This is a genomic window from Lysobacterales bacterium, from assembly GCA_019634735.1.
In the GTDB taxonomy this organism is placed as follows: domain Bacteria; phylum Pseudomonadota; class Gammaproteobacteria; order Xanthomonadales; family UBA2363; genus Pseudofulvimonas.
In genome coordinates this window covers 173,015-217,456 of record JAHCAT010000006.1, presented here as the reverse complement: position 1 = coordinate 217,456, position 44,442 = coordinate 173,015, and the positions used below count along the sequence as shown (strand labels likewise).

Here is a 44,442-nt window from a genome sequence, read left to right as displayed (position 1 = left end):
TGTACGTGTTTCCGCACCTGGCGGGCACGGACCCCGTTCCCGTGCCGGGCTACACGACGGTTTTCCCGCTGTACCAGCGCGTGCAGTACGCGATGCCGGGCGAGCGCGTGGAGGACTACTGATGCGCTGGAAGCTCCCTTGGCCAAAGCTGGCCGTATCCGGCGCTGGCGGTGACGAGCAGCCGGACGGCTGGCAGCGCCACGTCGAGGCCTTACGCCAGGCCGGCATCCCCGAACCCGGCGCAGCGGTCCAGGGCCGCAGGCCGGCGACGGTAGCCGACGAGCAGGCGCTGTACGACGTCGCACCGTCGCTCGCGGAACTGCTGCCTTGGGTGGAGTTCCTGCCGCAGTCGAAGTCCATGCTGCTGGAGGATGGGCAGTCGGTCGCTGCCTTCTACGAGTTGGTGCCGTTGGGCACCGAGGGCCGGGAACCCGGCTGGCTCGCGCATGCCCGCGATGCCTTGGAGAACGCGCTCCAGGACTCGTTCGATGAGCTGGACGAAAACCCCTGGGTGCTCCAGCTCTACGCCCAGGACGAGCCCAGCTTCGACCAGTACATGCAGACCCTGCGCGACTACGTGCAGCCGCGCGCCCGCGATACGGCCTTCACCGAGTTCTATTTGCGCTTCTTCGGCCACCATCTGCGCGCGGTCGCCAAGCCGGGCGGCCTGTTCGAGGACACGGTGGTCACGCGGCTGCGCTGGCGCGGCCAGACGCGGCGGGTGCGCATGGTGATCTATCGCCGTGCCACCGGGCAGGCAAGCCGCCGCGGCCAGACGCCCGAGCAGATGCTGAACATCGTCTGCGACCGCCTGTCCGGCGGCTTGGCGAACGCCGGCATCCAGGCACGGCGCATGGTCGCGGCCGACGTCCACGACTGGCTGCTGCGGTGGTTCAATCCGCGCCCCGCGATGCTCGGGCCGAGTGCAGAGGATCGGGAGCGCTTCTACGCGCTGGCGCGCTACCCCGACGAGACCGAAGACGGCGAGATCGAACTGGCGAGCGGTCGGGATTTCAGCCAGCGGTTGTTCTTCGGCCAGCCACGCTCCGACGTGGAGCATGGCACCTGGTACTTCGACGGCATGCCGCACCGCGTGCTGATCACAGACCGGCTGCGCATGCCGCCCGGCACCGGACACCTGACCGGCGAGACCCGCAAAGGGGATGCCATCAACACGCTGTTCGACCAGATGCCGGAAGACACCTTGATTTGTCTCACGATGGTCGCCACGCCGCAGGATGTCCTGGAAGCGGATCTCAACCACCTGGCGAAGAAGGCCGTGGGCGAGACGCTGGCGTCGGAGCAGACGCTCAAGGACGTGCAGGAAGCCCGCTCCCTGATCGGCAGCGCGCACAAGCTCTACCGCGGCGCGCTGGCGTTCTACCTGCGCGGCCGCGACCTGGCCCAGCTCGATGCGCGCGGCCTGCAGCTCGTCAACGTGATGCTCAACGCCGGCCTGCAACCGGTGCGCGAAGAGGACGAGGTGGCGCCGCTGAACAGCTATCTGCGCTGGCTGCCGTGCGTGTTCGATCCGGCTGCCGACAAGCGCCAGTGGTACACCCAGCTCATGTTCGCGCAACATGCGGCGAACCTGGCGCCGGTCTGGGGCCGCAGCCAGGGCACGGGGCATCCGGGCATCACGTTCTTCAACCGCGGCGGCGGCCCGATCACCTTCGATCCGTTGAACCGCCTCGACCGGCAGATGAACGCGCATCTGTTCCTGTTCGGCCCCACGGGTTCGGGCAAGAGCGCGACGCTCAACAACATCCTGAATCAGGTGACGGCGATCTATCGGCCGCGCCTGTTCATCGTCGAGGCGGGCAACAGCTTCGGCCTGTTCGGCGACTTCGCGGCACGGTTGGGCCTCACCGTGCATCGCGTGAAGCTCGCGCCGGGCGCGGGCGTCAGTCTGGCTCCGTTCGCCGACGCCTGGCGGCTGGTCGATACGCCGAGCCAGGTACAGACGCTGGACGCCGATGCGCTCGACGAAGATCAGCCCGATGCCGGCATGGCCGTGGAAGGCGACGAGCAGCGCGACGTGCTCGGCGAGCTGGAGATCACTGCGCGACTGATGATCACCGGCGGCGAGGACAAGGAAGAAGCGCGCATGACGCGCGCCGACCGCAGCCTGATCCGCCAGTGCATTCTCGATGCGGCCCAGCATTGCGTGGCAGACAGACGCACTGTGCTCACGCGCGATGTGCGCGACGCGCTGCGCGAGCGCGCCCGCGACGCCACGCTGCCGGAGATGCGGCGCGCACGGCTGCTGGAGATGGCCGACGCCATGGACATGTTCTGCCAGGGCGTGGACGGGGAGATGTTCGACCGGTCCGGCACGCCGTGGCCCGAGGCGGACATCACCATCGTGGATCTCGCGACCTTCGCGCGCGAGGGCTACAACGCCCAACTCTCGATTGCCTACATCTCGCTCATCAACACGGTCAACAACATCGCCGAGCGCGACCAGTTCCTGGGCCGCCCGATCATCAACGTGACGGACGAAGGCCACATCATCACGAAGAACCCGCTGCTCGCGCCCTACGTGGTCAAGATCACCAAGATGTGGCGCAAGCTCGGCGCCTGGTTCTGGCTCGCCACGCAGAACCTGGACGACCTGCCGAAAGCGGCCGAGCCCATGCTCAACATGATCGAGTGGTGGATCTGCCTGTCGATGCCGCCCGATGAAGTGGAGAAGATCGCGCGCTTCCGCGAACTCAACGCTTCGCAGAAGGCGCTGATGCTCTCGGCCCGCAAGGAGGCCGGCAAGTTCAGCGAGGGCGTCATCCTGTCCAAGTCGATGGAGGTGCTGTTCCGCGCCGTGCCGCCCAGCCTCTACCTGGCGATGGCGATGACCGAGCCCGAGGAGAAGGCCGAACGCTTCCAGTTGATGCAGCAGCACGGCATCAGCGAACTGGATGCCGCCTTCCGCGTGGCCGAGAAGATCGACCGTGCGCGGGGCATCGAACCTCTGACGCTGGACACGTTGGCCTGACGGGAGCAACACGATGCGCATGCCTTCATTCGCCCGCCGTCATCCCTGGATCGGTCTGCTGATCGTGGCGACGACTGGGGTTGCCTCGTGGATGCTGCTGCGCGCGCCGCATCCGGCAACCGAGCCCATGTCCCTGGCCGCCGCCGGGTCCGAAGCGTCGAAACCGGCCGGCCCGCCCTGGCTGTATGGCCGTGCCGATGCGCGCTTCACGGTGGTCGGGTACGCCGACCTGGAGTGTCCGTACTGCCGGGCCTACTTCCCCGCGCTCAAGCGCTGGATCGACGCCCATCCCGAGGTGAACTGGCAGTGGCACCACCTGCCGCTGTCCATGCACGAGCCGGCCGCGACCGCCGGGGCACGCCTGGCCGAGTGCGCGGGCGAGACGGGCGGACATGCCACGTTCTGGCGGGCCGTGGCGTGGCTCTACGCGAACACCCGCGGCGACGGCCAGGGCCTGCCGGAGGGCGTGCGCTATCCCGACCTCACGCCAACCATGCAGGGTTGTCTCGACACCGATCGCCCCGATGCGGTCATCCGTGCCCAGGCGGCGGAAGCCGCACAGCAGGGCATCGCGGCCACGCCGGCCTTGCAACTGCGCGACCGCGAGTCCGGCAAGACCCTCCTGCTGCACGGCCCCGTCGAAGGCGATGCCTTGCTGTCGGCCATCGACCTGCTCGCCGCCGGCAGCACGACCGCAGCCAAACCCGCCCATTCCCCAGACATGCCCGCCGGCGTTGCCGGTGACATGCCCAGGTAGCCATCGATCTTCAAGGCTGCGGCGCGGCTCGTCCGCGTTGATCGAAACCCGTTCGCATCGCATCCCTTGACGCGAACAGCCACCGCATCCGCGGTGGTGGATGCCCGCTCGTCACCTGTTCCATCCCCATCGTCCCCAGGAGGGTTTGCCCTCCAGGGGCAGGCGCCCTCCGATCTCATCCATTGGAGGTTCGCCATGTCTCTTGTCATCGCCGACTCCCGCCCGGAGTCGCTCACCCTGATCGCCGCCCAGCACGAAGACTGGATCATCCGGCAGGCCATCACCCTGCTGGAGAACCGCGTGTTCAAGGCCGGTCCGGCGCTGGGCAGTCCCGCCGCCGTGCGCGACTACCTGCGCCTGAAACTGGTCGCGGAGCCGAACGAAATCTTCGCCGTCGTGTTTCTCGACAACCAGCACCAGGTACTCGCCTTCGAGCCGCTGTTCAAGGGCACGGTCGACCAGACTTCGGTGTATCCGAGGGTGGTGGTCCAGCGTGCGCTGGCGCTCAACGCTTCGGCGCTGATCCTGGCGCATCAGCACCCCTCGGGGAACACCGAGCCCTCGGCCGCTGATCGTGCGATCACCGAGCGGTTGAAGAGCGCCCTGGCCACCGTCGATGTCCGGGTGCTGGATCACTTCATCGTCGGCAAGGGCAGCCCGTACTCGTTCGCCGAAGCCGGCTTGTTGTAGTCCGCAGGCGTCCCTTTCGGGGGGCGCCTGTGCCTCTTGCCCCTCTCCACAAGAACTGCCGTTGAAAGTTCCGGTTGCCACGTTCGCGATGCGCTCTGTCTGATGGTCACGATTTTCGGAAGCGCGCCATGTGCTTGCGCGCGAGCGCTCTCAAGAGGAGGGTTCCTCGTACTTCCGAAACGCGCGCCAAAGTGCAACGTCATACGCGATCTTGAGCAGGCCGCAGGCCACCAGCGGCGCCGCCAGCCAGCCAGCGGCGCCGCCAGCCAGCCTGCGGCGAACAAGGCGCCGCCAATGGCGGGGCTCGCTGCGGCGGCGAGGCTCCTGGGTACAGCGGTGAAGCTTGCCGCCGCGGCGCGCTCGGCCGGCGTTACCACCGCCATGATGAAGGCCGAGCGCGTCGGCACGTCCATCTGCGACAGGGCGCTGCGCAGGAACAGCAGCGCGAGCGCCACCGGCAGACTATCGGCGAAGGCGGCGAGGATAAGACAGACGCTCGATGGGATGTGGGTAAACACCATCGTGTTGATCAGGCCAATATGGCGCGCCACCCAGGGAGCGGCGAGCTGAGAGCCGGCCGACAGCAGCCCAGCCCAGAAGAAGAACTGGCCGGCAGCGGCGAGCGAGAGGTCGAAACGCTCGAACAGCCAGAGCGCGAGCAAGGTATTGACGATCAACCCGCCAGCGAAGGCATCGACCGAGAACAGCGCCGCCAGTTTGATCACGATGCCGCGCGAAGGCCCCAGCGGTTCGGGCGACGCTGCCTGCTCGTGCATACGGTGGTCCGGCAAGGCGCGATACAGGACGAAGATCAAGACGCCGGTCAGCCCGTAGGCGACGAACATCAGACGCAACGCGTCGAGCTGGGCCAGGCCGGCATCGGTCAGCACTTGCGGGATCACGGTCGCCAGCGAACCGGTCGCGGCACACAAGGCGCCGACGAAGGTATAGCGCGCGAACAGGAAGGTGCGCGCCTCGCCTTGCGCCGATTCGGCCAGCCGCGCATGCTCCAGCGGCAGGAAGACGCTGACGTCGCCGGAGCTGGGGTTCATCGTACCGACGAAGGCGACGATCAGCAGCGGCCAGAAGGCGCCGATGCCGCCCAGGCCGGCCAGCAGCAGACCAGTGGCGGCCATCAGCCAGGCGGCGGCGAAGAGTAGCCGGCGCTGCGGGAAGCGATACCCCCACTGCCCGACCGCCAGGGTTGCCAGCGCCGACCCGAACAGGGTGGCAGTGCTGATCAGCCCGACCTCCCACTTGCCCAACCCCAAGGCCAGCAGATAGACCGGCAGCAGGATGGCCACAAAACCATCGGTGAAGGCCCGTAGGGCGCGACCGATCAGCAGCAGGCGTGCTTCGGGCGCGGCTCCGGGGGGCAGTAGCATCATTTCAAGCCAAGCAGGCGGGCAACCTTCTTCAGCGGCGTGTCGGCGCACCAGGCGTAGAGCGCGTCGTACATCACCATGCCGTGCCGGAGCATCTCGTGGTCGTCGGCGAAGTTGAGCGACAGCCCTTGCGAGATGGCGAGCAGGCCGGACGCTTCCTTCGCCAGCTGCGGCTGGCCGCAGTCGGCGGCGCGCACGATGAGCGCCAGCTTGTTCAAAGCCGGGTCGTCGAGTTCGTACTTGTCGATGAAGGCATCGAAGCTGCAGCGGTCGCCATGGTGGCCGAGCTCGACATTCGGCACGTCATAGGGAATCGCGCCGGTGTCGGCGGCGACCTTCAGGACCTCGCCAGCCGGCACGTAGAGGAACTCGGGAGCCTCGTCGATGAAGCGCGTGACCAGCCAGGGGCAGGCGATGCGGTCGATCTTGGGGCGTGCGCGGGTGACCCATTTCATGCTCCGCCCTCCACCTTGGCAAACGCAGCCTCGGCCGCCGTCCAGGACAGGTTCTGCATGAAGGCGTCCACATAGGCTGCGGCCTTGGCGCCGAAGTCCATGTGGTAGCTGTGCTCGTACATGTCGAGGGCGACGAGCGGCGTGGCCCCAGCCAGGTTGTGGGCGTGGTCGGCGGCCCAGGCGTTCACGAGACGCTCGCGGCGCGGGCTCCAAACCAGCAAGGTCCAGCCGGAGCCGCCGCCCTGGGCCTTGCCCATGGCCGTGAATTCGGCGCGCCAGGCGTCCACGGAGCCGAAGTCCCGCTCGATGGCCTGCTTCAACGCTCCGCCAGGGTCGCCGCCGGTACCGCCGAGGGAATCGAAGTACACCTCGTGCAGGATCATGGAACCGCTGGCGATCATCTCCTCGCGCTTGAGGCCGTTGATCTCGAACACCGGCGCCGCTCCCCAGGTCAATTGCGCCAGCTGTTGCTCGATGGCGTTGAGACGCTTGACCGCACCGCCGTAGTTGTTCTCCCAGTGGCTGACGATGAGCTTCTCGGACAGGCCGGTGAGCTTGGCTGGATCGCACGAAAGGGGCTTCAGTTCGTAAGGCATCTTGGCTTCCTCAGCAAGGTGGATCGGAAACGGCGCGACGAAGGCTGACTCGATCAGGTTCAGCCTTGGTTCGGAAACACCAGCCAGCCCGCCAATCCCGCCGCGAGGATCACGACGACGACGTTGAGCTTGTTCTTCCAGGCATAAAGGAACGCCAAGCCTGCGGCGAAGATCGACATGCCCATCGCCAGCGATGGGACACGTTCAGCCGTGACCTGCGCCAAGTCGAGGGTAGTTGCGCCGATCAGGCCGACTACGCCGGCCGCGACGCCGTCCAGGAACGCGTGCAGCCGTTTGTTCTCCACGACAGCCTCCAGCCGGTCGTAGAAAATCAACGAGAACGCAAAGGCCGGAAGAAAGACACCCACCGTCATGGCCACCGCCCCGATCGGCCCCCCTGCCACATAGCCGACGAACGTGGCGAAGATGATGAGGGGTGCCGGCAGCACACCGGACAGCGCCAGGCCGTCCAGGAACTGCCCATCCGTCATCCATCCGCGCCCGACGGCGTCATTGCGAACGAACGGGATCGCCGTGTAGGCACCACCGAAGGTGAGCAAGCCGGCCTTCAGGCCCGAGGCGAAGATGAGCAGCACCGAGGCTTGGCCCTGAACGACCGTTTCCACCAGCTTCGCCGCCGGCGCATCCCACCAAGCCACGGCCGCAGCCAGCGCCACCGCGCCCAGTGTCACCAAGAGCGCCAAGGCCCGATGCTTCAGCACGAGCAGCGCGTACACCAGGCCGCTCGCCGGCAGGGTGATCCAGAAGTCGACACGAGCCATGGCGGCCAGCGCGCAAACGATGGCAATGGCCCACAACCAGCGATCGAGCAGGATGTGCTCGCCGATACGGTGCACGGCGCGCACGATCAGGGCGATCACGGCCGCCTGGACGCCAAGGAACGCCGCGCCCAGCGAGGTGCCAACGAATTCGATCTGGAAGTACAGCCAGGACAGCGCGAACATCAGCAAGAACCCGGGAAGCATGAACCCGAGTCCCGCCAGTACGCCCCCCAGCCGCCCCTTCGCCCGGATGCCCAAATGAACGCATATTTCGTGCGCTTCGGGTCCGGGCAGTACCTGCATCACCGCAAGCAGCTTGTTGAAGCGTCTGCTGGAGATCCAGCGTTCCTCGTCCACGAGCTCGCGGCGCAACATGCCGATCTGAGCCACAGGCCCGCCCCATGCGAGCAAGCCGAACTTGAGGAAGCGCGCGAAGAGCTGCAGGTAGCTCATCGCTGGAGGGACCGCTTCAGTCGTGGCAGCGGTCTGAGGACTGGTCGGGGCGTTCACGTTGTTTTTTCCTCGTAACTCTTCAATAGCCAGTCAAAGACTTCGCATGCGCGGGTAAGCAGCGCGTCGTCGTCGGGTTCGGATGCCCGCAGGCCGGCGAGCAGCGATTCGATGCCCAGCGCTTCAGCTACCGGTAGCCCCCCCACATCCAGGCAATGCACGAGCTCGCCCAGGCGTATCAGTGCAGGGGCGGAATCAAGTCCGAAACTCGCCAGTAGCGTCTCGAAGCTGACCTTGGTGCCCACGTGACTAAAGGCCGCGCCGTCGAAATCGAAGCCAAGCCAATCGGCTTTGCAGTCGGCGGGACTCGCCAGCCAGACGATGCGGGCCTTTGGGTCGATGAACCGGCGGATCAGCCAGCCACTGGCCAGCCGGTCAACCCACGGGCGCGCCCGCGTGGCCCAGGTCCGGCCCTGATAGTCGGCGCGGTCCAGCCGCGGAACATCCGCCTGCCGGGCGGTCGGCTCGTCGGGAGACAGGCGGCGGGTGATCGCGTCGCGCAGGTCGTCGAGCAGGCTCAGGGTCTGCCGTTGCGCCTCGCCGGGGAAGAAATCGATGCGCGCCACCTGCTCGAAGCGGCGCACGAGCGGCTGGAGCTTGCGCGCGGCGGCGGCACCATCCAGGGATGCCAGGCTCCGCCCGAACGATTTGATCTCCTCGGCGATGCCGGCGTACTCCTCGCCCCGGTCGAACAGGGCGCGCAGCGCGGTCTCTTGGGCTTCGTCACACCCCGAGAGCCGATAGACCTCGCCGGTGCCCCCGGCTTCCACCGCCTGCGCCGCCACTTCGTCCAGCGTCACAGCACTGTCCACCGAGTCGGGCAGCAGATAGACCCCATCACGCAACGTGGCGCAGCCCAGCGCTTTGATCGAGCGCCAGACGCGCATGCGGCCGGTCGATGCCTTGGTGGGCAGGCTGACAAATAGGGCAACAAAGCTCAAGCACGGCTCCTTCGTCGCAAAGGGTGATCTATGTAATAGATTCTACAGCACGTTATAGATAAAACTACATTAGCGCTGAATCGTCAACTCAAGGCGACGAATGCAATGATCCAAACCATCGATGCCGATTCGCTTGCATCGCGTTTCTTGGGTTCGCGGGCACCTCAGAGTCGCGCACTGATCTCCGCCTCTGACAGGAGGCAAACACAACGCTCACAGCGGCGTAGGGCATGAAACCGGCAGGGGCCGAATGCGGTTTCCTTGTCGCGTCATATCGGCACTTGAAGTCGACTGTGACCTTGACCGACCCCAAGGACTCCCGATATGCCGGCCCCCTTCTTCAAGGCTTCGCCCCGGCTGCCGACCATCCGCATTACCCCCGGGCTTTGGGTAGTGCTGTTCATGTTCACCCAGGCTGCGGCCGCCGATGTGCTCGTCGTCACCGACAGCCGTCATCCCGTGCAGGCCCCGGCCGGCGTGCGGATCATCGAGCTGGACCAGGCCACGCGCATTGAGGTCGAACTCGCCGCGCACCTGCCGACCGACCCGCAACAGGCCGCAGCCGTGGTGCGGCAGCGGTTGCATGACGGCGGCGAGGTCCTGCAGCGTCGCATCGGCCATGCCTACCAAGGTGTCGCGGATGCCTGGGGGCTAGGCATCGCCAAGATTCCCGCCGTGGTGGTCGATCGACGCTACGTGGTCTACGGCGAGCCCGACGTGTCCCGCGCCGTCGCGCGCATCAACGCCTACCGGAGCACGCAGCCATGAGCCTCCCGCTGGCACGCCGGCGCCTGCGCGCCACCGCCGCCTCGCTGCTGCTGAGCGCGGCCACGTCGACGTTCGCCCTGGACACCGCCACCATCGTCTCGTCGGCGCTGTCCCCCGACTGCCTCGAATACCGCGTGGTCGGAATCTGCTACTGGCTGTACTGCACGCCCTTCGGCTGCTCGGTTCGCACTTCCGTCAAGGTGCGCCACTACGTCCCCGATGCGGTGGTGTCGAGCTACTCGAACACCGGAGAAAACCCGTGGCAGGAAGTCAGGGCGATGAGCATGCCCAACCCGACCGCCAAGGCTGGCGGTGACGGCACGACCAATCACGACAACGAGAACAACCTCGCCAAGTTCAAGAACGCCGATGTCATCGGCCATCCGGCCGGGATGGTGTTCAGCCAGTTCGCCAGCGCCTCCGGCTACACGTGCGAAGGCGCTGGCACAGCCTTCATGCCGTATCTGCTGAGCACGCTCGACACGATCGCCTGGCGCTACAACATCCCGGAAGCGTTCTACCCCGAAGCGCTCATCCCCGGCCGGCGCGAAATCGGTACGCGCACCGGCCTGAACCTCTGGGGCAACGTGTATCCCCGCGGTGGCTTCCTGCACCAGACCGACGACCACAAGAGCGGCGCCGTGGTCGCGCAGCGCGCGGGCGACATCGTGACGCGCCGCAACCAGATTCATGTGTACCAGCCCCTGCTGGCCAAAGCCCGCGACGGTTACTGGCCGGCCGGCGCGCTGATGGAGACCGACGCCTCGACGGGCAAGTGGCAGGAGCTGACGCCCACGCTCTCGAACAGTTGCGTGGTCTTCCCGCACAGCCGCACCCGCGTGCAGGCCCAGCAAGGCGACTACGCCTGGGCCCTGTGGCGGCCGTACTCCTGCTGCCGGCGCCGTGGCCAGGTCTTCCTCGGCAGCGTCGATTTCATGTGAGGAACCCACGATGAACGCCTCCCTCCCTGACTTCCTGCGCCGCGCGAAGTCGCCCCTGCGGGCCACGCTGCTCGTGGCGGCCATCACGCTGGTCGTCGGCGTCGCCTGGGCGCAGACCCGCATCGACCCCAATGGCGTGAACGTCAGCGGCAGCGTGATCGGCGACGACGTGCTCTACAGCATCGGCGGCGGCCGGGCGGTGTCGATGGGTGGTGCCGGCAACATGCAGAGCATCGGCGTCGGCGTCGGCTGGAACAGCAACCTGATCTGCGGCGACATGAGCATCACCACGACACTGCAGAACCAGCTCAACGGCATCACCAACGGCTTCCAGACGATCATGAGCAACGTGATCCAGAACGCCACCAGCGCCGTGGCCTCGCTGCCGGCGCTGATCATCCAGCGCGCCGACCCGGGGCTCTACAACCTGCTGACCAACGGCATCCTCCAGGCGCGCCTGGACTTCGACCGCTCGAAGATGACCTGCCGTGCCATCGCCAATCGCATGGCGGATATGGCCGGCGGCCAGGCCGGCTGGGACCAGCTCGCCGAAGGGATGGCGCTGCGGGATGCGGTCAGCAGCACCGATGCCGTCTCCGCCATCGAGCAGGCCGAGTCCAACAAAGGGAACAACGGCGTGCCCTGGGTCGGCGGCGGCAACGCGGGCGGCTCCGGTCAGAGTTCGATCAAGGTGGTCGGCGATGTGACGCGCGCGGGCTACAACCTGCTCAACGGGCGCAGCGCCACCGATACCTCGTCGATCGCGCGCAGCGCCTGCGGCAACCGCCTGACCTGCCAAACCTGGTCCTCGCCCCAGGCGGCCGCGGACTGGGCGACCCGCGTGTTGGGCGAACGCGAGCAGCGCACCTGCGAAAACTGCACGAAGACCCAGACCACGCCTGGCGTCGGGCTGACGCCAATGATCCAGGAAGAGTACGAGACCAAGCTGCAGGCGCTGCAGGAACTGGTGACGGGCGCCCGGCCGACGACGCTGGCCAATCTCGACGCAGCCGGCAGCAGCTCGCTGCCGATCACCCGCGGCGTGATCGAGGCCCTGCGTGACGAACCCGACCAGGGCATGCTGGGCCGGCGCCTCGCGTCCGAGGCGGCGCTGTCCAGCGTGCTGGAGAAGGCCCTGCTGCTGCAACGCACGTTGCTGACCGGCAAGAAGGAGCCGAACGTCGCCGCCAACGAGCTGGCCGTGCAGGCGGTCGACCAGGAGAACAGCGCGCTGGAGCAGGAGATCAACAACCTCAAGACCGAGCTGGAACTGCGCCGCACGCTGGCCGGCAACTCGGCCATGGCGATCATCCAGCGCCACAGCACCCGCGCTGCCGGCTCGCGCGGCGTCTTCGAGGGCGACACCACGCGCGACCGTCTGCGGGAAGTCCAGAAGCCGCGGAGCGGTACGCCATGAGCCGGCTCGCCTGGCTGCGGCTGCCATGGCTGTTCAACCGCCGCGTCGGCGTGGCGCTGCTGTGGACCTTGCTGGTGGTCGCCGCCGCGGTGGCGGTGAACATCGCCGGCATCCACGTGGTCGGCGGCATCGAGGGCTGGCAGCACTGGCTGCAGGCGCACGCCGGCCACTTCTTCGTGTGGCGTCTGTGCCTCTACGGAGCGACGGCTTACGGCTGGTGGTGGATGCGTCGGCGCCTGTTGCGGCGGGAGCCGTCCCGCGAGACGCATCAGCGCCTGCTGCGCACGGAGATCGCGGCCGTGATCGCCGTGGTCGCGCTGGAAGCCAGCCAACTGTTGCGGCACGGCTGAGACCGGGAGGCAGGCATGACGCTCTACACCACGGACTACCTGGAGTATTACCTGACCCTGGTGGCTTGGGTGGTCAACAACGGCATCTGGAGCATCCTCGTGGCCAGCGGCGTGTTCGCGCTGCCGTTCGTGGCCATCGTGATCCAGGAATGGCTCAAGGCCCGCAGCGAAGGTGCGGACGAGGGCAACAAGGGCGTGCTGTCGTCGATGCGCATCGAGAACCGGGTGTGGGTGGCGATCGTGGTCATCATGTTCGCCGGCATCCCGTTCATCCCGGTGGATCTCGCCACGATCAAGTTCGACACCACGCGCTCTGCGCAATGCCAGGTCAGCGTCCCGCTGCCCAACGACACGGGCTGGTCCAACGTCTACACGGCGCTCAACGACCAGAGCGCGCTGGTGCCGGTGTGGTGGTTCTTCATGCACGCCATCTCGAAGGCGGTCACCGGCGCCGCGGTGGCGGCGATTCCTTGTGGCACGGACCTGCGTCAGATTCGCATGGAAGTCGATGCCACGCGCATCGACGATCCGGTGCTGGCACAGGAGGTCGCCGACTTCACGCACGACTGCTACGGGCCGTCGCGCGCCAAGCTGTTCATGAACCGGCCGACGCTCTCCGACGAGCAGGTGAACGACGTGACTTGGATTGGGTCGAGCTACTTCCTCGACACAGCCGGCTTCTACGATACCTACCACTCCCGCACGCCACGCACGGCCTGGCCCTACGACGCGACCCGCGATGCGGGGCTGGCACAGGTGGACAGCGGCGGCGGCTATCCGTCCTGCCGACAGTGGTGGGCCGATGGCGACCAGGGACTGCGCAACCGGCTGCTGGCACAGGTCGACCCGGACCTGCTGACCCGCATCGGGCGCTGGGCGGGCTTCCTGTCGCAGAGCGAGGTCAATGACTCGGTGATCCGCGCCGTCGTCTCACCGCGGCAGCAGAAGATGAACCAGGGCACCGTCTACACCGATTACGGCGGCCAGATCGACAAGACGCTGCCGAACATCGTCACGCGCGGCGCGAGCGACCTGGGGCTGACCGTCGGCTCGCTGGGCTTCTTTCCGGCGATGGACGTGGTGCGCCAAGCGCTGCCGATGGTGCTGACGATGCTCAAGATGGCGCTCGTCATCTGCATCCCGCTGGTGCTGCTGATCGGCACCTACGACCTGAAGACGGTGGTGACGGTGAGCTGCGTCCAGTTCGCGCTGTTCTTCGTGGACTTCTGGTTCCAGCTCGCGCGCTGGATCGACAGCACGATCCTGGACGCGCTCTACGGCTGGGGGTTTGGCGCGGACAGGCCGCACACGAACTTCGATCCGTTGATCGGTTTGAACAACGCCTTTGGCGACATGCTCCTTAACTTCGTCATGGCGATGATGTTCATCGTGCTGCCGACGTTTTGGGTCATGGCATTGGCTTGGGCAGGCGTTCGCACGGGAAATATCGTGCAGGGGTTGTCCACCGCCACCTCGGACGCCAAGGGCGCTGGGGGGCGTGGCGCTGGTATGGCAATGAGCGCCGTATCGAAGAAGTGACCGCCGTTCAGTCGTCGTCGGTCACATGCGGGTCGATGCGCCAGTCGCTCTTGTCATAAAGCCCGAAGCCGTTGGGGCCTTCCCTCCACTCGGGTTGCGGTTCCTCTTGATCAGGGTCGTCGTGCTGCACGAGCCATGCAGCAGTCACCGCAAAGGCAAGCAGCAGGGCCAGCCAGAACGCGGAGTAGAGCAGCGCACCGAGCACGGCGAGCTTGACGATCCAGAGCACCGCCGTCGCCGCGCCCGCAGGCACCCCGCGCGTCACCAGCCAGCCGGCGACACGCTGCTCGCGGCGCAGGTATCCACGCCAGGCACGGCCAGCCCCCCGGCCCAGCCGGTGGCTCCGGCGCCCGTTGTGCGTGTTGGTGGTCATGCTCATATGCCTCGGCTTCAGTGGTGCCTCACCTCGCGGAGCGGCCGGTCGTGGCCTGCCCTCCAGCATAGACCGCGATCAGGAGGGCGGGTTGCGGCCGGCAGAGCCGGGTTGGCTCGGGTCGCAGATCGATTAGATTCTGCACGATAAATCAAACCTTATGCTACTTTCCATGCACGTTCTTGCAATGGCTCTAGGGGTCGATTGGATTCTGTGTTATTTTTATAACATGGATGGAAATTCTCGGCACCAGGTAATCAAGCGACTGCAGGCGGGACTCCCCCGCGGGGCGCCGTTCGACCTTGCCACCCTGAGCCAGTTCGGGGTGTCGCCCCAGCTCGCCGCCCACTATGCCGACGGCGGGTGGCTCGTGCGCCTGGCCCATGGCGTCTATGCCTTCCCGAACGATGAGTTCGGGGTCTACGGTGCGCTGAAGTTCCTGCAACAGCGCGTGCCCGGCCTGCACGTCGGCGGCAAGAGCGCCCTGGCCCTGCAGGGGGTGCGGCACAACCTGGGCAGCCGGGAGGCGCTGGTGCTGTGGGGCGACGGTCGCTTCGCGTTGCCGGCCTGGTTCACTTCGCGCTTTCCGGCCCGCTATGTCCACGCCCGCCTGTTCGACTGGCCGGACACGGCGCTGGCCGGCAAGACCCTGACCACGCCGCCTGGCCTGCCCGAGGATCTGCGGGTGGCAGCCCCCGAGCGTGCCGTTCTGGAGCTGCTGTACGAAGCCGGCGTCAAGCAGAGCCTCGAAGAGGCCCGCAACCTATTCGATGGACTGCGTTCCCCCCGCAAGGACTTGCTCGGGCAACTGCTGTCTTGCTGCGCCAGCGTGAAGGCCGTGCGCCTGTTCCTCACCTGGGCGCGCGAGACCAGCCTCGTGGATGTCGATGCCCTGCTGGAGCAGTACCCGGTTCGCACCGGCAGCAACACGCGCTGGATGAGCCGGCTCGATGACGGCACCTTGCTGAGCCTGAGACCTCATGGATAAGACCTACGCGGACACCGTTCGCCTGCTGCTGGCCGTCGCGCCCGACGTGTTCGCCAACGACATCTTCGCCATGAAGGGCGGCACGGCCATCAACCTCTTCGTGCGGGACATGCCGCGTCTGTCGGTGGACATCGACGTGGTGTACCTCCCGTGGCAGACGCCGCGCGACGAAGCGCTGCAAGCCATCAACCAGGAGCTGGCCGCCATCGCCACGCGCGTTGCGCCACTGGGCGTGCAGACACGCCTGGTTCGCGCCAAGGACCTGGGAGACACCAAGCTGATCGTCGAGAACGACGCCAGCCAGGTGAAGATCGAGGTCAACGTCGTGTTCCGAGGCAGCGTGCTGCCCGTCGAGCGGCGGCCGCTGAGCGCCAAGACCAGCGATCTGTTCGGCGTCGAGTTCGAGCTGCCGGTTCTGGCACCGGACGAGCTGTACGCCAGCAAGCTGGTGGCCGCGCTGGATCGGCAGCACCCCCGCGACCTGTTCGACGTGTGGCAGCTCTACGAATCGGGCGACATCGGCGACGGCATGGTCGAGTGCTTCGTGATCTATCTGGCGGGCCACAACCGGCCGCCCCACGAAGTGCTGTTCGGCAACGACAAGGACATCGCCGGCGAGTACGAGCGGGCCTTTGTCGGCATGACCGAAGTGGACTGCTCCCTGGAGACACTGCTCGACGCTCGCGCCAGGATGCGGCGCGAGCTGCCACAGCGACTGAGCACCGCGCACAAGCAGTTTCTGAGCGGGCTGGCGCGCGCAGAACCGGACTGGTCGCTGGTGCAGTGCCAGCACGCCGCGCAACTGCCGGCACTGCGCTGGAAGCTCGCCAATCTCGAAACCTTCCGCAAGCGCCGTCCCGACGACTTCGCAGCGCAATCCGCCGCCCTCGACACCGGCTTGGGCCAGAGCTGACGAACATCCCGCAGCGCCCCACTTGCCGGGATTGCCCCATGCCGCATTCATCGTGGCATCCACGAAGCAGCGGCCCTATACCCAAAGGCTTCCGACAAAGGCCAAAGGGCTGGGAAGGGGCAAAGGAAGGGCGCCAAGGGGAAAGGCCCTATCCTGAAAAGGCCAAAAGGCGCCCCGAGCAGCCCGTCATCCGGGGTTCGCCATGCTCTCGCTGTTCCAGCGCAAAAGGGTGCCACCCGCCGCCGGCACACCGCCCACCTCCGCCATCGAAACTCCGAAAGGGTCGATGTGGCCGGAGTCGGCCGCATCGCTGCTGGCCACGCCGCGTCGGCAGAAACTGCTGGAACACATCTGGCAGCGCACATCGCTCTCGCGCCGGCAGTTCGCCACGCTCTACCTCGCCCCACTGGAGCGCTACGCCGAGTTGGTCCAGCAGTTCCCGGCCTCCGAGAACCACCACCACGCCTATCCGGGCGGCATGCTGGACCACGGCCTGGAGATCGTCGCCTATGCGCTGAAATTGCGGCAGTCGTACCTGCTGCCTGCCGGCGTCACGCCCGAGGCACAGGCGGACCAGGCCGAAGCCTGGACCGCAGGCACGGCCTACGCGGCCCTGCTGCACGACATCGGCAAGATTGCGGTCGATCTGCACGTCGAGCACGCTGACGGCAGCATCTGGCATCCCTGGCACGGCCCGTTGCGAAAGCCGTACCGCTTCCGTTACCGAAGGGAGCGTGAGTACCGCCTCCACAGCGCCGCCACCGGGCTGCTCTACGCACACCTCCTCGATCGGGACATCTTCGACTGGCTCAGCGGCTATCCCGACCTCTGGGCCGCGCTGCTGTACGTGCTGGCCGGCCAGTACGAGCACGCCGGCACGCTCGGCGAGCTGGTCGTGCAGGCCGACCAGGCATCGGTCGCCCAAGAACTCGGCGGCGATCCCAGCAAGGCGCTGGCGGCGCCCAAGCATGCGCTGCAACGCAAATTGCTCGACGGCTTGCGCTACCTGCTCAAGGAAGAATTCAAGTTGAACCAGGCCGGCCCGGCGGACGGTTGGCTGACCCAAGACGCCCTGTGGCTGGTGAGCAAGACCGTCTCCGACAAGCTGCGCGCACATCTGCTGTCGCAGGGCATCGACGGCATCCCGGCGAGCAACACGGCGGTGTTCAACGTGCTGCAGGATCACGGCATCGTGCAACCGACGCCGGATGGCAAGGCGATCTGGAAGGCTGCCGTCACCAGCGACGCCGGCTGGTCGCACGCCTTTACCTTCCTGAAACTCTCGCCGGCGATGATCTGGGATGCCGTCGACCGGCCGGCGCCGTTCGCAGGCCGTGTGCAGGTCGAAGAGGAACAGGCGGAGCCGCCGCCGCTGGCGCCGGCGGTGGCCGATGGGCCGCGCGTGGAAGGCACCGAAGCTGCACCCGCGAGCACGGCGCCGATCGCATCCGCAGCCACGGACATCGGCGTGGCCGCGCTGCTCGACCTGCTGGGCGACACTGCTCCATCCACAGCGCCGGAGATCGCCGAGGCCGAGCCGGCCCCTTCGACCGTGCCCCCGCCGCAGATGAGCCTCGCGCCTTCCCAGGATCGCGCGGAGCCCTCCGGGGCGCACTTCATGGCCTGGCTGAGTCAGAGCATCCAGACGCGCAAGCTCATCATCAACGACGCCAAGGCCCTGGTGCATACCGTCGCCGGTACGACCTATCTCGTCAGCCCCGGCGTGTTCCAGCGCTACGCGCAGGAGTACCTTCAAGTCGCCGCGCTGGCCAAGCAGGAGAAGCTGGAGGGGTGGCAGTGGGTACAGAAGCGCTTCGAGAAGCTGGGACAGCACCGCAAGCAGCCGAGCGGGCTGAACATCTGGACCTGCGAAGTCACGGGGCCGCGCAAGTCGCGCCGGCTGCACGGCTATCTGCTCGCCAGCCCGGAGGCGCTGTTCCGGGAGACGCCGCCAGACAACCCATACCTGCGGCTCCTCAACGAGGCCGCAAAGCGCGAAGATTCAGCCCTTGGGGGCAAGGACAACGACGATCAAGGGTAGCCGTGCGGCCGCTGCGCAGGCCGGCTTCAATCCGCGGATGGGGCCGACTCTGCCAGCTTGGCTTCGGTCAGAGTCATCAAGTGGGCGGAACTGCATTTCAGCGCACGGGCGATCTTGAGGATGAGGGGGAGCGTGGGGACATGCTCGCCGCGCTCGATCTTGCCCATGTGAGACCGCTCGATGCCGGCCATGTGAGCCAGCGTTTCCTGAGCGATACCCTGGTTGGTTCTTTCTTCCCGCACGGCAGCCCCAAACGCGATGGCTGGTTCCGCTTCGTAGGTAGTGGTGCCGGTGGGGCGGCCCCTTTGGATCGAACGCTTTGGCATTGCCAAGAGCGTCGAACACAGTCACGATTTAAACCACGTTAAACTTAACTCATTCAACGGCTTCGAGATCAGTTGCCACGAGTTCACCGCCTGGGGGGAGCTGGACGTGGAATCGAGTGACATCACCGCCGAAATTCGCATGGCCGTCCTCGGCGAATGGGTGCCTCCCCAGCTCGCCGACGTGCTCGCCCTGCAGCGTGCCGAAGAGCCGGAGACTCATGCCGTCCTGGCCGGATGGACAGATCCCGTTCGAGGCGCGGAGCTGCCGGGCGACGGCTTCGATTTCGCCTTGTCTGCGGTTGCCCGGCAGTGGCCTGGCTGGGTATGCGAGCCGCTGTGGCATGACACGCTGGCGGTCGCCGTGGCCAAGCGCTCCCACCTGCTGGCCTACCGTGAAGTGCCGTGCGAGGAAGTGCTCAAGCAGCCCTTGATCTGCTCGCAGTCCACGGCCGATGAACCATGGCGCATGACCGTGCAGCGCGTGTTCGAGAACGCGCTGCAGGAGCGGGAGCAAACGGTGGAGACATTCGATGTGGCGATGACGCTGGTTGCCGCCGGGTACGGGATCGCCATTGCGCCTGCCGCGAGACTGGCGAGCTACCTACGCCGAGGCATCGCCGTGCGGCCGCTGGCCGGCGCACCAACGATCGTGATGGCTTACCTGCTGCGCCGCAACGCTTCCTTGTCGGACACCCAGGCAAGATTCGCCCGCCGCGCGCGCCTGGTGTCCTGACAGACGCGCGGGAATCGCGGTTTCGCCACGATCCCGCATTCCTGCTGCTAGGCGACCCCGACTCGCGGCGGGATCCATTCGCTTTCCTTCACGGCTGTGCTCACTGCCATGACGAGCTTGTCGAGATTGCTGGCCGTCACGCCCTCCAGTGCCGAACGCCCCCGCAGCATCGAGCGCGGCTGCAGCAGTGCATGGTAGATCTGCCAAGGGTCCGCACCCCTGGTCAGCTTGAGGACGGACTGGATCAGCTCGTGTTTGAGTGGGTCGAGATGCCAATCCGGCACGCGCTGGCCGCGGTTGCCCACGTTCAACGCCAGCAAGTTGCCCGCCTTGATCTCGTAGCTGATCCACCTGCGGGACTTGCCCGCCATCTTGGCAAACGCCGCGACGGGAAGGTTGTGCGACGCTTCGAAGACATCGAACAGTTCCATCCTCTCGCGCTGAATGTCCGAAGGCACCAGCGGCGCGGCCGATCGAGGGGGCGGAACCGCCGGCAGCCGATGTGCGGCGGCAGAAACCAACGGCATGGCGTCACCCGGCTTCGTCACGAGCAGGATTGGCGAAGCGGCAACCGGCGTGGAGGGTGCGCTTGCGGTTTGCTCATTCGGGAACGCGGGCACGCCTTCCAGATGCACGGTGAGCGGCATGCTGGCCGCCTCGACCTGGTTCTGCTCGAAGAGGTCGAGCCGATCGGCCCAGTCCTGCATCATGCGGCGACGCTGCTCCACGTACTCGGCATGGTTGTAGGTCGCGCTGACCTTGTTGGGATCGACATGCGAGAGCTGTGCATCCACCCAGACCTTCGGGTAGCCGATCTCGTTGAGCGCAGTGGACATCGTGCCGCGGATGCCGTGTCCGGTCAGGCGTTCCTGATAGCCCATGCGCTTGAGGGCACCATTGAGCGTGTTCTCGCTGATGCGCTTCTTCAAGTCGCTGTCGTGCCGGAACAGGTAGCGCTGGGCCGGCTTGAACTCATCAAGCAGGTGCCGGACGATCTCCATGGCCTGAATCGACAAAGGCACGATGTAGGGCGGGATGTCCTTCGGCTGCTGCCGCTTCTTGCGCATATCCAACTGGAGTTGCTTCACGACGTCGGGCGGGATGATCCACAACCCACGGTCCAGATCGAATTGATCCGGCATCGCCTGTCGCAGCTCGCCGGTTCGCACGCCGGTCAGCAGCAACAGCCGCAGCCCGAGCTGGGTCTGCCGCCTGCCGCGATAGCTGCGCAGCCGCTGCAACAGCTTCGGCAGCTCGGCCATGCGCAGGAACGGGTTGTGGTTGACGGGTGGCAGCGGCAGCGCCACCACATCGAGATCGGAGGCAGGGTTCTGCTCCAGGCCCGGCACGATCACCAGCGCGTAGCGGAACAGTTGGTTGAACCACGTCCTGACTTTCTCGGCGACGGAGAGCGCCCTGCGCTTCTCGATCTTGGCAATCACCTCCAAGAGGTCGGGACGCTTGATCTCATAGACCGACCGCTTGCCCAAGGCGGGCAGCACATCCTTGTCGAAGATGCGCGGAAGTATCGAAAGGGTCGTCTGCCGGCCTTCCTTGAGGCTGAGCCCGCGATGCTTGAGCCACTTGCGATACACCGCCTCGAAGGTGTTTTCGTCGGCGAGCCGGACAGCGGTGCGCTTCTGCTTGCGGTGAACGCGAGGATTGGTGCCTTTGGCCAGCAGGGCGCGCGCTTCGTCGCGCAGGCTGCGGGCCTCGCGAAGCGTCACCTCCGGGTAGGTGCCGAGCGACATCCGCTTCTGCTTGCCCGCCCAGTAGTAGCGGAAGTGCCAAGTCCTGCCCCCTGCAGCCGTGACGGCCAGGGAGAGGCCATCCAAGTCAGGGAGGGTGTATGCCTTGCCAGTTGCCTTGGCCTGTCGAACGGCCAGGTCTGAGAGTGCCATGCTCTTGCTCCTGAACATGAGTCAGGAACCAGATGCTGGTCACGTCGACCTCGCCCCTCCATCAACAATCCGGAATCAGCCGCGCCCGCAAAAATGGACTTGTTTGTGGACTTAAAAGTCCTGGCTGTAGGCGGATCGCAGTGGACCGCGGCAGAACGTCAAAGAGAGGAAAAGTCCTTGTGTGGCAACGACTTGCAGACTCTCTTGGACTTCTGCGGAAGTCCGCAGAATGATGCAGTGGAGCGGGTGAAGGGAATCGAACCCTCGTCGTAAGCTTGGGAAGCTTCTGCTCTACCATTGAGCTACACCCGCGCGCCGTCGATTCTAGCGGCGGCGGTGCCGCGTCGTCACGTGTTCCCGTGGCGGGCCGGGGGGCAGCCCTGGACGCCGCCGCCCGACCTGCCGATGCGCTATTGGCCCCGCTGTTGCCGCAGCAGGTCGCGGATCTCCGCAAGCAGCACCTGCTCTGCGGGCGGCGCGGCCGGTGCCGCCTCTTCCTTGCGCTTGAAGCGGTTGGCCTGCCGGATCAGCAGGAACAGCACGAAGGCGACGATCACGAACTTGATCACGGCGTTGATGAACAGGCCGTAGGCGATCACCGGCGCGCCGGCCTCCTGCGCGGCGGACAGGGTCGCGTAGTCGGTTCCGGACAGATTGACGAACAGCTCGCTGAAGTCGATGTTGCCGAGCACCAGGCCGATCGGCGGCATGATCACGTGGTCGACCAGCGAGCTGACGATCGCGGTGAACGCCGCACCCATGATGAAACCGGTGGCCAGGTCGAGGACGTTGCCCTTGACCGCGAATTCCCTGAACTCCTTGAACACGATGCTCCCTCCATGATGATGTGGGTGTCGTGCCGCCCCGCCCCTCCTGGGCGATCGGCCCGTTTCGCTCAGGCCCGGGTCGGGCTCGCGCGCCACGACCGGTCCTGCGCGGGCGCCGTCCCCGGCCGCGGCCATCCCTGGCCGGAGGACCGTCCGGACATCCCGGTCCGGCCCTGCGCGCGGCCATCCTAGCTGGGTCGCCGCCGTCCCGGCGCGGGGACGCGCGGGCCCGGGACCGATACGGCCAGGGCATCGCGTGCGGGTTGCGCGGTCGCCCTGGCCGGATGCCGGCCCGCGGACCCGCCGGTCCGCGGCGGGGGGTACAATCCCCGCATGGAAATCGTCTTCAACGGAGAACCGTTGCGGCTCGCGGAAGCGGCCACGGTGGCCGATCTCCTGGCCGCCACCGGACTCGCCGACCGTCGGGTCGCCGTCGAGCTCAACCGCAGCATCGTTCCGCGCAGCCGCCACGACCAGCAGTGCCTGGCGCCCGGCGATCGCGTCGAGGTGGTCCATGCCATCGGCGGCGGTTGAGGTGGCGGCCTCCGACGACGCCCTGGTGATCGCCGGGCGCAGCTACGGCTCGCGGCTGCTCACCGGTACCGGCAAGTACAAGGACCTGGACGAGACCGCGCGCGCCACCGAGGCGGCCGGCGCGCAGATCGTCACGGTCGCGATCAGGCGCAGCAACATCGGCCAGGATCCCTCGCAGCCGAACCTGCTCGACGTGCTGCCGCCGGACCGCTACACCATCCTGCCCAACACCGCCGGCTGCTACAGCGCCGACGATGCGGTGCGCACGCTGCGCCTGGCGCGCGAGCTGCTCGATGGCCACAGCCTGGTCAAGCTGGAGGTGCTGGGCGACCGCACCACCCTGTACCCGGATGTGGTCGAGACCGTGAAAGCCACCGAGATCCTGGTCAGGGATGGCTTCCAGGTGATGGTCTATTGCAGCGACGACCCGGTCCTGGCGCGTCGCTACGAGGAACTCGGCGCGGTCGCGGTGATGCCGCTGGCCGCGCCGATCGGCTCCGGCCTGGGCATCCAGAACCGTTGGAGCCTGCTGGAGATCGTCGAGAACGCCCGGGTGCCGGTGCTGGTCGACGCCGGGGTCGGCACGGCGTCCGATGCCGCGATCGCCATGGAGCTGGGCTGCGACGGCGTGCTGATGAACACCGCCATCGCCGGTGCCCGCGATCCGGTGCGCATGGCGCGGGCCATGCGCCTGGCGGTCGAGGCCGGCCGCGACGCCTTCCTGGCCGGCCGCATCCCGCGCCGGCGCCATGCCAGTGCCTCCTCGCCGGTCGACGGATTGATCGGGTGAGCGGCAGCCCGGCCAGCGACGTAACGGAGGTGGCTGGGACGGCACCACCCGGGACGGGCGCCCGCCCGCTGCGCAGCTTCGTGCTCCGCCAGGGGCGCATGACACCGGCCCAGCAGCGCGGCTTCGACCTGTACTGGGCGAATCTGGGCATCGACCCCGCCGGGCGACCACTCGACCTGGACCGGCTGTTCGGGCGGGCGGCGCCGCGGGTCCTGGAGATCGGCTTCGGCAATGGCGAGGCGCTGCTGGAATGCGCGCAGCGCGAACCGCACAGGGATTTCCTGGGCATCGAGGTGCATGGCCCGGGGGTCGGCCGGGTGCTCAACGGCGCCGGCCAGGCCGGACTGCGCAACCTCCGCATCCTTCAGCACGATGCCGTCGAGGTGCTGCGCGACAATCTCGCGCCGGACAGCCTCGACGAAGTGCGCATCTGGTTCCCCGACCCCTGGCCGAAGAAGCGCCACCACAAGCGCCGCCTGGTGCAGCCCGCCTTCGTGGCCCTGCTGCGCAGCCGGGTCCGTGCCGGCGGCCGCCTGCACCTGGCGACCGACTGGCCCGACTATGCCGCGCACATGCTCGAGGTGATGGCGGCCGCGCCCGGCTGGCGTAACCTGTCCGGGCCAGGGCAGGCGAGTCCGCGGCCGGCCTGGCGGCCCCTGACCCACTTCGAACAGCGCGGCCTGCGCCTGGGCCACCCGGTCGTCGACCTGATCTTCGAAGCCGTGGACCCCTGAGCCATGGACGGCGGCGGCCTGCTGTTCACCACGGACATGCTCCTGGTCCTGGGCCTGCTGCTGTTCACCGTGGTGATGTTCGTCGGCGAATGGATCCGCGCCGACGTCGTGGCGCCCCTGGTCCTGGTGCTGCTCGGACTGTTCGGCCTGGTGCCGAACGACGAGCTGTTCGCCGGGTTCTCCTCGAACGCCGTGCTCGCCGTGATCGCCACCATGATCATGGGCGCCGGGCTGGAGCGCGCCGGCGTGATGGCGCATGCCGCGCAGTTCATCATCCGCCTGTCCGGCGGCATCGAGCGCCGCCTGGGCATGCTGATCTCCGCCATTTCCGGTGGTGTATCCGGATTCATCCAGAATCCCGTGGCGGTCGCGCTGTTCCTGCCGGTCGCCAGCCGCATCTCGGCGCGCACCGGGCTGCCGATCGCCAAGCTGCTGCTGCCGGTCGCCGGCTGCATCACGCTTGGCGGCACGCTGACCATGGTCGGATCGTCGCCCCTGATCGTCCTCAACGACCTGATCACCAGCGCCAACCGCAACCTGCCCTCCGGCGCCGCGGCGCTGTCGCCGTTCGCGATGTTCGCGGTGCTGCCGGTCGGCCTGGCGCTGCTGGCCACCGGCGTCGCCTACTACACCTTCGTGGCGCCGCGCCTGCTGCCCGAGCGGCTGCGCAGCGCGGCGGCGACGCCGGCCCGCACCGAGAGCTATTTCGAGCAGGCCTATGGCCTGACCGGCGAGATTCACGAGGCGGTGGTCACCGCCGAGAGCCCGCTGGTCGGCATGTCGGTGGTCGAGGCCGAGCAGCTGCACGGCGCACCCCTGGTGCTGGCGATCCGGGTCGGCTCGGAATCGCGCCTTGCGCCGCCGGCCGACCAGATGATCTGGGTCGGTACCGCGCTGGGCGTGCTCGGGCCGCGCGAGCAGGTCCAGAAGTTCGCCGAGAACAACGTCCTGACCCTGCGACCGCGGCTGCGCGAGTTCGCCGACTTCTTCAATCCGGCGCGCGCCGGCATCGCCGAGGCGGTGGTGCCGCCGGGCAGCCGCTTCATCGGCAAGCGGCAGTCGGAGCTGCGCCTGCGCAAGCGCCTCGGGCTGAGCATGCTGGCGATCAGCCGGGGCGACACGGTGATCACCCGCGATGTCCGCGAGGAGCCGATCCGGGCCGGCGACTGTCTGGTGTTTCACGGTTTCTGGCGCGACCTCGCTCACGCCGCCGAGAACCACGACTTCGTCCTGGTCACCGACATCCCCAAGCAGGAGGCGCGTCCGCACAAGCTGTGGCACGCCCTGGCGCTGTTCGTGCTGGCGATCGGCTTCGCCCTGTACAGCGCCGACCGCCTGCCGGTGATGCTGTTCGCCGGCGCCGTCGGCATGATGCTGGTCGGCGTGCTGAGCGTCGAGGAGGCCTATGGCGCGGTCAACTGGAAGACCGTGTTCATGCTGGCCAGCCTGATCCCGCTCAGCTATGCGCTGGAGACCACCGGCGCCGCGGCCTGGCTGGTGCAGGAGCTGCTGCGCGGCATCGGCGCCTGGCCGGCGCTGGGCGTGCAGTTGCTGATCGTCGTGCTGACCGGATTCTTCGCCATGGTCATGTCCAATGTCGGCGCCACCGTGCTGATGGTGCCGCTGGCGATCAATGCCGCGCTGGCCACCGGCGGCCAGCCGGCGGCCTATGCCCTTCTGGTTGCGGTGGCGGCCTCCAACAACTACTTCACCGTCACCAACCCGGCGATCGCCATGATCGTCGGCCCCGGTGCCTACCGGCAGTCCGACCTGCTGCGGGTGGGCGCGCCGCTGGCGGCGGCCCACGTGCTGGTGACGATCGCGGTGATCAACCTGCTGTTCTGAGTCCGGCGGGCGGCACCGGTACCCGGCAGCCGGACGTCGGCGCCGCCCCGCTCAGAAGCTGTAGCGCAGGCCGACCAGGGCCGTGCGCGGCAGGCCCGGACGGGCGCCGGAGGGCCGCCGCGAGACGATGTACTCGCGGTCGGTCAGATTCTCGATACGGGAAAATAGCTCCAGTCCGCGGGCGACCTGCCAGGAGGCGCTCAGGTCCCAGACCCAGGCCGAGTCGGTGGCGTTGGCGGCTGCCACCGGCCCCTGGCCGGCGGTGGTCCGCATGGCGTCCACGTAGGCGACGCCCAGGAAGGCGCTCCAGCGCTCGCCGCGCAGACCCGTCGCGGCATGGAACATGTGCTCGGGCAGGTAGGGCAGTTCGTCGCCGCGAATCACCGTGCCCCATTCGCCGAAGCCGCTGTTGAAGCTTGACCGGAAGCTGGCCTCGGTCCAGGTGTAGTTGGCCTGGAACGGCACCTCCACGGCGCCACCGGCATTGCCGGTCAGTTCCATGCGCGCCTCGACGCCCTGGACCCGGGCCTTGCCGCCGTCGAACTGGTCGCCGATGTTGCAGTTGCCGCCGGTCGAGGCGGTGCAGGTGCCGACCAGGTTGTCGTAGTCGTTGTGGAAGCCGATCAGTTCGGCGAACAGGGAGCCACGTTCGAAGCGGGCACCGATCTCGGTGTTGACGCTTTCCTCCGATGCCGCGGTGCTGCCCGGCGCTGGCGGGTTGAAGCCCTTGTGGACGCTGGCGAACAGCGACCAGGATGGACTGGCCAGCCAGGTCAGGCCGACGCCGGGGATGGTCTGGTTCACCTGGTCGCGGATCACCCGGATGGTTCCTCCGGCGCGGCCGGGGTCGTTCAGGGCCCAGTCCAGCCGTTCCAGGTCGATGCGCTCGTGGCGCACGCCGGGGGTCAGGATGAAGTCGCCGAAGCGGATCTCGTCCTGAACGTACAGCGCCAGTGCCTTCGCGGAGACCTTGCGGTTCTCCTGGCTGCCCGGCGCCCCGGCCTGGGTCAGCTCGAGCCGGCCATCGCGCATCCGGTAGCGGTCGTCCTGCTGGAAGCGGTCCTCGAAGTCCCGGTGCCAGCGCACGCCGACCTCCAGCAGGTGCGAGACCTCGCCGCCGAACGACCAGCCCAGCACCGACTGCAGGCCTTCCTGTTCGTAGCTGCGGTTGTTGTTGCGGAGGCGAAGGGCGTTGTCCGGCGAATCCTGCCCGGTCAGCCAGCCGAACTGCGTCTGGAATTGCGCCGGATTGGCCAGGATGGCCGAGAGAGATCCGCCGGTGACGTCCTGCAGCTTGTACCAGGCACGGCTGAACTCGTGCCGGTAGGCGGTGGTGCTCAGATCGACGCTGTCGGTCAGGACGATGCCGTGGCGCAGCTCGATCTGCTCGTGTTCGGTGGTGATGTTGTCCAGCGCGCTGGCCGCATAGCGGCGCTGCGGGTCGGCCCGGAAGTCGGCGTCGGTGAGCCCCAGGTAGGTTTCATCCGAGGCCTGGTCGGTGCGACCGAGCTTGAGCTCGATGCGCTGGCGCAGCGCCGAGGGATCGGTGCTGGTCCAGCCCAGGCGGACGCGCCAGTCCTGCAGGTCGTAGCCGGTGTCGCCGCCGCCATCCAGGCGCTTGTAGCCGTCGGTGGCCTGCTGGACGGTCTCGACCAGCCAGCCCAGCCCGTTGTCCAGGGTGCCACCGGCCCAGCCATGGCCCTGCAGGGTGCTGTCCTGGCCGAACAGCACCTGGGCCTTGCCGGCCAGGGGACGGTCCGGAATGCCCGTGCTCACGAAGTTGACGACGCCGCCGGTGGTGCGCGGACCGGAGCGGATCGACGCCGAACCCTTGCGCACCTCGACCGCCGACATCCGCTGCATGGTCGGGAAGTAGTAGGCGGCGGGCGCGGCGTACGCGGCCGGCGCGATCAGCACGCCGTCCTCCATCACGGTGATCCGGCTGTTGCGGTCGGTGCCCGAGCCGCGGATGCCGATGTTGGGGCGCAGTCCGTAGCCCTCCTCGTCGATCAGGTAGACACCTGGGACCTGGCGCAGAACGCGCTGCGCGTCGGCGTGCTCGAACGCGGCCAGCTCGTCGGCACCGACGTATTGCGCCGATCCGGCGGTTTCCAGCGCCTTCTCGCGGCTGCCGACCACCACCGTGCGGTCGAGTTCGGCGGCATCGTCGAGGGGGACCTCGGCGGCGGAGACGGGCAGGACGAGCAGCGCGGCGATGACGGCTGCGGCCAGGGGGTGGAGAGGGGGCATGGGGAGTCCGGGAGGGTCAAGGAAATCTGCAATGCGCGTACGTTACTGAGACGGATTCGCATTTGCAATAACGACCTTCACGGACACGCGACGGCGGCATCGGACAGCGAGCGGACACCTCGGGAGGCGTTTCAAGTCATTGATTCGTGGACATTCCTCTCCTGGCACGCGAGGTGCTGCACGAGGCCATGAACCGGAGACCCGACATGGATGGCCTTCCTCCCCCGGCCCCCGCGCCCCGACCGGGCATCCGCGACACGGCAGCGCAGGATCGCGTGCTTGCCGTGGATCCGCGCCTGCGCCGGAGGCGGCTGTTGCGACACGGTGCCGTCGCCGCAGCGCTGCTCGCCGGGCTCGCCTGGCTGCTGCCGGACCTGGTGTCCACCCTGTCGGCAACACGCTCGGTCTCCGCCGACCGTCTGCGCATCGCCACCGTCGAACGCGGCACCCTGGTCCGCGACCTGGCCGTGCAGGGCCGCATCGTCGCTGCCGTCAGCCCGACCCTGTACGCGCCGGCTGCCGGCACCGTCGGTTTCCTGGTCGCGCCCGGCGATGAGGTGGAGCTGGGCGCGCCGCTCGCCGAGCTGCGCAGCCCCGAGCTGGACAACGCCCTGTCGCGCGAACGGTCCACCCTGCAGGGGCTGGAGATCGAAGTGGCGCGGGCCCGCATCGACAACCGCAAGCGGCAGTTGCTGACCGCGCGCACCCGCGACGAGGCCGAAGTCGCGCTGCTGGCCGCGCAGCGGGAGATGCAGCGGGCCGACGCCGCCTGGGCGACGCGATCGATCAGTGAGGTCGACCATCTGCGCGCACGGGACGCGCTGCGCAATGCCGAACTGGGCTTCGGCCACGCCGGTGCCGATTCCGATCTGGAGCGCGAATCCCTGGCCTTCGAGCTGCGCGCGCGTGAGCTGGCCCTTGATCGCCAGCGCCTGGTGGTCGCCGACCTTGCCCGCCAGGTCGAGGAGTTGACCATCCGCGCACCGGTCGCAGGCCGGGTCGGCACGCTCCTGGTCGCCGACCGCAGCGCGGTCGGCCGCGACGCCGGCCTGCTGACCGTGATCGACCTGAGCCGGCTGGAGCTGGAGATCGACGCCCCGGAAAGCTTCGCCGACGACCTGAGTCCCGGCCTGCCGGGCGAAGTGGCCTTCCAGGGGCGGGCGTTCCGTGCCGAGCTTGCCTCGCTGTCGCCGGAGGTGGTCAACGGCCAGGTCCGGGCGCGCCTGCGCTTCGTGGAAGAGCAACCCTCGGGATTGCGCCAGAGCCAGCGCCTGTCGGCGCGGGTGCTGATCGACGAGCGCAACGACGTCCTGAAGGTGCAGCGCGGACCCTTCGTGGAGGCGGGCAGCGGCCGCCAGGCTTACGTGGTGGTCGACGGCTTCGCGGTTCGGCGCCCGATCCAGCTCGGCGCCGGCAGCCTGTCGGAGATCGAAGTGGTGTCGGGCCTGTCCGCCGGCGACCGCATCGTGATCGCCGGAACCGACGCCTTCGAGGACGCGGAGCGCATCCACCTCACCGGCGACCGCCCCTGACGGCACCGTGCCCGCCCGACCGCTTGCCCGGCGGCAGCGTAGGCAACCGCAACCCCTTTCCCCGACCGAACGCCCAGGAACCCCGCCATGCTGCTGATGCAGAACCTCTCCAAGGTCTACCAGACCCACATGATCGAGACCCACGCGCTGCGCGACTTCTCGATCCACGTCCGGGAGGGCGAGTTCGTCGCCGTGACCGGCCCGTCCGGCTCCGGCAAGACCACCTTCCTCAATATCGCCGGCCTGCTCGAGACCTTCAGCGCCGGCATCTACCGCCTGGACGGCGTCGACGTGCATGGCATGGACGACAATGCGCGCTCCCGGCTTCGCAACGAGAAAATCGGCTTCATCTTCCAGGGCTTCAACCTGATCCCCGACCTCAACCTGTTCGACAACGTCGACGTGCCGTTGCGCTACCGCGGCTTCAATGCCGCCGAGCGCCGCCGCCGGATCGAGGAGGCGCTCGCCAAGGTCGGCCTGTCGTCGCGGCAGAAGCACTACCCCAGCGAGCTTTCGGGCGGCCAGCAGCAGCGCGTTGCGATCGCCCGCGCCTTGGCCGGCAGCCCCCGGCTGCTGCTCGCCGACGAGCCGACCGGCAACCTGGATTCGTTGATGGCACGCGGGGTCATGGACCTGCTCGAGGAGATCAACGACCAGGGCACCACCATCGTCATGGTCACCCACGATCCGGAACTGGCCGCCCGCGCCCAGCGCAACGTCCACATCATCGACGGCCAGGTCACCGACCTGGACGACGGCCCGGCCCTGGTGCTGGCAAGCGCCATCGCCACCGCCTGAGGAGCCCGCCATGCTGATCCAGTATTACGCCTGGCTGGCAGGCCGCAGCCTGCGCAGGAACCCGGTGCTCACCGCGCTGATGGTGGCCGCGATCGCCCTGGGCATCGGCGCCTCGATGACCGCGCTGACCGTGCTGCGCGCGATGTCGGGCAATCCGATGGCGCACCGCGACGACCGCGTCTACCGCCCGCAGGTCGACAACTGGTCGCCCAGCAACGCCTACGACCAGTACGGCAACCCGCCAAACCTGATGACCTACCAGGACGCCATGGCCCTGTACCGGGCCCAGCAGGCGACCCGGCAGGCGGCGATGTTCCCCAACTTCGTGCCGGTGGAGCCGGAGAATCCCGAGGTCAAGCCATTCCAGGCGCAGGTCCTGTACACGCATGGCGACTTCTTCCCGATGTTCGACGTGCCCTTCCTGTTCGGCGGCGGCTGGGACCGCCGGGCGGACGACGGCAACGCGCGCGTGGTGGTGCTGGGCAAGGCGCTGAACGAGCGCCTGTTCGGCGGCGAGAACAGCGTCGGCAGGCGCGTGCGCATGGACGGCGAGGAATACACCGTCGCCGGCGTCATCGACGCCTGGGATCCGCAGCCGAAGTTCTACGAGATCTCCTCGGGGGCGTTCAATGACGTCGAGGAGATGTTCATGCCGTTCGGCATCGGCGTCGAGAAGGAGCGCACCTCCAGCAACAACAACAACTGCTGGTCCGACCCTGGCAGCGGCTATGCGAACTGGCTGGCCTCGGAGTGCATATGGATGGCGTTCTGGGTGGAGCTGCCCGGGCGGGCCGCCGCCGCGGCGTACAAGGACTACCTGGACGGCTATGTGCAGGAGCAGAAGAGCGCCGGCCGCTTCCCGCGCCCGCTCAACAACCGGGTCAGCAGCGTCTCCGAGTGGCTGGCGGAACGCCGGGTGGTGCCGCGCGATGCGCAGACCCAGACCTGGCTGGCGTTCGCGTTCCTGCTGGTCTGCCTGATCAACACGGTCGGCCTGCTGCTCGCCAAGTTCATGGCGCGCGCCTCGGAGATCGGCCTGCGTCGCGCGGTCGGCGCCAGCCGTCGGCAGATCTTCACGCAGTTCCTGATCGAGTCCGGCGCCGTCGGCATGGCCGGCGCGGTCGCCGGCCTGCTGCTCACCTGGCTTGGCCTGGCCGGTCTGCGCAGCCTGTACGGCAACGGCGCGATCGCCCAGGTGGCGGTACTCGACGGCGGCATGGTGGGCATCACCGTGGTCGCCGCTGTCGCCGCCAGTCTTCTGGCAGGCCTGCTGCCGACCTGGCGGGCCTGCCGGGTCGCCCCGGCCCTGCAGCTCAAATCCAACTAGGACTCCGGCCATGGAACTTCGACCCATCTTCTCCGCCCTGATGCGCAACAAGGCCGGCCTGTTCCTGATCGTCGCCCAGGTGGCGATCACCCTGGCGGTGATCTGCAACAGCCTGTTCATCGTCGTCGAGCGCGCCGAGCGTGTCGGCCGGCCCAGCGGGATGGACGAGACCAACACCTTCACGGTGGACAGCCTCGGCTTTGCGCCGGGCTACGACCTGCGCGACGCGGTCGCCGCCGACCTGGCACTGCTGCGCGCCATGCCGGGTGTCCGCAACGCCGTCACCACCAACACCGTGCCGACCAGCAACGGCGGCTGGAGCACCGGGCTTGCGCTGACGCCGGACGACGGCACCGACAGCCGGGAAGGCTTCAGCACCGCCCTCTACTTCGCGGACGAGCAGGCGATCGATACCTTCGGTCTGACCTTGGTCGAGGGGCGCAATTTCCGCCCCGACGAGATCGGCGAGCTGAGCCAGGCCACCGGCGTGACGGTCGACGTGGTGATCGTCACCGAGGCGCTGGCCAGGGCACTGTTTCCCGACGGCAACGCGGTGGGGCAGCAGGTGTACGGCCTGGGCAACGACAACCGGACGGTGACCATCATCGGTGTGATCGACCACCTCCAGCAGCCCTGGGTGGGCTCGCAGAGCATCGACCAGTCCGCGCTGGTGCCCACCATCTCGGTGGACGGCGCATTCTCCCGCTACCTGGTGCGGACCGAGCCAGGCGAGCGGGATCGGGTGATGGCCCAGGTCGAGGCAGCCCTGCAGGCGTCGAACGGCGGTCGGCTGGTGCGCCGGGTGCGCGCCGTCGAGGATGTGCGGGCGGCCTCCTACAGGCAGGATCGGGCGATGATGTCGATCCTTTCCGGCACCATGCTGGCGATGGTGCTGGTCACCGGCCTGGGCATCGTCGGCCTGACCAGCTTCTGGGTGACCCGCCGCATCAAGCAGATCGGCACCCGGCGCGCGCTGGGCGCCAGGCGGCTCAACATCCGCGTCTGGTTCCAGACCGAGAACGGCCTGATGATCGGCCTGGGCATCGTGCTGGGCGCGGCGCTCACCTATGGCTTCAACGCCTGGCTGATGCAGGCCATCAACGCCCAGCGCCTGCCCTGGTACTACCTGCCGGCCGGCGCGCTGGTCGTGTTCGTGCTCGGCCAGTTGGCGGTGCTCGGCCCGGCGGGACGGGCAGCCGCGGTGCCACCGGCGCTGGCAACCCGCACCGCCTGAGCCGCCCTTGCGGCGGTCGGCTAACATCGCCGACGCAACCCCTGAGCCCCCTGCGGCATCCATGCGATGCACGGGGGGGCGGGAAGATGACGGAACGAAGGTCGATGAGCACGGTCCTGGTGATCGACGACAATCCTGCGGTGGGCACGGCGCTCGAGGTGCTGCTCTCGCTGCGCGAGATACGGACGCTCACCGCGACGACACCGGAGGCCGGACTGGCGGCGCTCGCCACCGAGCCGGTCGACCTGGTCATCCAGGACATGAACTTCAGTGCCGACACCACCTCCGGCGAGGAAGGCGTGGCCCTGTTCCACGCCGTGCGTGCCGGCCACCCGGATCTGCCGATCGTCCTGCTCACCGCCTGGACCCACCTGGAGACCGCGATCGAGCTGGTCAAGGCCGGCGCCGCCGACTATCTGGCCAAGCCCTGGCAGGACGACCGCCTGCTGACCACCGTCGACAACCTGATCGAACTGGCCGAATCGGCCCGTGCCGCGCGCCGTTTCCAGGACGAGCAGCGCCAGGCCCTGTCGGAGCTGGCGGACCGCTACCGGTTGTGCGGTCAGGTCGTGGTCTCGCGCGCCATGGAGCAGGCCGTGCGCCTGGCCGGACAGGTCGCGCGCTCGGACCTGCCGGTGCTGATCGCCGGGCCCAACGGTGCCGGAAAGGAGGGCATCGCGGCGATCGTCCACGCCAACTCGCCGGTGGCCGAGGGGCCATATGTGACGGTCAACTGCGGTGCGTTGCCGGCCGAGCTGATCGAGGCCGAGCTGTTCGGCGCCGAGGCCGGCGCCTACACCAGCGCCGGCCGCGCGCGCGAGGGTCGCTTCGAGGCGGCCGATGGCGGCACGCTGTTCCTGGACGAGATCGGCAACCTGCCGCTGTCCGGACAGGTCAAGCTGCTGCGCGTGCTGGAGACCGGCCAGTTCGAGCGGCTGGGCTCCAACCGCACCCGGCAGGTGAAGGTGCGACTGGTGTCGGCCACCAACGCCGACCTGCCGGCGATGATCGCGGCGGGCGGCTTCCGCGAGGACCTCTACTACCGGCTCAACGTCATCGAGATCAAGGTTCCGCCCCTGGCGCAGCGGCGAGAGGACATCCTGCCGCTGGCCGAGCACTTCCTGGAGCGTCAGGCGCGGCTGTCCGAGGGCGCCCGTCGGGCCCTGCTGCGGCATGCCTGGCCGGGCAATGTCCGCGAACTGAAGAACGCGGTGCTGCGAGCGCGACTGCTGTGCCGGGACGGCGTGATCGCCGTCGGCGACCTTGGGCTGCCGGCCGCCCCGGGTGCCGGGCCGATGCCGCCAGCGGCAACGGTCGAGCCCGACCGGGCCGCCATCGAGGAGGCGCTGCGACGCGCCGGCGGGGTGGTCTCGCAGGCCGCCGGAGAGCTGGGCCTGAGCCGGCAGGCGCTGTACCGCAGGCTCGACAAGCTCGGCCTCGACCCGGCGCTGGTGCGCTGACCGGCTGCCGCGGGCCGTGCGCACCAGCCTGGAGCTGCGCCTGGCCCTGCTGCTGGTGGCGGCGATGCTGCTGGGCACCGGGCTGGGCGTGCTTTTGCACGGCCGCGACCTCGGCGGCCGCCTGGTGTTCGCGCTGGCGGCACTGCTCAGCCTGGGGGTCTGCCTGGTCGCGGCGCGCCTGCTGACCCGGCCCCTGGCCAGCCTGCTGCGGGCCCTGACCGGCAGCGTCGCGGCGTTCAAGGACGGCGACTTCAGCTTCAGCCTGGCGACCCGCCGGCGCGACGAGATCGGCGACCTGGTCGCCGCCCACAATGCGCTCGGCCGCGTCCTGCGCGAGGAGCGCCAGGCGTTGTTCCAGCGCGAACTGCTGCTCGATACCCTGGCCCAGAACGCGCCGACCGCCCTGGTACTGGTCAACGCCCGCGACACCATCGTGTATGCCAACAGTGCCGCGCGCCGCCTGTTGCACGCGGGTCGCCGCCTCGAGGGGCATCACCTTGCGGCCCTGCTGGAAGCCGCGCCAGCGCCGCTGCGGGACGCGGTGGCGGAGCGCCGCGAGGGCCTGTTCGGCGTGGAACTGGGCGCCGAGGAGGAGATCTTCCACCTGGCCACCCGCGGTTTCCGCCTGAACGGCCAGGCGCACAGGCTGTTCCTGATCCGGCACATGACCCGGGAGATCAGCCGCCAGGAGGTGGCGAGCTGGAAGAAGGTGTTGCGGGTGATCAGCCACGAACTCAACAACTCGCTTGCGCCGATCTCCTCGCTGGCGCACTCCGGCCGCGAACTGGCGCGTCGCGGCGAGGTGGCGCGCCTGGACGGCGTGCTGGCCACCATCGGCGAGCGTGCCGGCCACCTGGCCGAGTTCATCCGCGGCTACGCCGCCTTCGCCAAGCTGCCGGCGCCCCGGCCGGAGGCGATCCACTGGCAGCCGTTCCTGGCCAAGCTGGCATTGCAGTATCCGTTCGCCGTCGCGCAGCCCCTGCCGGAAGCGCCGGGATGGGCGGACCCGGCGCAGCTCGGCCAGGCGCTCATCAACCTGCTGAAGAACGCCCATGAATCCGGCTCCGACCCGGCGGCGATCAGCGTGCGGGTCGGCACCGGGCCGGGCGAATGCCGCATCGAGGTCGCCGATGCCGGACCGGGCATGAGCGAGAAGGTCCTGGCCAGCGCCCTGGTGCCGTTCTACTCCACCAAGCGCAGCGGCACCGGCCTGGGCCTGGCGCTGGCGCGCGAGATCGCCGAGGCGCATGGCGGCCGCATCGCCCTGTCCAACCGGCCCGGCGGCGGCTTGCTGGTGCGTCTGAGCCTGCCCGCAGCGCCCGGCGGCTGAGCGCCGGCGGGGCCGCCGCCCCCGTGCCTTCCGGCACCCCCGCCGCCCGGCGGCTCCGGCTATCCTCTTGCCGGCCAACCGGGGAGAGCGGCGATGGAGATGGGGACGATCCTGATCTGGGTGATCGTGGCGCTGGTGGTGTTCGCCTTCGTCAAGGGCGTGCGCATCGTGCCGCAGGGCTACGAGTACACCGTCGAGCGCTTCGGCAAGTACGTGTACACCATGCACCCGGGCCTCGGCCTGCTGGTGCCGATCGTCTACGACGTCGGTCGCAAGATCAACATGATGGAGCAGGTGCTCGACGTGCCGTCCCAGGACGTGATCACCAAGGACAACGCGGTGGTCAAGGTCGACGCGATCACCTTCTTCCAGGTCCTGGATTCCCCCAAGGCCGCCTACGAGGTGTCCAACCTCGAGCAGGCGATGACCGCCCTGGTGCAGACCAACATCCGCACCGTGATCGGCTCCATGGACCTCGACGAGTCGCTCAGCCAGCGCGAGGAGATCAACGCCAAGCTGCTGTCGGTGGTCGACCAGGCCACCAATCCCTGGGGCATCAAGGTCAACCGCATCGAGATCAAGGACATCCAGCCGCCGCGCGACCTGGTCGATTCGATGGCGCGGCAGATGAAGGCCGAGCGCGAGAAGCGCGCCAACATCCTGGAGGCCGAGGGCCACCGGGCTTCGGAGATCCTGCGCGCCGAGGGCGAGAAGCAGGCCGCCGTGCTGGAAGCCGAGGGCCGCCGCGAGGCCGCCTTCCGGGACGCCGAGGCGCGCGAGCGCCTCGCCGAGGCCGAAGCCCGCGCCACCCAGATGGTCTCCGATGCCATCGCCAAGGGCGACACCCAGGCGATCAACTATTTCGTCGCCCAGAAGTACGTCGAGGCGCTCAAGGCGTTCGCCACCTCGCCGCAGCAGAAGACCCTGATCCTGCCCACCGAGGCGACCGGCATCCTCGGCGCCCTGGCCGGCATCTCGGAACTGGTCGGCGGGGGCAAGACGCCGGTGGTCGTGCCGCCAACGCCCCAGCGCGGCCGGGAGTAGGGACGATGCCGGCGCTCTACTGGCTGGTGCTCGGCCTGCTGCTGATGGTCGCCGAGCTGTTCAACCCGGGCGCCTTCCTGCTCTGGCTGGGCCTGGGTGCGTTGCTGACCGCACTGGTGGTGATGCTGGCGTCCGGCATCGCGCCGGTCTGGCAGTTCGTGCTGTTCGGGGTGCTGTCGCTGGCGGCAATCCTGGCCTACCGGGAATGGCGGCGGCGCCATCCCCGGGTGGAAGCCTCGGACCGCCCGCTGCTGAACCAGCGGGCGGCGCAACTGGTCGGCGGCAACCACCTGCTGCTCGAGCCGATCGTCGACGGCCGCGGGCGGTTGAAGATCGGCGATGCCTTCTGGACGATCACCGGGCCCGACGCCCTGGCCGGTTCGCGGGTCCGCGTCGTCGCCACCGACGGCGTCACGCTGACGGTGCGGCCCATCGACTGATCGCCTGGATCCCGCGGTGAATGCGCGCGGGTCGGGATTGCGGGTGCCGGCGATCCGATGTTTAATGCGAATCATTCGCAACTGATCCGGACCCGCCATGCGCCGACTTCCCTTGCTCGTCCTTGCCCTGGCGCTGTCCGCGCCTGCCGCCGCAGATTCGCTGGTGGTCTACAGCGAGCGGAAGGAGCCCCTGCTCACGCCGATCCTTGACGCCTGGACCGCGCAGACCGGGGTGCCGGTGCAACTGCTCACCGACCAGGCCCAGGTGCTGATCGAACGCCTTGCCGCGGAAGGCGAGCGCACCCGCGCCGACGTGCTGATCACCGTCGATGCCGGCAACCTCTGGCTGGCCACCGAGCGCGGCGTGCTGGCGCCGCTGCAGTCCGAGCGCCTCGACCAGGTGGTGCCAGCCGCGTTCCGCGATCCCGACGGCCACTGGTACGCGATCACCGAACGCGCCCGCGTGATCGTCCGCTCCACCGAACGGCTGCCTGCCGGCGAGTTGTCCACCTACGAGGACCTGGCCGACCCGAAGTGGAAGGGTCGGCTGTGCCTGCGCTCGTCGCGCAAGGTCTACAACCAGTCGCTGGTGGCGATGCTGATCGACCGCCACGGCGAGGAAGCCGCCGAGCGGATCGTTCGCGGCTGGGTGGCCAACCTCGCCGCGCCACCGTTCGCCGACGACACCCTGGTGGTAAGCGCCATCGCCGCCGGCCAGTGCGACGTCGGCATCGTCAATACCTACTATTACGGTCGACTCGCCAGGGACCGGGCGGATCTGCCGGTTGCGGTGTTCTGGCCCAACCAGGGCCAGGGCGAGTCCGGCGTCCACGTCAACGTCACCGGCGCCGGTCTGGTCCGGCACGGCCGCCAGCCCGAGCTGGCGCGTCGCTTCATCGAATGGCTGCTGTCGGAATCCGCCCAGCGACAGTTCGCCGACATCGACTTCGAATTCGCGGTGCGGCCCGGCATCGAGCCGAACGCCGACGTCGCCGCCTGGGGCGGCTTCCGAGCCGACGACCGCAACATCGCCCAGGCCGGCCGCCGCCAGGCCCAGGCGGTGCGACTGATGGACCGGGCCGGCTACCGCTGAAGCCGGTTGCCGCGGTCGGAGGCGGCAAGGAGGGCCGCGCCCAGCCCGCGACCGGCGGCGGGTAGCATGCGGCGATGAATTCGACGACCGACGCCGGGACGACCCGTGCAGGCCGCCGCGTGTCCTGGTCGGCCGCGGCGCGCCGGGGCCTGCCCTGGCTTGCCGCACTGTTGCTCGCCACGCCCCTGCTGCTCGCCCTGTCCGGACTGGCCCTGGCCTGGGCCACGCCGGCGCCGGAAACCTGGGCGCACCTGCGTGCCCATGTCCTGCCGGGCGCCCTGGCCAATACCGGGGCCCTGCTGCTGGCGGTCGGCATCGGCTGCGCGGTGCTCGGTACCGCCTGCGCCTGGCTCAACGCACGCCACGACTATCCGGGCCGTCGCCTGTTCGAGTGGGCGCTGCTGCTGCCATTGGCGCTGCCGACCTATGTCGTGGCCTTCGTCGCGATCGGCCTGCTCGACTACGCGGGGCCGGTGCAGTCGGCCTGGCGGGCGGCGACCGGCAGCCGCGCCGCGCTGTTCAGCCCCAACGGCTGGCCGTGGGCGGCTGCGCTGCTGGTGCTGTGTCTCTACCCCTACGTCTATCTGACGGTGCGGTCCGCCCTGCTGCGCCAGGGCGAGGCGCCCGCCGAAGCGGCGCGTTCGCTGGGCCTGGGTCGCTGGCGCACCTTCTGGCGGATCCGCCTGCCGCTGCTGCGTCCGGCCCTGATGGCCGGACTCGGCCTTGCCCTGCTGGAGACCCTGGCCGAGTTCGGCGCCGTCAGCCTGCTTGGCGTCGAGACGCTGACCACGGCGGTCTACAAGACCTGGTTCGGGCTGTACTCGCTGCCGGCCGCCGCGCAGTTGGCGTCGCTCGGCCTGCTGCTGGCCGCCGTGCTGCTGCTTGCCGAGTGGCGCGCACGGGCACGGCAGCGGCAATACGACGCGCGCCTGCGTCCTGCGACCCGGCAGCGCCTGCGAGGACCGGCGGCGAGCATCGCGATCCTGGCGCAGGCGATGCTCCTGTTGCTGGCGTTCGTGTTGCCGCTGGTGCAGTTGCTGGCCTGGTCCCTGCCGGAGCTGTCCTGGAGCGCAACGGAGCTGCGTGCCCTGGGCAATACCGTCCGCCTGGGTGCACTGGCCGCGGTCCTGCTGGTGGGTGCCGGCCTGGTCCAGGCGCTGCTGCGCAGGCGGGCGGCATCCCGGCCCGCGCTGGGTGGCGTGCTCGCGCTGTCGACGCTCGGCTACGGCGTGCCCGGCACGGTTCTGGCCGCCGGCCTGCTGCTGGGCCTGCTGTCGGTCGAGCGCGGACTCGCGGCGGCGGGTGCCGACGGGGTGCTGCTGACGGGCACGCTGGGCGCCCTGCTGCTGGCCTTGCAGGCCCGTTTCCTGAGGGCGTCGGCCGAACCGCTTGCCGCGGGGCTGGCCCTGTTGCGGCCATCCCTGCCGGAGGCGGCGCGCAGTCTGGGCGCGGGTGCCTGGCGGCGCCTGCTGCTGACGCTGCCGATGCTGAGGCCGAGCGTGCTCGCCGCCCTGCTGCTGGTCGCCATCGAGGTGATGAAGGAACTGCCGGCGACCCTCATGTTGCGGCCGTTCGGCTGGGACACGCTGGCGATCCGGATCTATGCGCTGACTTCCGAAGGACTCTGGCGGGAGGCGGCGCGCCCGGCACTGGGCCTGGTGCTGGCCGGCCTGTTGCCGATCTGGTGGCTGGTCCGGTTGCAGAACGGGCCATCGGTACCCGGCCGGCCCGGCGCCACGAGCGCGGACTGAGCGGTCGACCGGGCGCCGGGCCGCACGCGGGCCCGGCCGCGACGCATATATAGTTGCGCGCCATCGCAGTCCGATGCCGTCGAGCAAGGAGATCCCATGGCCAAGGCCACCCCCCTCAATGAAGCGCATCGCAGGCTCGGCGCCCGCATGGTCGACTTCGGCGGCTGGGACATGCCGATCAACTACGGCTCCCAGATCGACGAGCACCATGCGGTGCGGCGCGACTGCGGCATGTTCGATGTCTCGCACATGACCGTGGTCGACCTGCAGGGCGAGGGCTGCCGCGACTTCCTGCGTCGGCTGATGGCGAACGACGTCGATCGCCTGAAGGGTCCCGGCCGGGCCCTCTACACCTGCATGCTGGAGCCGTCCGGCGGCGTCATCGACGACCTGATCGTGTACCGCCGTGCCGGGCACGATTACCGCCTGGTGGTCAACGCCGCCACCCGCGAGGCCGACCTGGAGTGGCTGCAAGGCCACGCCGGCGGATTCGGGGTGAGCGTGCGCGAGCGTCCCGAGCTGGCCATGGTCGCCGTCCAGGGACCCAACGCCCGGGCGCGTGTCGCCGCCGTGCTGGGGGGCGACGTCGCGACCTCGGCTGACGCCCTGGCGCGCTTCGCCTTCCTGGAGCAGGAGGAGCTGTTCATCGCCCGCACCGGCTACACCGGGGAGGACGGCTTCGAGGTGGTGCTGCCGGCCGGCCGTGCCGAAGCGTTCTGGCAGGATCTGCTCGACGCCGGGGTGGTGCCCTGCGGGCTGGGCGCGCGGGACACCCTGCGCCTCGAGGCCGGCATGAACCTCTACGGCCAGGACATGGACCGCACCACGTCGCCGCTGGAATCGGGCCTGGCGTGGACGGTGTCGATGGCCGGCGGGCGCGACTTCATCGGCCGCGACGCGCTGGCCGCCCAGGTCGCTGCCGGGGTGCCCAGGCAACTGGTCGGCCTGGTGCTGGACGAGCGCGGGGTGCTGCGCCACGGCCAGCGGGTGACCTGCGCGGGCGGCGAAGGCGAGGTGACCTCCGGCAGCTTCTCGCCGACCGTCGGCAAGTCGATCGCCCTCGCCAGGATCCCGGCCGGCGAACCCGGGCCGGCGACGGTGGACATCCGCGGCCGCGAGTTGCCGGTGCGCATCGTGCAGCCGCCGTTCGTGCGCGACGGCGTCGCCCGTCCCGGCGTCTGATCCGGCGGCGCAGGTCCGTGGCGTCGGCGGCGCCGCTTCACTAGAATCCATCGCACCAACGGGGGAGGCTGCAACCATGTCCGAGATTCCTGGCGACCTGAAGTTCCTCAAGAGCCACGAGTGGGCCCGTCTCGACGACGAGGGCCTGGTCACCATCGGCATCTCGGACCACGCACAGGGCCTGCTCGGCGACCTGGTCTACGTCGAACTGCCGCGCGTCGGCGACACCGTCGACGCCGGCAACGGCTGCGCGGTGGTCGAGTCGGTGAAGGCCGCTTCGGACGTCTACAGCCCGGTGTCCGGCGAGGTCGTGGCGGTCAACGCCGCGCTGTCCGACAAGCCCGAGACCATCAATGAGGACGCCTACGGCGAAGGCTGGATCCTGGTCGTCCGGCCGTCCGATCCCGCCGAACTCGAAGATCTGCTCGACCCGGACGCCTACGCCGACCTGATCGAGGGCGAGGACGACTGAGTCCCACCTCGGCGCGTCTCCGGAACGCGTATCGGACGCAGATCGGATACGCCGACATCGGCGACGACGATGCCGACGCCGACGGCGGTGAGAAACCCGCGACCTTTTTTGCGTCTAGACGATTGACACCGTGCGGGCAAGTGATTAGTTTCTGCGCAAACCACGGTTGCACCCCGGCGGCGTCGCTCTTAAGAGCATCGACAAAGTGCTGAATCGGTTCCAGCGATCTGACAACCTGAACCCCCGACGCGGCGACCAGGCCGCGAGCCGCCACCCTTCCCTCTTTTTTTCGACCGCACAGGTCGCCCGGGACTGAAGCCAGTCCCGGCCGGTCGGTGCGTATTGCGTTTGAGTTTCACTGGGCAACACACACAACCACTAACGAGGAGCTAAGACCAATCATGGCTACTGCCAAGAAGACCACCGCGAAGAAACCTGCGGCCAAGAAGGCCGCCAAGAAGCCGGCCGCCAAGAAGGTCGCCGCGAAGAAGGTTGCCGCCAAGAAGCCGGCGGCCAAGAAGGCTGCCAAGAAGGCCGCCCCGAAGAAGGCCGCCAAGAAGGTAGCCAAGAAGCCGGCAGCGAAGAAGGCAGCGAAGAAGGTTGCCAAGAAGCCGGCAGCGAAGAAGGCAGCGAAGAAGGCTGCCAAGAAGCCGGCAGCCAAGAAGGCCGCCAAGAAGGCAGTGAAGAAGGCAGCGAAGAAGCCGGCAGCCAAGAAGGCTGCACCGAAGAAGGCGGCCAAGAAGGTCGCGGCCAAGAAGCCGGCAGCCAAGAAGGCTGCGCCGAAGAAGGCTGCCAAGAAGGCGGCTCCCAAGAAGGCCGCGGCCAAGAAGCCGGCCGCCAAGAAGAAGCCTGCCCCGCGCAAGGCGGCGGTGACCCCGGTCCCGCAGCCGATCGCCCAGCCGCCGAGCACCAACCTGCAGTAAAGGCGAGCCGGCGCAACGCCGGCCCGTGACCATTGCCACCCTCCCCGCGACAGCCCAGCGCGGGGAGGGCATTCAAGCAAGTTCCCCCGCATCCTCCTGCTGCATCGTCCGTCGCGCCGCGTCTTGGTGCGTCGCCGCCGTCCTCCCGGGAGTGGCGCGTGTCTGGTCGTGGCCGCGACCGATGGGTACCGGGATTGCCGGCGAGCCGGGCGCTCCCGGGGACGCGCAGCGAGTCCGTCGATGCCGCGCCACCGCGCCCGGAGCGGCGTCCGCAGTAGCGGTTCCTTGGATCATCCGGGCTAGACTTCCGCTCCTACGGGGAGGTCGGACATGAAAATCCTGAAGTGGTTGCTGGCCGTGCTGCTGGTCCTGGCACTGGTATTCGTGGTGGGTGGCTTTCTGCTGCCGGGCCATGTCGAGGTCGAGCGCAGCATCGATGTCGATCGCCCGCCGGGGCAGGTTCATGCCCTGGTGGACGATCTGTCGCGCTTCAATGAATGGTCGCCCTGGGCGGCGCGCGATCCGGACGCCAGCTACCGTTACGAGGGACCGGCGGCCGGCGTCGGCGCGCGCCTGCACTGGCGCGGAAACGCCGAGGTCGGAACCGGCAGCCTCAGCATCACGCAGAGCGAAGCGCCGGGCCTGGTGGTCACCGCGGTGGCCTTCGAGGGCTTCGACGAGCCGGCGCAGGCGCGCTTCCTGATCGTGCCCCGCGGCGAGGCCGGCAGCACGGTCACCTGGCGTTTCCGCAGCACGCTGCGCGGTCCGCTGATGCGCTGGCTCGGCTTCGGGTTCATCGGCCGCGCGGTCGGCGATGACTACGAAAGGGGCCTGGCAGCGCTGAAGACCGTGCTGGAGTCGGCGCCGCTGGTGGATGTCTCCGACCTGTCGGTGCGACCCGAACAGATGCGGGCACTGGAGGTCATCGCCCTCGCCGGAAGCGCGCCGGCCGATGACCTGGCGCAGATCTCGGCGAGCCTGGGCGCCCTGTATGGCCAGCTGCTCGAGCACGCCGCCGCGCAGTCGCTGGACATCGCCGGCCAGCCGCTCACCCTCACCGCCACGCCGGATCCGGCGGTATGGCGGTTCCAGGCGGCGCTCCCGGTGCGGGCCGGCGCCGGCTGGCGTCCCGACGGCAGCGACATCGAATTGCTGCAGTTGCCGGCCGGGCCCGCCCTGGTCGGGGAACACATCGGGCCCTACGCCGGGCTTGCCGATGCCGTCGCCCGGCTCGACGCCCATGCGCGCTCGCTGGGCCTGGAGCGCGGCGCGCCGATCCGGCAGATCTATGTGAGCGATCCTGGCGACACGCCCGAGGACGCGCTGGTCACCCGCATCGAGTGGCCGGTGGTGGAGCGCTAAGGCGCGGGACTCGGGACTCGGTACTCGGGACTCGGGACCGAGCTGGACGGGTTCTGCGCTCTGCTGCGGCCGGAGAGCGCCACCCGCGGGATCGGCGGCGTCCGGAAGCCGCCGAT

39 protein-coding genes, 1 tRNA gene and 2 pseudogenes are annotated in these 44,442 nt (G+C 68.6%); 30 read left to right on the top strand and 12 right to left on the bottom strand.

The window, feature by feature from the left end; all coding sequences use genetic code 11:
- The 4 genes from KF823_07950 to radC form a co-directional block, all read left to right on the top strand.
- On the top strand, positions 1-122 hold a 122-nt coding region (locus tag KF823_07950; GenBank protein ID MBX3725834.1), incomplete at its 5' end, for a TIGR03751 family conjugal transfer lipoprotein.
- Positions 122-2,992 (top strand): conjugative transfer ATPase, encoded by a 2,871-nt coding sequence (locus KF823_07945; GenBank protein MBX3725833.1) that lies wholly within the window; start codon positions 122-124, stop codon positions 2,990-2,992. The genes KF823_07950 and KF823_07945, both read left to right, overlap by 1 nt.
- A 13-nt stretch (positions 2,993-3,005) precedes the next feature.
- A complete protein-coding gene (locus KF823_07940; protein ID MBX3725832.1) occupies positions 3,006-3,749 on the top strand; it encodes a thioredoxin domain-containing protein in 744 nt (247 codons plus the stop codon).
- Between the two features lie 195 nt (positions 3,750-3,944).
- Complete coding sequence (gene radC, locus KF823_07935; GenBank protein ID MBX3725831.1) at positions 3,945-4,439, top strand: DNA repair protein RadC; 495 nt, start codon at positions 3,945-3,947, stop codon at positions 4,437-4,439.
- Positions 4,440-4,589: 150 nt separating this feature from the next.
- Here radC and KF823_07930 read toward each other — a convergent pair.
- From KF823_07930 to KF823_07910, 5 genes and pseudogenes are all read right to left on the bottom strand, one after another.
- Positions 4,590-5,824 (bottom strand): annotated as a pseudogene (locus KF823_07930) (MFS transporter).
- The gene (locus KF823_07925; GenBank protein MBX3725830.1) at positions 5,824-6,279 is read right to left on the bottom strand and encodes a chromate resistance protein; all 456 of its coding nucleotides are present in this window, start codon (positions 6,277-6,279) and stop codon (positions 5,824-5,826) included. Before KF823_07925 ends, KF823_07930 begins: the two are co-directional and overlap by 1 nt.
- Positions 6,276-6,875 carry a Fe-Mn family superoxide dismutase gene (locus KF823_07920; GenBank protein ID MBX3725829.1) on the bottom strand — a complete coding sequence of 200 codons (600 nt, stop codon included), beginning with the start codon at positions 6,873-6,875 and terminating at the stop codon, positions 6,276-6,278. Before KF823_07920 ends, KF823_07925 begins: the two co-directional genes overlap by 4 nt.
- A 59-nt stretch (positions 6,876-6,934) precedes the next feature.
- Positions 6,935-8,167, bottom strand: a complete 1,233-nt coding sequence (gene chrA / locus KF823_07915) for a chromate resistance efflux protein ChrA (protein ID MBX3725828.1) — start codon at positions 8,165-8,167, stop codon at positions 6,935-6,937.
- Positions 8,164-9,108: a chromate resistance protein gene (locus KF823_07910; protein MBX3725827.1), complete on the bottom strand. Its 945-nt coding sequence runs from the start codon at positions 9,106-9,108 to the stop codon at positions 8,164-8,166. Before KF823_07910 ends, chrA begins: the two co-directional genes overlap by 4 nt.
- A gap of 324 nt (positions 9,109-9,432) precedes the next feature.
- Here KF823_07910 and KF823_07905 point away from each other — a divergent pair, with 324 nt between their 5' ends.
- Genes KF823_07905 through KF823_07885 form a run of 5 tightly spaced genes read left to right on the top strand, consistent with a single transcriptional unit; the run spans position 9,433 to position 14,123 of the window.
- The gene (locus KF823_07905; protein MBX3725826.1) at positions 9,433-9,876 is read left to right on the top strand and encodes a TIGR03757 family integrating conjugative element protein; all 444 of its coding nucleotides are present in this window, start codon (positions 9,433-9,435) and stop codon (positions 9,874-9,876) included.
- The gene (locus KF823_07900; protein ID MBX3725825.1) at positions 9,873-10,817 is read left to right on the top strand and encodes a TIGR03756 family integrating conjugative element protein; all 945 of its coding nucleotides are present in this window, start codon (positions 9,873-9,875) and stop codon (positions 10,815-10,817) included. Before KF823_07905 ends, KF823_07900 begins: the two co-directional genes overlap by 4 nt.
- A gap of 10 nt (positions 10,818-10,827) precedes the next feature.
- A complete protein-coding gene (locus KF823_07895) occupies positions 10,828-12,234 on the top strand; it encodes an integrating conjugative element protein (protein ID MBX3725824.1) in 1,407 nt (468 codons plus the stop codon).
- Positions 12,231-12,584, top strand: coding sequence for a hypothetical protein (locus KF823_07890; GenBank protein MBX3725823.1), 354 nt, complete (start codon positions 12,231-12,233; stop codon positions 12,582-12,584). Before KF823_07895 ends, KF823_07890 begins: the two co-directional genes overlap by 4 nt.
- 15 nt (positions 12,585-12,599) lie before the next feature.
- Entirely contained in the window at positions 12,600-14,123 is a 1,524-nt protein-coding gene (locus KF823_07885; protein ID MBX3725822.1) for a conjugal transfer protein TraG N-terminal domain-containing protein, read from the top strand.
- Positions 14,124-14,130: 7 nt separating this feature from the next.
- On the opposite strand, the gene KF823_07880 is transcribed toward KF823_07885, so the two are convergent.
- The gene (locus tag KF823_07880) at positions 14,131-14,502 is read right to left on the bottom strand and encodes a DUF3742 family protein (protein ID MBX3725821.1); all 372 of its coding nucleotides are present in this window, start codon (positions 14,500-14,502) and stop codon (positions 14,131-14,133) included.
- 223 nt (positions 14,503-14,725) lie between these two features.
- On the opposite strand from KF823_07880, the gene KF823_07875 reads away from it, so the two are divergent.
- The 3 genes from KF823_07875 to KF823_07865 all read left to right on the top strand — a co-directional run bounded on the left by KF823_07875 (position 14,726) and on the right by KF823_07865 (position 18,438).
- Positions 14,726-15,484 (top strand): type IV toxin-antitoxin system AbiEi family antitoxin, encoded by a 759-nt coding sequence (locus KF823_07875; protein ID MBX3725820.1) that lies wholly within the window; start codon positions 14,726-14,728, stop codon positions 15,482-15,484.
- The gene (locus tag KF823_07870) at positions 15,477-16,397 is read left to right on the top strand and encodes a nucleotidyl transferase AbiEii/AbiGii toxin family protein (GenBank protein ID MBX3725819.1); all 921 of its coding nucleotides are present in this window, start codon (positions 15,477-15,479) and stop codon (positions 16,395-16,397) included. The genes KF823_07875 and KF823_07870 overlap by 8 nt, the downstream gene beginning before the upstream one ends.
- A gap of 202 nt (positions 16,398-16,599) precedes the next feature.
- Positions 16,600-18,438 (top strand): TraI domain-containing protein, encoded by a 1,839-nt coding sequence (locus KF823_07865; GenBank protein ID MBX3725818.1) that lies wholly within the window; start codon positions 16,600-16,602, stop codon positions 18,436-18,438.
- 26 nt (positions 18,439-18,464) lie between these two features.
- On the opposite strand, the gene KF823_07860 is transcribed toward KF823_07865, so the two are convergent.
- Positions 18,465-18,764: a helix-turn-helix transcriptional regulator gene (locus KF823_07860; GenBank protein ID MBX3725817.1), complete on the bottom strand. Its 300-nt coding sequence runs from the start codon at positions 18,762-18,764 to the stop codon at positions 18,465-18,467.
- 106 nt (positions 18,765-18,870) lie between these two features.
- Here KF823_07860 and KF823_07855 point away from each other — a divergent pair, with 106 nt between their 5' ends.
- Positions 18,871-19,497: a substrate-binding domain-containing protein gene (locus KF823_07855; protein ID MBX3725816.1), complete on the top strand. Its 627-nt coding sequence runs from the start codon at positions 18,871-18,873 to the stop codon at positions 19,495-19,497.
- Between the two features lie 47 nt (positions 19,498-19,544).
- On the opposite strand, the gene KF823_07850 is transcribed toward KF823_07855, so the two are convergent.
- The 3 genes from KF823_07850 to mscL all read right to left on the bottom strand — a co-directional run bounded on the left by KF823_07850 (position 19,545) and on the right by mscL (position 22,360).
- Positions 19,545-21,398 carry a tyrosine-type recombinase/integrase gene (locus KF823_07850; protein MBX3725815.1) on the bottom strand — a complete coding sequence of 618 codons (1,854 nt, stop codon included), beginning with the start codon at positions 21,396-21,398 and terminating at the stop codon, positions 19,545-19,547.
- A gap of 238 nt (positions 21,399-21,636) precedes the next feature.
- A tRNA-Gly gene (locus KF823_07845) sits at positions 21,637-21,710 on the bottom strand.
- Between the two features lie 98 nt (positions 21,711-21,808).
- Positions 21,809-22,360 (bottom strand): large conductance mechanosensitive channel protein MscL, encoded by a 552-nt coding sequence (gene mscL, locus KF823_07840; protein MBX3725814.1) that lies wholly within the window; start codon positions 22,358-22,360, stop codon positions 21,809-21,811.
- A gap of 198 nt (positions 22,361-22,558) precedes the next feature.
- Here mscL and thiS point away from each other — a divergent pair, with 198 nt between their 5' ends.
- From thiS to KF823_07820, 4 genes are all read left to right on the top strand, one after another.
- Entirely contained in the window at positions 22,559-22,759 is a 201-nt protein-coding gene (gene thiS, locus KF823_07835) for a sulfur carrier protein ThiS (protein ID MBX3725813.1), read from the top strand.
- The gene (locus KF823_07830; GenBank protein ID MBX3725812.1) at positions 22,740-23,549 is read left to right on the top strand and encodes a thiazole synthase; all 810 of its coding nucleotides are present in this window, start codon (positions 22,740-22,742) and stop codon (positions 23,547-23,549) included. The genes thiS and KF823_07830 overlap by 20 nt, the downstream gene beginning before the upstream one ends.
- Before the next feature lie 98 nt (positions 23,550-23,647).
- A complete protein-coding gene (trmB, locus tag KF823_07825; protein MBX3725811.1) occupies positions 23,648-24,283 on the top strand; it encodes a tRNA (guanosine(46)-N7)-methyltransferase TrmB in 636 nt (211 codons plus the stop codon).
- 36 nt (positions 24,284-24,319) lie between these two features.
- The gene (locus tag KF823_07820; protein ID MBX3725810.1) at positions 24,320-26,128 is read left to right on the top strand and encodes an SLC13 family permease; all 1,809 of its coding nucleotides are present in this window, start codon (positions 24,320-24,322) and stop codon (positions 26,126-26,128) included.
- A gap of 51 nt (positions 26,129-26,179) precedes the next feature.
- Here KF823_07820 and KF823_07815 read toward each other — a convergent pair whose 3' ends face one another.
- The gene (locus tag KF823_07815; GenBank protein MBX3725809.1) at positions 26,180-28,378 is read right to left on the bottom strand and encodes a TonB-dependent receptor; all 2,199 of its coding nucleotides are present in this window, start codon (positions 28,376-28,378) and stop codon (positions 26,180-26,182) included.
- Between the two features lie 206 nt (positions 28,379-28,584).
- Here KF823_07815 and KF823_07810 point away from each other — a divergent pair, with 206 nt between their 5' ends.
- The 12 genes from KF823_07810 to gcvH all read left to right on the top strand — a co-directional run bounded on the left by KF823_07810 (position 28,585) and on the right by gcvH (position 42,041).
- Complete coding sequence (locus KF823_07810; GenBank protein MBX3725808.1) at positions 28,585-29,910, top strand: efflux RND transporter periplasmic adaptor subunit; 1,326 nt, start codon at positions 28,585-28,587, stop codon at positions 29,908-29,910.
- A gap of 87 nt (positions 29,911-29,997) precedes the next feature.
- Positions 29,998-30,708, top strand: coding sequence for an ABC transporter ATP-binding protein (locus KF823_07805; GenBank protein ID MBX3725807.1), 711 nt, complete (start codon positions 29,998-30,000; stop codon positions 30,706-30,708).
- 13 nt (positions 30,709-30,721) lie between these two features.
- The gene (locus KF823_07800; GenBank protein MBX3725806.1) at positions 30,722-32,035 is read left to right on the top strand and encodes an ABC transporter permease; all 1,314 of its coding nucleotides are present in this window, start codon (positions 30,722-30,724) and stop codon (positions 32,033-32,035) included.
- A 10-nt stretch (positions 32,036-32,045) separates the two neighbouring features.
- Positions 32,046-33,269 (top strand): ABC transporter permease, encoded by a 1,224-nt coding sequence (locus KF823_07795; protein MBX3725805.1) that lies wholly within the window; start codon positions 32,046-32,048, stop codon positions 33,267-33,269.
- 104 nt (positions 33,270-33,373) lie between these two features.
- Positions 33,374-34,729, top strand: coding sequence for a sigma-54-dependent Fis family transcriptional regulator (locus KF823_07790; GenBank protein ID MBX3725804.1), 1,356 nt, complete (start codon positions 33,374-33,376; stop codon positions 34,727-34,729).
- 64 nt (positions 34,730-34,793) lie between these two features.
- On the top strand, positions 34,794-36,059 hold the full coding sequence (locus KF823_07785; protein MBX3725803.1) for a HAMP domain-containing protein: 1,266 nt from the start codon (positions 34,794-34,796) through the stop codon (positions 36,057-36,059).
- Between the two features lie 93 nt (positions 36,060-36,152).
- Positions 36,153-37,103 (top strand): SPFH/Band 7/PHB domain protein, encoded by a 951-nt coding sequence (locus KF823_07780; protein ID MBX3725802.1) that lies wholly within the window; start codon positions 36,153-36,155, stop codon positions 37,101-37,103.
- Positions 37,104-37,108: 5 nt separating this feature from the next.
- The gene (locus KF823_07775; protein MBX3725801.1) at positions 37,109-37,543 is read left to right on the top strand and encodes an NfeD family protein; all 435 of its coding nucleotides are present in this window, start codon (positions 37,109-37,111) and stop codon (positions 37,541-37,543) included.
- Between the two features lie 97 nt (positions 37,544-37,640).
- Positions 37,641-38,636 carry an extracellular solute-binding protein gene (locus KF823_07770; protein ID MBX3725800.1) on the top strand — a complete coding sequence of 332 codons (996 nt, stop codon included), beginning with the start codon at positions 37,641-37,643 and terminating at the stop codon, positions 38,634-38,636.
- Positions 38,637-38,710: 74 nt separating this feature from the next.
- Positions 38,711-40,387, top strand: a complete 1,677-nt coding sequence (locus KF823_07765) for an iron ABC transporter permease (GenBank protein ID MBX3725799.1) — start codon at positions 38,711-38,713, stop codon at positions 40,385-40,387.
- A gap of 96 nt (positions 40,388-40,483) precedes the next feature.
- Positions 40,484-41,569 (top strand): glycine cleavage system aminomethyltransferase GcvT, encoded by a 1,086-nt coding sequence (gene gcvT, locus KF823_07760; protein MBX3725798.1) that lies wholly within the window; start codon positions 40,484-40,486, stop codon positions 41,567-41,569.
- 76 nt (positions 41,570-41,645) lie between these two features.
- Positions 41,646-42,041, top strand: coding sequence for a glycine cleavage system protein GcvH (gene gcvH / locus KF823_07755; protein MBX3725797.1), 396 nt, complete (start codon positions 41,646-41,648; stop codon positions 42,039-42,041).
- Positions 42,042-42,599: 558 nt separating this feature from the next.
- Here the strand turns inward: gcvH and KF823_07750 are convergent.
- Positions 42,600-42,788: pseudogene (locus KF823_07750) on the bottom strand (hypothetical protein).
- Between the two features lie 506 nt (positions 42,789-43,294).
- On the opposite strand from KF823_07750, the gene KF823_07745 reads away from it, so the two are divergent.
- Positions 43,295-44,326 (top strand): SRPBCC family protein, encoded by a 1,032-nt coding sequence (locus KF823_07745; GenBank protein MBX3725796.1) that lies wholly within the window; start codon positions 43,295-43,297, stop codon positions 44,324-44,326.
- The last annotated feature ends 116 nt before the right edge of the window (positions 44,327-44,442 follow it).

What these genes read in the sequence shown, in the direction of transcription:
- KF823_07895 (MBX3725824.1), top strand. Translation starts at nt 10,828, where the DNA reads ATGAACGCCTCCCTCCCTGACTTCCTGCGCCGCGCGAAGTCGCCCCTG.
- KF823_07945 (MBX3725833.1), top strand. Translation starts at nt 122, where the DNA reads ATGCGCTGGAAGCTCCCTTGGCCAAAGCTGGCCGTATCCGGCGCTGGC.
- KF823_07820 (MBX3725810.1), top strand. Translation starts at nt 24,320, where the DNA reads ATGCTCCTGGTCCTGGGCCTGCTGCTGTTCACCGTGGTGATGTTCGTC.
- KF823_07775 (MBX3725801.1), top strand. Translation starts at nt 37,109, where the DNA reads ATGCCGGCGCTCTACTGGCTGGTGCTCGGCCTGCTGCTGATGGTCGCC.
- KF823_07875 (MBX3725820.1), top strand. Translation starts at nt 14,726, where the DNA reads ATGGATGGAAATTCTCGGCACCAGGTAATCAAGCGACTGCAGGCGGGA.
- KF823_07850 (MBX3725815.1), bottom strand. Translation starts at nt 21,398, where the DNA reads ATGGCACTCTCAGACCTGGCCGTTCGACAGGCCAAGGCAACTGGCAAG.
- KF823_07870 (MBX3725819.1), top strand. Translation starts at nt 15,477, where the DNA reads ATGGATAAGACCTACGCGGACACCGTTCGCCTGCTGCTGGCCGTCGCG.
- KF823_07810 (MBX3725808.1), top strand. Translation starts at nt 28,585, where the DNA reads ATGGATGGCCTTCCTCCCCCGGCCCCCGCGCCCCGACCGGGCATCCGC.
- KF823_07860 (MBX3725817.1), bottom strand. Translation starts at nt 18,764, where the DNA reads ATGCCAAAGCGTTCGATCCAAAGGGGCCGCCCCACCGGCACCACTACC.
- KF823_07815 (MBX3725809.1), bottom strand. Translation starts at nt 28,378, where the DNA reads ATGCCCCCTCTCCACCCCCTGGCCGCAGCCGTCATCGCCGCGCTGCTC.
- radC (MBX3725831.1), top strand. Translation starts at nt 3,945, where the DNA reads ATGTCTCTTGTCATCGCCGACTCCCGCCCGGAGTCGCTCACCCTGATC.
- KF823_07805 (MBX3725807.1), top strand. Translation starts at nt 29,998, where the DNA reads ATGCTGCTGATGCAGAACCTCTCCAAGGTCTACCAGACCCACATGATC.
- KF823_07770 (MBX3725800.1), top strand. Translation starts at nt 37,641, where the DNA reads ATGCGCCGACTTCCCTTGCTCGTCCTTGCCCTGGCGCTGTCCGCGCCT.
- KF823_07885 (MBX3725822.1), top strand. Translation starts at nt 12,600, where the DNA reads ATGACGCTCTACACCACGGACTACCTGGAGTATTACCTGACCCTGGTG.
- gcvH (MBX3725797.1), top strand. Translation starts at nt 41,646, where the DNA reads ATGTCCGAGATTCCTGGCGACCTGAAGTTCCTCAAGAGCCACGAGTGG.
- KF823_07780 (MBX3725802.1), top strand. Translation starts at nt 36,153, where the DNA reads ATGGAGATGGGGACGATCCTGATCTGGGTGATCGTGGCGCTGGTGGTG.
- KF823_07765 (MBX3725799.1), top strand. Translation starts at nt 38,711, where the DNA reads ATGAATTCGACGACCGACGCCGGGACGACCCGTGCAGGCCGCCGCGTG.
- mscL (MBX3725814.1), bottom strand. Translation starts at nt 22,360, where the DNA reads ATGGCCGCGGCCGGGGACGGCGCCCGCGCAGGACCGGTCGTGGCGCGC.
- KF823_07865 (MBX3725818.1), top strand. Translation starts at nt 16,600, where the DNA reads ATGCTCTCGCTGTTCCAGCGCAAAAGGGTGCCACCCGCCGCCGGCACA.
- KF823_07890 (MBX3725823.1), top strand. Translation starts at nt 12,231, where the DNA reads ATGAGCCGGCTCGCCTGGCTGCGGCTGCCATGGCTGTTCAACCGCCGC.
- KF823_07900 (MBX3725825.1), top strand. Translation starts at nt 9,873, where the DNA reads ATGAGCCTCCCGCTGGCACGCCGGCGCCTGCGCGCCACCGCCGCCTCG.
- KF823_07905 (MBX3725826.1), top strand. Translation starts at nt 9,433, where the DNA reads ATGCCGGCCCCCTTCTTCAAGGCTTCGCCCCGGCTGCCGACCATCCGC.
- KF823_07920 (MBX3725829.1), bottom strand. Translation starts at nt 6,875, where the DNA reads ATGCCTTACGAACTGAAGCCCCTTTCGTGCGATCCAGCCAAGCTCACC.
- trmB (MBX3725811.1), top strand. Translation starts at nt 23,648, where the DNA reads ATGACACCGGCCCAGCAGCGCGGCTTCGACCTGTACTGGGCGAATCTG.
- KF823_07795 (MBX3725805.1), top strand. Translation starts at nt 32,046, where the DNA reads ATGGAACTTCGACCCATCTTCTCCGCCCTGATGCGCAACAAGGCCGGC.
- KF823_07925 (MBX3725830.1), bottom strand. Translation starts at nt 6,279, where the DNA reads ATGAAATGGGTCACCCGCGCACGCCCCAAGATCGACCGCATCGCCTGC.
- thiS (MBX3725813.1), top strand. Translation starts at nt 22,559, where the DNA reads ATGGAAATCGTCTTCAACGGAGAACCGTTGCGGCTCGCGGAAGCGGCC.
- KF823_07940 (MBX3725832.1), top strand. Translation starts at nt 3,006, where the DNA reads ATGCGCATGCCTTCATTCGCCCGCCGTCATCCCTGGATCGGTCTGCTG.
- KF823_07880 (MBX3725821.1), bottom strand. Translation starts at nt 14,502, where the DNA reads ATGAGCATGACCACCAACACGCACAACGGGCGCCGGAGCCACCGGCTG.
- KF823_07745 (MBX3725796.1), top strand. Translation starts at nt 43,295, where the DNA reads ATGAAAATCCTGAAGTGGTTGCTGGCCGTGCTGCTGGTCCTGGCACTG.
- KF823_07830 (MBX3725812.1), top strand. Translation starts at nt 22,740, where the DNA reads ATGCCATCGGCGGCGGTTGAGGTGGCGGCCTCCGACGACGCCCTGGTG.
- KF823_07785 (MBX3725803.1), top strand. Translation starts at nt 34,794, where the DNA reads ATGCTGCTGGGCACCGGGCTGGGCGTGCTTTTGCACGGCCGCGACCTC.
- gcvT (MBX3725798.1), top strand. Translation starts at nt 40,484, where the DNA reads ATGGCCAAGGCCACCCCCCTCAATGAAGCGCATCGCAGGCTCGGCGCC.
- KF823_07790 (MBX3725804.1), top strand. Translation starts at nt 33,374, where the DNA reads ATGAGCACGGTCCTGGTGATCGACGACAATCCTGCGGTGGGCACGGCG.